This is a genomic window from Paenibacillus sp. P3E, assembly GCF_001909045.1.
GTDB lineage: Bacteria > Bacillota > Bacilli > Paenibacillales > Paenibacillaceae > Paenibacillus_AQ > Paenibacillus_AQ helianthi.
In genome coordinates, this window is record NZ_LVWH01000175.1 from 1 (window position 1) to 57671 (window position 57671).

Annotated in this window: 53 protein-coding genes, 1 pseudogene, 1 riboswitch and 1 other annotated feature (1 of these 56 running past the window's edge); of the genes and pseudogenes, 48 read left to right on the forward strand and 6 right to left on the reverse strand. The window is 51.1% G+C overall.

Annotated features, from left to right (window positions below; translation table 11 throughout):
- Positions 1–207: 207 nt before the first annotated feature.
- The gene (locus tag A3842_RS18405) at positions 208–1320 is read right to left on the reverse strand and encodes an acyltransferase family protein (protein WP_074102298.1); all 1113 of its coding nucleotides are present in this window, start codon (positions 1318–1320) and stop codon (positions 208–210) included.
- Between the two features lie 200 nt (positions 1321–1520).
- On the opposite strand from A3842_RS18405, the gene A3842_RS18410 reads away from it, so the two are divergent.
- The 4 genes from A3842_RS18410 (at position 1521) to A3842_RS18425 (ending at position 5846) form a co-directional block, all read left to right on the forward strand.
- Positions 1521–2621 carry a hypothetical protein gene (locus tag A3842_RS18410; protein WP_074102299.1) on the forward strand — a complete coding sequence of 367 codons (1101 nt, stop codon included), beginning with the start codon at positions 1521–1523 and terminating at the stop codon, positions 2619–2621.
- Between the two features lie 102 nt (positions 2622–2723).
- The gene (locus A3842_RS18415) at positions 2724–3902 is read left to right on the forward strand and encodes a WD40/YVTN/BNR-like repeat-containing protein (RefSeq protein WP_074102300.1); all 1179 of its coding nucleotides are present in this window, start codon (positions 2724–2726) and stop codon (positions 3900–3902) included.
- A 96-nt stretch (positions 3903–3998) separates the two neighbouring features.
- Entirely contained in the window at positions 3999–4562 is a 564-nt protein-coding gene (locus A3842_RS18420) for a CueP family metal-binding protein (protein ID WP_074102301.1), read from the forward strand.
- Positions 4563–4799: 237 nt separating this feature from the next.
- The gene (locus tag A3842_RS18425; protein ID WP_074086555.1) at positions 4800–5846 is read left to right on the forward strand and encodes an HD-GYP domain-containing protein; all 1047 of its coding nucleotides are present in this window, start codon (positions 4800–4802) and stop codon (positions 5844–5846) included.
- A 103-nt stretch (positions 5847–5949) separates the two neighbouring features.
- Here A3842_RS18425 and hpt read toward each other — a convergent pair whose 3' ends face one another.
- The 3 genes from hpt to A3842_RS18440 form a co-directional block, all read right to left on the reverse strand.
- Positions 5950–6480 (reverse strand): hypoxanthine phosphoribosyltransferase, encoded by a 531-nt coding sequence (gene hpt, locus A3842_RS18430; RefSeq protein WP_074102302.1) that lies wholly within the window; start codon positions 6478–6480, stop codon positions 5950–5952.
- Positions 6481–6550: 70 nt separating this feature from the next.
- A complete protein-coding gene (locus A3842_RS18435; RefSeq protein WP_074102303.1) occupies positions 6551–8065 on the reverse strand; it encodes an IMP dehydrogenase in 1515 nt (504 codons plus the stop codon).
- 32 nt (positions 8066–8097) lie between these two features.
- On the reverse strand, positions 8098–8658 hold the full coding sequence (locus tag A3842_RS18440) for a phosphoribosyltransferase (protein WP_074102304.1): 561 nt from the start codon (positions 8656–8658) through the stop codon (positions 8098–8100).
- 128 nt (positions 8659–8786) lie between these two features.
- Positions 8787–8889, reverse strand: a riboswitch (purine riboswitch).
- Between the two features lie 172 nt (positions 8890–9061).
- Between A3842_RS18440 and A3842_RS18445 the strand changes: the two genes are divergently transcribed.
- The 10 genes from A3842_RS18445 (at position 9062) to A3842_RS18490 (ending at position 20119) form a co-directional block, all read left to right on the forward strand.
- Positions 9062–9904 (forward strand): protein phosphatase 2C domain-containing protein, encoded by an 843-nt coding sequence (locus tag A3842_RS18445; RefSeq protein ID WP_074102305.1) that lies wholly within the window; start codon positions 9062–9064, stop codon positions 9902–9904.
- A gap of 311 nt (positions 9905–10215) precedes the next feature.
- A complete protein-coding gene (gene hemA, locus A3842_RS18450; protein ID WP_074102306.1) occupies positions 10216–11607 on the forward strand; it encodes a glutamyl-tRNA reductase in 1392 nt (463 codons plus the stop codon).
- Between the two features lie 5 nt (positions 11608–11612).
- The gene (ccsA, locus tag A3842_RS18455; RefSeq protein ID WP_074102307.1) at positions 11613–12437 is read left to right on the forward strand and encodes a cytochrome c biogenesis protein CcsA; all 825 of its coding nucleotides are present in this window, start codon (positions 11613–11615) and stop codon (positions 12435–12437) included.
- Positions 12438–12989: 552 nt separating this feature from the next.
- Positions 12990–13616 carry a precorrin-2 dehydrogenase/sirohydrochlorin ferrochelatase family protein gene (locus tag A3842_RS18460; RefSeq protein ID WP_256701757.1) on the forward strand — a complete coding sequence of 209 codons (627 nt, stop codon included), beginning with the start codon at positions 12990–12992 and terminating at the stop codon, positions 13614–13616.
- A gap of 170 nt (positions 13617–13786) precedes the next feature.
- The gene (locus A3842_RS18465; RefSeq protein WP_074102309.1) at positions 13787–14023 is read left to right on the forward strand and encodes a hypothetical protein; all 237 of its coding nucleotides are present in this window, start codon (positions 13787–13789) and stop codon (positions 14021–14023) included.
- Positions 14024–14065: 42 nt separating this feature from the next.
- The gene (gene hemC, locus A3842_RS18470; protein ID WP_074102310.1) at positions 14066–15016 is read left to right on the forward strand and encodes a hydroxymethylbilane synthase; all 951 of its coding nucleotides are present in this window, start codon (positions 14066–14068) and stop codon (positions 15014–15016) included.
- A 5-nt stretch (positions 15017–15021) separates the two neighbouring features.
- Positions 15022–16569 (forward strand): uroporphyrinogen-III C-methyltransferase, encoded by a 1548-nt coding sequence (gene cobA, locus A3842_RS18475; RefSeq protein ID WP_074102311.1) that lies wholly within the window; start codon positions 15022–15024, stop codon positions 16567–16569.
- A gap of 209 nt (positions 16570–16778) precedes the next feature.
- Positions 16779–17777 carry a porphobilinogen synthase gene (gene hemB / locus A3842_RS18480; RefSeq protein WP_074102312.1) on the forward strand — a complete coding sequence of 333 codons (999 nt, stop codon included), beginning with the start codon at positions 16779–16781 and terminating at the stop codon, positions 17775–17777.
- A 78-nt stretch (positions 17778–17855) separates the two neighbouring features.
- Positions 17856–19157 (forward strand): glutamate-1-semialdehyde 2,1-aminomutase, encoded by a 1302-nt coding sequence (gene hemL, locus A3842_RS18485; RefSeq protein WP_074102313.1) that lies wholly within the window; start codon positions 17856–17858, stop codon positions 19155–19157.
- A 23-nt stretch (positions 19158–19180) separates the two neighbouring features.
- A complete protein-coding gene (locus A3842_RS18490; protein WP_074102331.1) occupies positions 19181–20119 on the forward strand; it encodes an RluA family pseudouridine synthase in 939 nt (312 codons plus the stop codon).
- Between the two features lie 210 nt (positions 20120–20329).
- On the opposite strand, the gene A3842_RS18495 is transcribed toward A3842_RS18490, so the two are convergent.
- Positions 20330–20536, reverse strand: coding sequence for a hypothetical protein (locus A3842_RS18495; protein WP_074102314.1), 207 nt, complete (start codon positions 20534–20536; stop codon positions 20330–20332).
- Between the two features lie 232 nt (positions 20537–20768).
- On the opposite strand from A3842_RS18495, the gene ypfJ reads away from it, so the two are divergent.
- A complete protein-coding gene (ypfJ, locus tag A3842_RS18500) occupies positions 20769–21617 on the forward strand; it encodes a KPN_02809 family neutral zinc metallopeptidase (RefSeq protein WP_074102315.1) in 849 nt (282 codons plus the stop codon).
- A 144-nt stretch (positions 21618–21761) separates the two neighbouring features.
- On the opposite strand, the gene A3842_RS18505 is transcribed toward ypfJ, so the two are convergent.
- Positions 21762–23003: a GGDEF domain-containing protein gene (locus A3842_RS18505; protein ID WP_074102316.1), complete on the reverse strand. Its 1242-nt coding sequence runs from the start codon at positions 23001–23003 to the stop codon at positions 21762–21764.
- 161 nt (positions 23004–23164) lie between these two features.
- Between A3842_RS18505 and A3842_RS18510 the strand changes: the two genes are divergently transcribed.
- From A3842_RS18510 to A3842_RS18670, 33 genes and pseudogenes are all read left to right on the forward strand, one after another.
- Positions 23165–24580, forward strand: coding sequence for a glycosyltransferase family 4 protein (locus tag A3842_RS18510; protein ID WP_074102317.1), 1416 nt, complete (start codon positions 23165–23167; stop codon positions 24578–24580).
- 139 nt (positions 24581–24719) lie between these two features.
- Entirely contained in the window at positions 24720–25988 is a 1269-nt protein-coding gene (locus A3842_RS32610) for a LysM peptidoglycan-binding domain-containing protein (RefSeq protein ID WP_083606962.1), read from the forward strand.
- A 561-nt stretch (positions 25989–26549) separates the two neighbouring features.
- Positions 26550–29186 carry a valine--tRNA ligase gene (locus A3842_RS18520; RefSeq protein ID WP_074086601.1) on the forward strand — a complete coding sequence of 879 codons (2637 nt, stop codon included), beginning with the start codon at positions 26550–26552 and terminating at the stop codon, positions 29184–29186.
- Positions 29187–29192: 6 nt separating this feature from the next.
- Positions 29193–30569, forward strand: coding sequence for a bifunctional folylpolyglutamate synthase/dihydrofolate synthase (locus tag A3842_RS18525; RefSeq protein ID WP_074102318.1), 1377 nt, complete (start codon positions 29193–29195; stop codon positions 30567–30569).
- A 7-nt stretch (positions 30570–30576) separates the two neighbouring features.
- On the forward strand, positions 30577–31953 hold the full coding sequence (murC, locus tag A3842_RS18530; protein WP_074086574.1) for a UDP-N-acetylmuramate--L-alanine ligase: 1377 nt from the start codon (positions 30577–30579) through the stop codon (positions 31951–31953).
- Between the two features lie 139 nt (positions 31954–32092).
- Positions 32093–33253: a GGDEF domain-containing protein gene (locus A3842_RS18535; RefSeq protein WP_074102319.1), complete on the forward strand. Its 1161-nt coding sequence runs from the start codon at positions 32093–32095 to the stop codon at positions 33251–33253.
- Between the two features lie 43 nt (positions 33254–33296).
- Entirely contained in the window at positions 33297–34481 is a 1185-nt protein-coding gene (locus tag A3842_RS18540) for a GGDEF domain-containing protein (protein WP_178382375.1), read from the forward strand.
- 201 nt (positions 34482–34682) lie between these two features.
- Positions 34683–35864, forward strand: coding sequence for a glycosyltransferase family 4 protein (locus tag A3842_RS18545; RefSeq protein ID WP_074102321.1), 1182 nt, complete (start codon positions 34683–34685; stop codon positions 35862–35864).
- Between the two features lie 192 nt (positions 35865–36056).
- On the forward strand, positions 36057–37229 hold the full coding sequence (locus A3842_RS18550) for a glycosyltransferase (protein WP_074102322.1): 1173 nt from the start codon (positions 36057–36059) through the stop codon (positions 37227–37229).
- Between the two features lie 76 nt (positions 37230–37305).
- Entirely contained in the window at positions 37306–38472 is a 1167-nt protein-coding gene (locus tag A3842_RS18555; protein WP_074102323.1) for an SPOR domain-containing protein, read from the forward strand.
- A 287-nt stretch (positions 38473–38759) separates the two neighbouring features.
- On the forward strand, positions 38760–39005 hold the full coding sequence (locus tag A3842_RS18560; RefSeq protein WP_074086580.1) for a DUF4321 domain-containing protein: 246 nt from the start codon (positions 38760–38762) through the stop codon (positions 39003–39005).
- A 35-nt stretch (positions 39006–39040) separates the two neighbouring features.
- Positions 39041–39655: a Maf family protein gene (locus A3842_RS18565; RefSeq protein WP_074102324.1), complete on the forward strand. Its 615-nt coding sequence runs from the start codon at positions 39041–39043 to the stop codon at positions 39653–39655.
- Positions 39656–39670: 15 nt separating this feature from the next.
- The gene (radC, locus tag A3842_RS18570) at positions 39671–40360 is read left to right on the forward strand and encodes a RadC family protein (RefSeq protein ID WP_074086582.1); all 690 of its coding nucleotides are present in this window, start codon (positions 39671–39673) and stop codon (positions 40358–40360) included.
- Between the two features lie 40 nt (positions 40361–40400).
- Positions 40401–41435 (forward strand): rod shape-determining protein, encoded by a 1035-nt coding sequence (locus A3842_RS18575; protein ID WP_074086583.1) that lies wholly within the window; start codon positions 40401–40403, stop codon positions 41433–41435.
- Between the two features lie 56 nt (positions 41436–41491).
- Entirely contained in the window at positions 41492–42370 is an 879-nt protein-coding gene (gene mreC, locus A3842_RS18580) for a rod shape-determining protein MreC (protein ID WP_074086584.1), read from the forward strand.
- Positions 42370–42900, forward strand: coding sequence for a rod shape-determining protein MreD (gene mreD / locus A3842_RS18585; RefSeq protein WP_083606960.1), 531 nt, complete (start codon positions 42370–42372; stop codon positions 42898–42900). The genes mreC and mreD overlap by 1 nt, the downstream gene beginning before the upstream one ends.
- 81 nt (positions 42901–42981) lie before the next feature.
- Positions 42982–43641: a septum site-determining protein MinC gene (minC, locus tag A3842_RS18590; RefSeq protein WP_074086585.1), complete on the forward strand. Its 660-nt coding sequence runs from the start codon at positions 42982–42984 to the stop codon at positions 43639–43641.
- A gap of 5 nt (positions 43642–43646) precedes the next feature.
- The gene (minD, locus tag A3842_RS18595) at positions 43647–44441 is read left to right on the forward strand and encodes a septum site-determining protein MinD (RefSeq protein ID WP_074086586.1); all 795 of its coding nucleotides are present in this window, start codon (positions 43647–43649) and stop codon (positions 44439–44441) included.
- A 253-nt stretch (positions 44442–44694) separates the two neighbouring features.
- Entirely contained in the window at positions 44695–45558 is an 864-nt protein-coding gene (locus tag A3842_RS18600; protein WP_074102325.1) for a M23 family metallopeptidase, read from the forward strand.
- Positions 45551–46393, forward strand: coding sequence for a M50 family metallopeptidase (locus A3842_RS18605; protein ID WP_074102326.1), 843 nt, complete (start codon positions 45551–45553; stop codon positions 46391–46393). Before A3842_RS18600 ends, A3842_RS18605 begins: the two co-directional genes overlap by 8 nt.
- A gap of 66 nt (positions 46394–46459) precedes the next feature.
- Positions 46460–47701: an Rne/Rng family ribonuclease gene (locus tag A3842_RS18610; RefSeq protein WP_074102327.1), complete on the forward strand. Its 1242-nt coding sequence runs from the start codon at positions 46460–46462 to the stop codon at positions 47699–47701.
- Positions 47702–47804: 103 nt separating this feature from the next.
- Positions 47805–47889 (forward strand) — a sequence feature (ribosomal protein L21 leader region).
- Positions 47890–47903: 14 nt separating this feature from the next.
- On the forward strand, positions 47904–48215 hold the full coding sequence (gene rplU / locus A3842_RS18615; protein WP_074086590.1) for a 50S ribosomal protein L21: 312 nt from the start codon (positions 47904–47906) through the stop codon (positions 48213–48215).
- Between the two features lie 12 nt (positions 48216–48227).
- Positions 48228–48563 (forward strand): ribosomal-processing cysteine protease Prp, encoded by a 336-nt coding sequence (locus A3842_RS18620; RefSeq protein ID WP_074086591.1) that lies wholly within the window; start codon positions 48228–48230, stop codon positions 48561–48563.
- Between the two features lie 18 nt (positions 48564–48581).
- The gene (gene rpmA / locus A3842_RS18625) at positions 48582–48893 is read left to right on the forward strand and encodes a 50S ribosomal protein L27 (protein ID WP_020429282.1); all 312 of its coding nucleotides are present in this window, start codon (positions 48582–48584) and stop codon (positions 48891–48893) included.
- Between the two features lie 235 nt (positions 48894–49128).
- Positions 49129–49869, forward strand: a complete 741-nt coding sequence (locus A3842_RS18630; protein WP_074102328.1) for a Spo0B domain-containing protein — start codon at positions 49129–49131, stop codon at positions 49867–49869.
- Between the two features lie 15 nt (positions 49870–49884).
- Entirely contained in the window at positions 49885–51195 is a 1311-nt protein-coding gene (gene obgE, locus A3842_RS18635; protein WP_074086593.1) for a GTPase ObgE, read from the forward strand.
- 77 nt (positions 51196–51272) lie between these two features.
- Positions 51273–51401, forward strand: a pseudogene (locus A3842_RS18640) (SPFH domain-containing protein); the annotation flags it as partial.
- 233 nt (positions 51402–51634) lie between these two features.
- Positions 51635–52072, forward strand: coding sequence for an ACT domain-containing protein (locus A3842_RS18645; protein ID WP_020429271.1), 438 nt, complete (start codon positions 51635–51637; stop codon positions 52070–52072).
- Between the two features lie 32 nt (positions 52073–52104).
- Positions 52105–53391 (forward strand): homoserine dehydrogenase, encoded by a 1287-nt coding sequence (locus A3842_RS18650; RefSeq protein ID WP_074086594.1) that lies wholly within the window; start codon positions 52105–52107, stop codon positions 53389–53391.
- Between the two features lie 57 nt (positions 53392–53448).
- The gene (gene thrB, locus A3842_RS18655) at positions 53449–54429 is read left to right on the forward strand and encodes a homoserine kinase (RefSeq protein WP_074102329.1); all 981 of its coding nucleotides are present in this window, start codon (positions 53449–53451) and stop codon (positions 54427–54429) included.
- On the forward strand, positions 54426–55313 hold the full coding sequence (gene pheA, locus A3842_RS18660; protein WP_074086596.1) for a prephenate dehydratase: 888 nt from the start codon (positions 54426–54428) through the stop codon (positions 55311–55313). The genes thrB and pheA overlap by 4 nt, the downstream gene beginning before the upstream one ends.
- 4 nt (positions 55314–55317) lie before the next feature.
- A complete protein-coding gene (gene ilvE, locus A3842_RS18665; protein WP_074086597.1) occupies positions 55318–56199 on the forward strand; it encodes a branched-chain-amino-acid transaminase in 882 nt (293 codons plus the stop codon).
- Between the two features lie 390 nt (positions 56200–56589).
- Positions 56590–57671 carry the 5' portion of a LysM peptidoglycan-binding domain-containing protein gene (locus tag A3842_RS18670; RefSeq protein ID WP_074102330.1) on the forward strand. The gene runs 517 nt beyond the window's last position, so 1082 of the gene's 1599 nt are visible here — the first part of the coding sequence; it begins with the start codon at positions 56590–56592; its stop codon lies beyond the right edge, outside the window.

A 57671-nucleotide genomic window follows, 5' to 3' on the forward strand; every position in this document is an offset into this window, starting at 1 on the left:
CTCATAAACAATATTATTATAAAACATTCTACAGATTTGAATGAATATGCTTTTATTCTCGATAATCATCAACAAGCATTGCTAACTCGCCTCAGAGTAGAAGATGTTTACTCCAAGTTAGGCTGGTTTCATAATGCTTCCTCTAGGAATTCCACTTCTTTGTTTACCTTTTTAGGAATGTTAGTTCTTTCTTCAAATCTAAGTTTGTTAATAAGACGCCGTAGCCCTCTCCAGAGAGGGCTTTTTCGTCGTAACCTTCTTCTTCCCCCCAACCAAAAACCCCAGCCCCGGCACCCGCTTCACCACCATACTTAGCCCTAGCGACCCTGCAACAGCTATCACTGTGGTTGGGAACCAGCTCAGGTAGCTGTCATAGAGGTTGTGCTCCATGAAGTTCAGCAGCAGGATGAAGATACCATAGTGGAAGATCAGGATGGCGAGAGATTCTTGGCCGATGTAGGTGAGGAAGGCAGTGAAGAATCTGGATTTGGAGAGCAGTTGGGTCATTTGGATGGTGAGCAGGCTGCCGGCGATCCCGGCGGTGTAGAAAAGAAGCAGATTGCCGTATTCCCTATTGTTCATATCTACATAGCTGTTGAAGTAGGCTGCGGCTAGGAAAATGACTATTAGTAGGAGGGTGCCCAGGTTGAAGATACGGATCTTGCCGAGCAGTTGACGCTGCTTAAGCTGGTAGCCGATGAACACGAAGAGCTGGGCAACGAGTGCGACATCGATGTTCCAGGGCAGGAAGGCTACAGTGCTTAGAGCATAGCCGGACAGGCTTAATGAGAGCATGGCGGCAAGCTGCAGGAGGAGCGGGCGTCCACTCAGATAACGCATACTGAGGCAGAAAATAATCTGGGTCATGAACAGACAGGCCAGGAACCAGATGGGAATGTTCAGGAGCAGGCCGCCGGAATAGGTTCCGTAAGCGATAGCCACTAGAGGTTCATGCCAAGCGATGTCCGGGGTGTGATTGGTCTCGAGGGTTCGGAGTGTAAGCCAGAGCAGGTAGCTTAGGAGCCCAGCAGAGAGATAGGGAACGACGAGGGTAACGATTCGGGTACGCAGCAGGGATGTGAAATTGTCAAAATATTTGGAGGCGCTGAAGAGGTACCCGGAGACGATGAAGAACAGTGGAAGCCGGAAGTCTCTGAACATATCATTCAGAACGACTGGAGTTAAGCCGGCATGTCCTACTACCACGAGCAGAATCGTAATGCCTCTTACCATGTCGATCACTTTGAGCCGAGGGGTTCTTACGGTGGCGGAAATCGATTCCGCTGCAGGTGTCACTGAAGATGTGTCCGGTGCTTGCATGGCTTGGCGGCAGCCCCCTAACATATAAGTTATACATTAGGTTATAGGAAATAATAGGTAAGAACAATGGTGCAAACTAGTTATTTCAAATACTACCTTAGTTGGTTGATATACTTACGTGATCGTTATATAAATAGGGGGAGTTGGGGTTCTTTTTATAATTGATGTGTAATCATATGAAATGAAAGGAAAGTGAGCGGATGAAGGAATATGACTATTCATTGGATGCGATCAAGGGGATTAGCTGTATTTTGATGATTATGGCGCATATTCCGCTTTATTTTAATGGTAATGAACGTGTGTTTCAGATCGTTGCCGGTTTGGCTCCTGTACTTTTCTTTGCGGTCTCGGGGGTGACAACCACGCTGCAGGCACGCAGGCGAAGCTTCAGATCGATGATTAGCTTTTATGCGCTGTTCGTTGTCATCGGCTTCTCATATAATCTCATGTGGAGACCGGATATTCAGGCATTCAAGATTATGGACGTTCCTCAGATCATCGCACTCGGGGTGCTCAGTGTATACCTTCTGGAGAAATACCTCAAACCTCCACTCTATTTATACCTCCTTTTGTCGCTGATAGCGTATTCAGTACATGGATTCATCGGCCACCGTATACCGGATTTTCCTCTCAAGTCTGTTTTGTTCACAGAGACGATCGGGTTTACGTATTTCCCCTGGATGTTTGCGTTTGTGGCCGGAATCTTTGCCTACCGGTGCAATAATCGGGTGAATCTCATTCTAGCTCTATGTGCAGGGCTGCTGCTTGCCGTAGTCAGTTACGGAGGCGTGCATGAAACGGATTTTGTTAAATATAATATGTCCGTGCAATATCTGCTGCTGTCGCTGGTGGTGTTGTTCGGGGTCTTCTACCTCTTCAGACGCAAAAAAAGCTACGCTTCCACAAATCTGATTCTGTATTTCGGCAAGCATTCGCTACTATTTCTGTTTACCCATCTGTTCCTGATCCTGGCATTTGACCGGTTGGGTCTGGGCCGCTTATATATTGTATGGATGTGGGGTTTGGCTCTGGTCTGCACCTATGCGGCGATGAGAATCCTGCTGTGGCTGGGCCGCTACATAGAACATTACATGGATCATCCGGTTCCTTGGGTTCTTATCGTCGTTGGTGTTGTTGCGGTTCCGCTGGTGACCTCCAATAGGGATTTCATCATTCTTGCAGAAGCCGTACTGGGCATTCTCTTCTCGCTCAATTACAAAAAACTCTCCAGCTTAATGTCTGCAAGCCCATCTTCCCGCCCGCTGCCAGCCACTCAGGAGGCTCTTCATGACCAAGCCTAATTACAAGCTGATCAGTAGCACCCGCTGGAAGTCCGGAACGGCACCTGCAACCGCCGCTTCGTGATGGCCAAACAGGGTAAATATACCCTAGGAGGTGTAACTATGAAATGGACCAAACGATTACAGCTAACCTCGTTGACCCTGCTCTCTGTAGGTCTGCTCACTTATGCAGGGTGGGGGACAGCAGCTTCAATGACAGCAGCGGCGGCGCCAGCAACACCAACACCGTCCTGCAGTAGCGGGGATCACGGAATTCTGCAGAAGCTGCAGAAGAAGCATACTGATGGGAGTTCGGAGCCGCTTACCTTCGCTGCTGTGGATTTTCTGAACGCGGATACGGGCCGGGCGGCCGGTAACGGCTTTCTCATCGGGACTTCGGATGGCGGCTGTCACTTTCAGGAGATCTATCAGGGACAATGGAGCTTTCAGCAGATCGATTATCCGGATAATGTACACGGGTGGGCGCTGGCAGCTGTTCAGGGTGGACAAGACAAGTACTTGATTCGAACGACGGATGGCGGCTCAACCTGGAAACGGCTGGGTTCTGACATGGTAACTTTTGAACGCATAGAATTCCTGGATAGTACAACCGGGTTTGGCTATAACCGTGCCTCTACCTATTATACGAACAATGGTGGGGTCAGTTGGAGCAAAATCACTACACCGGCCAATACGCGCGGAGCTGATTTCACAAGCCGCAATAGCGGCTGGGCGGTAGTTATCGTTCCAGGCAGCGGCTACCAGGTGATGAGAACCACCGATGGCGGAGCCAGCTGGAAGCGGATGATGAAGGCAGCTTATGCCGACCCGCAGTATGCTAGAGTTTACGCGAATGCGTCGCAGGTGTATACCGTACTCTACGGTGGTTCGGGTATGTCGCAGACCTCGTATTCACTCTATGGCAGCTCCAATGCTGGCAGCAGCTGGACCCGGGTCATCGCTCAGGAAACTGCCGGTGGCGGCCCGGCACCAGGGAGCGGAGCGGCCAAAGTGAAGAAGGGACCGGGTTCGGGCAGTCCGGGAAATATGCAGCTGATCGGCAAAACGACGGCCTTCATGGTGGGCTATCAGCCTGCGGCCCAGATGGTAGGAACCGGCATGACCAAGAATAACAGCCAGGTGTGGAGCAACTCCAAGACGGTTTTGGGCTTTGAAGGTGTGATCTCCTTCGTAGATCATAATCAGGGCTGGCTGGCGGTACGGGATCTGAATAGCTCAACCCTGTATTTCACCAAAGATACAGGGGCGAATTGGAGTGCCAAGTTTTCTTTTGAGTTCTAAGGGCTCTGTTTCAGAGATTTGTCACGTTTTCGTCTTGTCTATAGCGGTCCTCTCCCGCTTATAATAGGGGAAAGAGACAGGAGGAGGATTGTCCAGATGAGAAATAAAGTTCTCGTAGCCGCAGGACTAGTGGTTGTTATCGCCATAGGAACATATATGTTGGCTGGAACCACAGACAAGAACGTTAACAGCAAACCGGATACGGCTGTAGTGGAAATGGATACCCCGAGCTTCAAGGAAATGGTGCAAAGCTACAGCATGCGGACCGCACAAGCCGAGTCGGCGTCTATTTCATCCACACAGCTTATTGTTAAAGAGAGCGAAACCAAATCTACGACCTATCGATTGCCGGCAGACGAATTTTTTGTCTCCATCGCACCCTACGTCGAGAAGACACATCCGTGTGCAACCCATAATCTGACCGGATGCCAGGGAGAGATGGTCGAGGAAGAGTTTAATATTTCGGTCAAAGACACGGACGGCAATAAGGTCATGGACAACCAAACCGTGAAATCCCAGCCCAACGGATTCATCGATTTGTGGCTGCCGCGGGACCAGACCTATCAGGTAACGATTGAGCATGACGGCAAAAAAGCCGAATCCGAGATTTCCACGTTCGAGAAGGACGATACCTGTGTTACGACGATGCAGTTAGGGTGAGGGACAACTAGGCAAGTCTCAGCACCTGTCGTCTACAATGCAAGATAATGGATATGAACCCCCGTCTCCATAATTGAGGCGAGGGTTTTATATTACCCTAATCATGGTAACATTTGTTAGAAGATGCGCATTAAGTTATGCGGAATCGGTCAGAGAGGGGTGTTAAGAACTATTTATAAAAGGTTGTGTTCATACGATAGAATAATAAAGACTTAATCTATTTCGGAGGGACACAAGGTGAGAATACATATTAAGAAACTGAAGATCGGCGATGTTCTGAAAACCGATATTTTTAACCGTCAAGGTCTTCATGTGCTGGCAAAAAAGACAAAAATCCGTCTTGAGGATATTGCATTACTGAATAAACATAACATTAAATTTGTGGATGTTGAGGGCAGTGTAGAAGAACGTATAGCCAGAGAGGTATTTAATGGTACTGAACGTCCTCTGAGAGTCAAACATAATTATGATGAATCTATTAGGGAATACCAAGCCTTCTTTTTGGAGGCTGTAATCTCAGGAGAGTTTGATCAATCGAAAGTGAAATGGACGCTAATGCCTTTGTTGGAACAGCTTGATGAGCAAAAAGACGTGCTTACACTACTCTTCAGTTTCCAAAAAGAAGATGAGACCATTTACAATCACTCCTTGCAGGTTGGTTTGTTGTCATACTATATTGCTGCGTGGCTAGGCTATCCGAAGAGTGAAAGACTTGAAATTAGCAAGGCAGGATACCTCCATGATATCGGGAAGAGTCGCGTTCCGTTATCCATCCGTAACCGGGTCGGCCAATTAAATGATGAGGAAGAAAAGGTGCTTCAGAAGCATACTGCGGCAGGCTATCAGATTATCCGCAAATCGTTGAACAATGATACAACTGCATTAGTGGCGCTGCAGCATCACGAAAGGGAGGACGGAACAGGCTATCCACTCGGATTACAAAAAGATAAAATCCATCCCTATGCCCAGATTGTTGCTGTGGCCAATGAATTCATCAGCAAGACATTTACTCCTGCGGAACAGCCAAGGCGAAACTTCTCAATAGTGCTGCAAGAAATTTATGAGCTTGGATTCGGTAAACTGAACGAGAAGCCCGTGCAAGCGCTAATACATAATCTGCTCCCTAATATGATTGGAAAAAAGGTACAGCTTAGCAATGGACACATAGGAGAAATTGTATTGAACAATCCTATGGATTTTTTCAGACCCCTTGTGAAAGTGAAAGAGGTATTTATAGATTTGTCAAAAGAACGTAATCTGAATATTCGAGAAATTATAGTTTAGATCAATTTTAACTGATAGGTATGCGCTAGTTGGATTATCGGGGGAATTTAAAAGAGCCGGCACTTAAGATCAGTGGCGGCTCTTTACTACTTGTATTAGATACTCATTCTTCCCCTGTCTCCACAATCCACACCTCCGGCAAATTGCGGAACTGCTCCGCGTAGTCCAGGCCGTAGCCGACGACGAATTCGTCGGGGATTTCGATGCCGCAGTAGTCGATGGGGATGTCGGCAAGGCGGCGGGAGGGCTTGCTGAGGATGGTGCAGATGCGGACACTTGCAGCCTCCCGGAGAGCAAAGAGCTGCTTGAGATGCTGCAGGGTCAGGCCGGTGTCGATCATGTCCTCGACGAGGAGGACATGTTTACCACGGATGTCGGTGTCGATGTCTTTTTTGACGGTGATGACGCCGCTTGAGGTGGAGCTGGCGCCATAGCTGGATACGGACATGTAATCCATGCCGATAGGGAGGGTGATCTCGCGCATCAGGTCAGCCATAAATACGGCTGCTCCCTTGAGGATGCCGATGAGCACCAGCTCCTTACCTTCGTAATCCCGTGATATGTCTGCTCCAAGCACCTGGACTCTTTGCTGCAGCTCTGTTTTGGTTACCAGAACCTTTTGTAATGACGTCATTGTGTGGGCTCCTTATGAATCAGAATGATCCCGCCGCAGCAAGCTTTCTGTGTTCACGGGCTGCTTATGATCAGGATGATGATCTGTCCTTTTCCTTAAGCATAACATCATGTGCTCCGCCTTCAAAGATGGTTGTCGAAGAGACAAGGGTAATCTTCGCCTGTTGCTGCAGCTGCGGGATGGTTAGTGCACCGCAGTTGCACATGGTGGATTTGATTTTGCTGATGCTGAGATCCAGATTATCTTTGAGACGACCGGCATAAGGAATGAAGGAATCCACGCCTTCCTCGAACTCCAGCTTGCTCTCCTTGTCGGCATTGCCGAAGTCGTACCGCTGCCAGTTGCGGGCCCGGCTGGAGCCTTCGCCCCAATACTCCTTCACGAAGTTGCCGCCGACCAGCAGCTTGCGGCCCGGGCTTTCATCGAAGCGGGCGAAATAGCGGCCCAGCATCACGAAGTCGGCCCCCATCGCCAGGGCAAGAACGATATGGTAGTCATGCACGATGCCGCCGTCGGAGCAGATCGGGACGTAGATGCCTGTTTTCTCGTAATATTCCTGGCGTGCTTCAGCGACTTCAATGACGGAGGAAGCCTGGCCGCGCCCGATGCCTTTTTGCTCACGGGTGATGCAGATGGAACCGCCGCCTATGCCGACCTTGATGAAGTCCGCACCTGCTTCGACCAGATAGAGGAAGCCTTCCTTGTCCACTACATTGCCTGCGCCAACCTTTACTTTCTCCCCAAAAGTCTCCTTAATATAGTGGATCGTCTCGGCCTGCCATTCGGAGTAACCATCCGAGGAGTCAATGCAGAGTACATCCGCACCTGCTTCCACAAGCGCCGGAACACGTTCCTTATAGTCTCTGGAGTTGATGCCTGCCCCGACGATTAGCTGCTTGTTGCTGTCATGCAGCTCGAGCGGGTACTCCTGATGGCTGTCGTAGTCCTTGCGGAACACGAGATGAACCAGATGGCCGCTGCTGCTCACAATCGGCAGACAGTTCAGCTTATGATCCCAGATCATGTCATTGGCTTCAGTCAGGGAGATGCCTTCATTGGCATAGATCAGTGAAGCGAGCGGTGTCATGAACCCTGTAATCGCGCAGTCCGGCGGCAGCCGGTTCTCACGGTAATCGCGGCTGGTGACTATGCCCATCAGCTTGCCTGTAGGCTCTCCGTTGTCGGTGATCGCGATGGTCGAATGGCCGCTGCGGGCTTTCAGCTCCAGCACATCCTTCAGGGTGTCCTCGGGACGCAGATTGGAATCACTGAGCACGAAGCCGGCCTTGAATTTCTTGACTCTGCGGACCATCTCCACCTGCTGCTCAATCGGCTGCGAGCCATAAATGAAGGAAATTCCGCCGCTTTTGGCCAGGGCAATCGCCATATTATGGTCGGAGACAGCCTGCATTACTGCAGAAGTCACGGGGAGGTTCATCGTCAGGGCTGGCGTTTCTCCCTTGCGGAATTTGGTCACCGGAGTTCTGAGATCGACATTTCCCGGAATGCATTCTTTGGTCGTCAGATTCGGCACCAGCAGGAATTCGCTGAACGTTCTGGACGGCTGATCATAATAGTAAGCCATGTGTGGTCGCTCCCTCTCTTGGTTTGTTTTTTCTATACTTTTGACAGGAATTGTACCGGTACACCAATATCCATTTCCAGCTGTTTGTAATGCTCGCCCTTGGCCAGAATCGCCTGAACACCGACAAGCTGAATGCCCATGTGTTCCATTTGTTGGGCGATGCAGCGGATGGTAGCGCCTGAGCTGATCACATCATCGACGAGGAGCACCCGGTCCCCGGAAGTGAATCCGTCAAAATAGATATAGTTCTCATTATACGCCGTCTCGCGTTTGATGCTAACTTCATAGTTATCGTATAATTCGGTGCTGAGACGCAGAATATTCATCGGTTTCATCAGCTTGTAGGCCGCGAGCATCCCCCAGGTATGTCCACCTGGCTCGGGAGATACGATATAATCAAAAGCAGGGAACTGCACCGTAATGCTCTCGGCAAGGCTGTCCGTGATTTCACTAATCAGCTCAGGATCAATATAGGTGCCGCGCTCGCCGAAAGGATAAAGCTTGAAATCATAGGCGGTATCTTTATTTTTATAAATCCTTACATTTTTAGCGTTGCTGATGGATTCGCTGAGTCTTGCATAGGATGCGCTCATAGTCTTCACTCCTTAAAAGTTGTGTTAGCATATACAAAAAAACCCGGACTACAAGAGGCACCTGGAGGGCAAACGGCATCATGGAGAAGCGCACCAAAATCATGCGGGCTCTCGTCTTGAATATCCATCAGCCTTGCAGTGCCTCTTGTAGCCTGGGGCAATTTACGGTTGCCTGTAGAAACGCTCATACCAAATTAACGAGCTTATACAAGAGGTGTGAAATTAGAGGAATTATGAATGAAAAGTGACATTAGGTAGGAATCGGGTAGGATTATTAATCTATATGTTAGGAATAGTGACTTTAATCATTTGTTATATGCTATCATTCGCAATATTGTGTGTCAATATTTGATTTATATGTTAGATTTGATTACAACGACTGTGACTGGGGAGAGTGATTGAGATGCCGGAAGCTTCGCAATGGAAAATGGATACTTGTTCGTTGAAAGGTGATGGGGAGTGGAACGAGGATGCGCTGGTCATTCATGAAGAGGGATGTGTGTATGGCGTTGTGGATGGAGCGACTTCGCTTTCGCCATACCGGAATCCGGAGGGGCAGACAGGAGGATATATAGCGGCGCAGCTGGCGGCAGCACATTTTATGACAATGGACCCGCACGGGAAGCTGGAGCAGACTGCAACTGAAGCGAACCAGGCTCTGTGGCAGCAGATGGTGGCGGAAGGTGTGGATACGGGGGAGGCATCCAATCGGTGGTCGGCAGCCTTGGTCGTGGTGAAGATCCATGAATACAGCGTTGAATACGTACAGGCAGGGGATTGTATGCTGCTTGCCAGGTATAAGGATGGTACGGTCAGAGCGCTGACCCATCCCCAATTGGCGCATGTTGACCGGAAGACGCTGGACAAGATGGCGCAGCTTCGCTCCGAAGGCATAAGCGATCCGGCAGAGCTTCGCAGAGCGCTTATACCTAACCTCACGGGCAACCGGAACTTGGCCAATACGATTGACGGCTACGGGGTATTAAATGGCGACCCGCGATTCCCGCAGTTTTTGGAGAAAGGAACGTTTAACCGGGCGAATCTGGAGAGTCTCTATATGTTCAGCGACGGCTTGTACACCGAAGAATCTAAATGGACGGAATTGACGGATGCTCTGGAGAGACTTGGGGCTGAGGGGTATGCCGGGGCTTTGTATGATAAGGAACAAGAGGACCGGATGCTGCTGGAGGTTCCGCGCCTCAAGGTTTCTGATGATAAAACATGTATAGTGCTGCATTTGGGGTAGGCGGTTTTCCCAAGCGTAAGCTGATTAAAAATCTAAAAATAACCGATCCTAACCATGGCGTTGCCACGGTTTTTATATTTCCTGCTGAACCGGTACGGAGCTATTTTAAGGGCGACAATGACGTTTAGCTTGTTTATAATGATTATTATCTGGATTTCATAAATAGTTCAAAGGTTTTGTCAAAAGGTGCTTTTTCATGTGATATACTTAACACAGCGTTTATAGAAGTTGTGAAAGTGGCAGCAGCTAATTACGGATGAGCGGCAACAGTGCCTGCACCAATGAATAGAGATTAGGATGGTGAACAAACGATGCATATTGTCGTCGTTGGCCTGAATTACCGCACGGCACCCGTAGAGGTCAGGGAACAGTTCGCTTTTGCCGAGAGGGATCTGCCTGCGGCGTTACATCAGCTGATGGAGACCAAAAGCGTGCTGGAAGGGGTCGTCGTTGCTACCTGCAACCGGACAGAAATTTATGTGGTTGTGGACCGGCTTCACATGTGCGGATATTTCATCCGCAGCTATATGGAGCAGTGGTTTGGAGTGAAAAGCGATGTATTTGCACAGCATATGTATATATATGAAGACGAGCAGGCGATTGCCCATCTCTTCCGCGTAACCTGCGGTCTGGATTCTATGGTGATCGGTGAGACGCAGATCCTGGGACAGGTGCGCAGTGCTTTTTTGACTGCCCAGGGCGAAGGGGTGACAGGAACCTGGTTCAACCGGCTGTTCAAGCAGGCGGTTACACTGGGCAAACGCGCTCACAGCGAAACATCGATTGGCGAGAGTGCAGTATCTGTCAGCTATGCGGCTGTGGAGCTGGGCAAGCGGATCTTTGGCATGTTCTCCGGCAAAAGAGTGCTGATTCTTGGCGCCGGCAAAATGAGCGAGCTGACGGTGAAGCATCTGTACAGCAGCGGCGCGGCGGAAGTGATTGTCGCCAACCGGACGCTGTCGCGTGCTGTGGAGCTTGCCGAGAAGTTCTCGGGCAAGCCGAGCACGATTGAGCAAGCCTTACAGCATCTCGATGAAGTGGATATTGTGATCAGCTCGACGGGAGCGGATGGCTATGTCCTGACAGCGGCTCAAGTGGCTGAGAATATGAAGCGCCGCCCATCGCGTCCGCTGTTCATGATTGATATAGCTGTGCCTCGTGATATTGACCCGGCGGCGGCGAGCGTCCCGGATGTGTTCCTGTACGATATTGACGATCTGGAAGGCATTGTAGAGACCAACCTGGAAATGCGCCGTACAGAGGCCGCCAAGATCGAGGTTATGATCGAAGCCGAGCTGGAAGATTTCCAGATGTGGCTGAAGACCATGGGGGTCCGGCCGGTGATCCGTGCGCTGCAGGATAAATCCAATGGTATATATGAAGATACGATGGATAGTCTCTTCAATAAACTGCCGGAACTGGACGAGCATCAGCGCAAGGTTATCCGCCGTCTCACGAAGAGCATTGTCAATCAGATGATGCATGATCCGATCAATGTCATTAAGGAGCTGTCCGGCGGCAAGCAAGGAAACGAAGCGCTGGAGTATTTTACACAAATCTTTGCGCTTCAGGAGCAGCTTGGCACAGGGACAGACGACGGAAGTTCTGCAGAGCCGGAACGAAAGGAAGCTGAACGCGATTCCGCCAGCGAGTATACGCTGCCGAAGTCGGTGTTCGCTCCGGCAGGCCTGCTGGGCGGGTGAACCAGATGCAACTGCTGAATGGAATATATGATACAGCTCTGCTGCTATATGCCCTGAGCCTGCTGTTTGTTTTCTCGGATTGCCTTAAGCGGAATCCGGGCGGGAAGCGGCTGGGCACAGGGCTTCTTGTTTTTGTTGGCCTTTTGCAATCTTCCGGTCTGGCGATCCGCTTCTCACAGGAGAACGGTTTGCCGATTTTTACACCGTATGATTTCCTGTTCTGGTTCTCCTTCATTATTGTGCTGACCTCACTTGCGATTGCCTACACCCGAGGCGGAGAATTTACGATTCTGCTGCTCAGCATGGCAGGCTTCAGTGTCTTCCTGCTGAACAGGGTCTGGCTGACTGCCGAGGATCATACACTGCAGAGCTGGAGTGCGGTGCACGGGTGGCTGGCGATGCATATCATTTTGGCCAACCTGAGCTTTGCCGCCCTGACACTGGGAACGGTCTTTGCCATAATGTATCTGTTCCTGCATACGCGGCTGAAGCACAAAAAATGGGATGATCGCATCCGCCGCCTGCCGAGCCTTGAGACCATGGACAAATATTCATATACCGCGATTCTGGCCGGGGTTCCCCTGCTGCTGGCTTCACTGGTGCTGGCCGGAATGTCGATTATTGCTGAAGGGCGGACTCCATTGTTTCAGGATTCTAAGGTGCTGACCACCCTGATTGGGCTTGCGGTCTACATTGCCTATATCTTCCTCAAGCGCTCTGCCCGCCGCAGCGGGACCTCTATGGCCCGCTGGGCTATTGCCGGGTACGGGTTCATTATTTTGAATTTTTTGCTCAATTCCTGGTCGGAGTTTCACGGCTGGGGGGGCTAGGGGAGTGCTATGTGGAGCCTGCTGTTCTCTTGGGGGAAAGTAACGGCTTACCTTGTGGAGTGACACTTCATATTAAGTGACAATGAACGAAAGTGAGAAATTAGCCCTTCTTTTATGAAATCTAAGTTCTTCTATAGGGCTATAAGTGTGCTAACCATCCACATGCTGTCAGTAAAGCTGAGGTTGACAGGTCACCGCCCGAGGTAAGTATAAGAAAGAATGATAGCTGAAGGGGTTCTATTTGGCCTTGACAGTAGTAAAATTGAGATTGGATTGACGGTGAAATTCGGGTAACGCGGGTGCGGGAATTTTGATACTGGTTCAGATGAAGTGGATGGGTTCCTGCTGGTTTTTGCGGGTGTTGCGATGAAGGGCTTGATATATGCGTTAGTGGGCTCGATGTACGCGATAGATTGAATTGACGATAAATTCTCCTGGAGCGGGTACGGGAATCTAATGTGCGTTGTACACGGTTGGATTTGCGTTACAGGCTAGTGGATGTGTTGGTGGCAGGAGTAGGAGTGTGGCTGGATGGTGAAGTATTTTCCCATTATGCTGGATCTACAGGACCAGCGTGTGGTTGTCATTGGCGGCGGCGCGGTGGCGGAGCGCAAGGTGGTCGCGCTTATAGAAGCCGGGGCAGCGGTGGTTCTGGTCAGCCCTTCGCTGACCGGGACGTTAGCCGCCCTGGCTGAAGCGGGGCGGCTGAGTTGGATCAGCCGCCCCTATGCCCCCGGGGATATACGGGGGGCATTCCTGGTCTACGCCGCCAGCAACGATGCGGCGGTGAATGAGTCGGTGGCCCGGGAGGCGCGCAGCCTGGGCCTTCCGGTGAATGTAGCCAGCCGGGCCGAGGCGGGCAGCTTCATTACCCCCGGCGTGCTTCGCCGGGGGCGGCTAACGGTCGCCGTGTCGACTTCAGGCGCGGGACCGTCGGCAGCTGCGAAGATCACGGAGCAGCTGGCTGGGATTCTGGGCGAAGAGTATGAGCCCTATCTGGACTGGTTACACAACCTGCGGACAGAGATCAAGCGCAGGGAACTGCCGCCGGAGCTGCGTGGACGGCTTCTGCGCAGGCTAGGCGAAGTTGATGTGTTGAATGAGATGCGACAGGGCACCTTTATAGAGTGGGGTGCGGACGAGATCGACGACTGGATCACCCGAAATTTAGAAAAATAAGTAGTGAACTGCTGGCAGTCTGAGGAATAGGTCAGGCTGCAGGAAGGCGTTAGGTTAGAGGAAAACGTGCCTTGATGACTCTAAATGTGTGAGTTATGAGATGGGGTTTTCGTCAAATGAGACGCAGGTAGCCTGCGCGGGAAGCGGGCGAAACAAAGGTAGAAATACCTTTGAATGACGCGCCGGGGCTGGAAGTGGGCGAATCAAAGGTAGAAATACCTTTGAATGACGCCCCAAGGCTGGAAGCGGGTGAAACAAAGGTAGAAATACCTTTGAATGACGCGCCGAGGCTGGAAGTGGGCGAAACAAAGGTAGAAATACCTTTTAATGACGCGCCGAGGCTGGAAGTGGGCGAAACAAAGGTAGAAATACCTTTTAATGACGCGCCGAGGCTGGAAGTGGGCTAAACAAAGGCAGAGGCAGTTACCAGGTACCAGGAGGGATGAGGCATGAGGAAGATAATTGTAGGCAGCAGACAAAGTGCGCTGGCGCTCACGCAGACGGGGCAGGTAATTGCCGATTTGGAGCGGTTGAGCGGGGAGCATGGGTTTGGGTTTACGTTTGAAGTTCATAAGATTGTAACTAAGGGAGACCGGATTCTTGATGTAACGCTGTCCAAAGTTGGCGGCAAGGGATTGTTCGTCAAGGAAATTGAGCAGGCGATGCTGGCCCATGAGATAGATATGGCTGTACATAGTATGAAGGATATGCCCTCCGAACTGCCGGAGGGATTGATGAATGGTGCGGTTCCGAAACGCGTGGACCCCCGCGATTGTCTGATTTCAAACGGCGGTCTTGCGCTCGAAGATCTGCCGCAGGGTGCGCGCGTAGGCACAAGCAGCCTCCGCCGTTCCAGCCAGCTTGCAGCGCTGCGGCCCGATCTTCAGATTGAGCCGGTGCGCGGCAATATCGACTCACGTCTGGGTAAGCTTGCGAACGGCGAATACGACGCCATTCTGCTGGCGGCGGCGGGGCTGGCCCGGATGGGCTGGCAAGACCGGGTAACTGCGTATTTGCCGCCGGAGGTATGCCTGCCTGCTGTAGGGCAAGGCGCACTCGGGATCGAGTGCCGGGTGGATGATGCCGAGCTGCGGAAGCTGCTGGCCTTATACAATGATGAGCAGACGGCGCTTACGGTAGCGGCGGAGCGGACTTTTCTGGGCGCTCTCAATGGCGGCTGCCAGGTGCCGATTGGCGCTTTTGCCGTGCTGGACAATGAAGCTGTGAAGTCAGCCTCCCAAAGGCTGATTACATTGACAGGAATGGTGGGAACACCGGATGGCTCGGTCATCCTGAAGGAAACCTGCAGCGGGTATGACCCGGCGCAGCTGGGTGAAGAGGTGGCCAGGAAGCTCATCGCCAGAGGAGCGGAACAGATTTTGGCGGATGCAAGGGGATGAGAGAAATGACGGGGAAGGTATATCTGGTAGGTGCGGGACCTGGGGATGCTAGGCTGATTACGGTCAAAGGTCTGGATTGTATTAAGAAGGCGGATGTGCTGGTATACGACCGGCTGGCCAGTCCCAGACTGCTGAAATGGATGAAGCCCGGCGGGCAAAAAATATATGTAGGCAAACTCCCGGACCGCCACACGATGAAGCAGGAAGAGATCAATCAGCTGCTCGTTGATTTGGCGCTGGAGGGCAAAACGGTAGTCCGGTTGAAGGGCGGGGACCCGACGATTTTTGGCCGTGTGGGTGAAGAGGCGGAGCTGCTGCGCAGACACGGTATTTATTATGAGATTGTGCCGGGGATTACCTCGGCGATCAGTGTTCCGGCGTATGCCGGCATTCCGGTGACCCACCGGGATATGGCTTCTTCACTGTCCATTATCACAGGCCATGAAAGCCCGGATAAGCTGGACCATTCTATTCACTGGGATAAAGTGACCAATGCAACGGGGACACTGATATTTCTGATGGGCGTAGCCAAAATCGGCTACATCAGCGCCCAGCTGATCAAGCATGGACGGGCGCCGGAGACGCCGGTGGCGCTTGTCCGCTGGGGGACACGTGCGGATCAGGAGACGCTTACGGGGACGCTCGCTGACATTGAAGCGAAGGTGAAGGCCGCTGATTTCCAGTCGCCGGCCGTGATCGTTGTCGGCGAGGTTGTGCTGCAGCGCGAGCAGCTCATGTGGGCAGAGGCGTTGCCGCTGTTCGGCAAGCGCATTGTGGTTACACGGGCCCGCAGCCAGGCCAGCGAGCTGGTGGATTGGATTGAGGAGCTCGGCGGAGAGCCGTACGAGTTCCCGGTCATTGAGACGAGGATGCCCGAAGGTGCCGAGCAGAAAGCAGGTATTGCCGCCGCGTTGGCGTCGCTGGAAGAATACGATTACGTATTCTTTACGAGCGCGAACGGCGTGGAGTTTTTTTGGCGCCACCTGGCGGAGCTGAAGGTGGACATCCGCAGGCTGCACCGCGCCCGGATCGGCGCGGTGGGTCCGGGTACAGCCGCGGCGCTTGCGCAGCGCGGGCTGGTGGCCGAGGAGCTGCCTGGACGCTTCCAGGCAGAGGGGCTGCTTGAAGCCTTCGGGCCAAGGCTGCAGCCGGGGCAGAAGGTGCTTCTTCCGCGCGGCGATCTGGCGCGCGAGTGGCTGCCGGACAAGCTGCGGGAGCTCGGCCTGGAGGTGACCGAAGTGGACACCTATGAGACCGTGGTGACAGGTGAAGACGATATCGAGCTGCTCAAGCTGCTGGAAGAAAAGCGGATCCACGCAGTGACTTTTACCAGCTCATCGACGGTTCGCAACTTCATCAGCATTCTGCAGCGCATGGGGCTTGAAGATCCGCTTCCGCTGCTGGCAGGCGTCAAGATTGCCTGTATCGGTCCCGTGACTGAACAAACCGCCGTAGAGGCGGGGCTGACACCGGGACTTCTTCCTGAAGAAGCGACGATTGAAGCGCTGGTGCAGGAGCTCTGCCGCTGGAACGAGACTATGAGGCTGAAGTGAACTGGGCTTTGTCGTGACTGGCTGAGATCGATGGGTTCTTGATCGGGCTCACTGAAGTGGATTGTTAATGTTATAGCTCGCTGAAATAGATGGGATTTTGTCGTGCCTGGCCGGATTGGAATGGTTATTGTCATGACCGTCGGGGATTGACTGGGTTTTGCCTTCACTCGATTTGGGTTTATATATGTACTGTACAGGAGGATAATATCATGGGGTTTCCAATTACAAGACACCGCCGTTTGCGCGGAACAGCAGGAATTCGGGGGATGGTGCGGGAGACGATCCTGAATACGCTGGATTTCATCCAGCCGATTTTTGTCACCTATGGAGCAGGTGTGAAAAGTGAGATCAGCTCGATGCCGGGCGTGTATCATTTTTCGCTGGATACGCTGAAGGCGGAAGTGGATGAGATTGCGGCGCTGGGCATTCCGGCTGTACTGCTGTTCGGGATTCCCGAAACTAAGGATGCGGTCGGCTCGTCTGCGTTTGCTGAGGATGGCATTGTGCAGGAAGCCACACGGCTGATTAAAAAGTGGTACCCTGAGCTGCTCGTGGTTGCCGATACCTGTCTCTGTGAATTCACGGATCACGGACATTGCGGCATGGTTCATACCCATACGGTGGACGGCGTGGTGCATGGCGATGTGATTAACGATGCTTCGCTGAACCTGTTGACCCGCACGGCAGTGTCTCAGGCTCAGGCGGGTGCGGATATTATCGCTCCGTCGAATATGATGGACGGGTTCGTGCATGCGATCCGTGCCGGACTGGATGAGAACGGATTTGAGCATGTGCCGATAATGTCATATTCGGTAAAATATGCTTCGGCCTTCTACGGGCCGTTCCGTGAAGCCGCTGACTCCGCACCGCAGTTCGGAAACCGCAAAACCTACCAGATGGACCCGGCCAACCTGCGCGAAGCGATCCGCGAAGCGGATTCAGATGTGCTTGAGGGTGCGGATATGCTGATGGTGAAACCGGCTTTGGCTTATCTGGATGTGATCCGCACCATCCGTGATCAATTCGATCTGCCGCTGGTGGCTTACAATGTGAGCGGTGAATATTCCATGGTCAAAGCGGCGGCTCTGCAAGGCTGGATTGATGAACAGGCTGTCGTGCTAGAGATGCTGACCGGGATGAAACGCGCCGGCGCGGATATCATTATTACCTATTTTGCCAAGGATGCAGCCCGCTGGCTGCGCAGATAACAGGGCTGAATGCTACTGTACCTGGCAGTAGCCGGGTCATATCTATAGCACAATACGAACTGGACAGGAGTGGTGACAATGAGCAAATTGCCTTTGGCGCGGCGGGAAGAGGCTTCCCGCAAGGCTTTTGATGAAGCCAAGCAGTATATCCCCGGCGGAGTGAATAGTCCGGTCCGGGCGTTCAAATCTGTGGGGCTGACCCCGGTCTATGTGGATCATGGCGCGGGTTCACGCATTTATGATATCGACGGGAACAGCTTTATTGACTACGTCTGCTCGTGGGGTCCGCTGATTATGGGCCATGCCCACCCTGAAGTGGTCAAGGCGCTGCAGGAGACGGCAGTCAAAGGGACAAGCTTTGGCGCACCGACACTGCTGGAGACGGAAATGGCCAAAACCGTGGTCGGTCGGGTTCATTCGGTTGATATCGTGCGCATGGTCAATTCCGGAACCGAAGCTACCATGAGTGCGATCCGGCTGGCACGGGGGTATACCGGAAGAAGCAAAATCCTCAAGTTCGAAGGCTCTTACCACGGCCATGCAGACAGTCTGCTAATCAAAGCCGGATCAGGCGTAGCTACACTTGGACTACCGGATAGTCCCGGTGTGCCTGAAGGCGTGGCCATGAATACGATAACCGTGCCTTACAATGACCTGGAAGGGGTCAAAATTGCCTTCGAACGCTTCGGCAATGAGATTGCTGCTGTAATTGTGGAACCGATTGCCGGGAATATGGGCGTAGTGCCCCCGCTTCCGGGATTTCTGGAGGGGCTGCGCAAGGTGACTACGGGCTACGGTGCGCTGCTTATTTTTGACGAGGTCATGACCGGATTTCGGGTGAACCGGGGCTGTGCCCAGGGGCTGTTCGGCATGGAGCCGGATCTTACCTGCTTCGGCAAAGTGATTGGCGGAGGCCTTCCGGTAGGCGCTTATGGCGGCAAAAGGGAAATCATGGAGCAGATTGCTCCAACCGGACCAATCTACCAGGCGGGGACGCTCAGCGGCAATCCGCTTGCGATGGCAGCGGGTCTGACAACACTTAGACTACTGACACCGGAGGTGTACGACCGTCTGGAAGTTCTCGGTGCGCGTCTGGAGGCAGGACTTATGCGCAACGCGGTGGATACAAGCATTCCGCTAACCATTAACCGTGTGGGCTCCATGGTCTGCCCATTCTTTACTGAAGGTCCGGTCATCAATTATGATACAGCCAAAGCCAGTAATCTGGACCGGTTCCGGGCGTATTTCGGTAAAATGCTGGATCAGGGCATCAGTGTTCCGCCTTCACAATTTGAAGGCATGTTCGTCTCTGCCGCACACAGCGAGCAGGATATTGATGATACGCTGGAGGCCCATTATCAGGCCTTGAAATCCCTGTGACGGCAGAGAAGGAGCCGTTATCCGTGACGGGTGGCGGGTCCTGGACCCGCCGCGGAGAATGGCTGGAGGCCATGCCTGGACGGGTAATTACCTCGGCCTCAGATCCGGCAGCGGCCATAGATCAGTGGCTGCTGGAAACCGTGGGCATGCCCGCTAAGCTCCATTCTAGATTACGCCGCGAGGGCGGCGTACAGTGGAAGGGAGACCGCCTTCGGCTGGGATTGTTCCCTTACCGTGAGGCGGGCATTGAGCCGGCGTGGACGTCACTTGAAGTGTTGTTCGAGGATGACTTCTGCCTCGTTGTCCATAAGCCTGCGGGCATGGCGGTTCACCCCGATGGCAGCGGGAATGAGATCACTCTGGATCATGGGGTTGCCGCCCATTATGCGGCTTCGGGCGGGGGAGTCGCCGTACGCCATATTCACCGTCTGGACAAGGACACAACAGGTCCAGTGCTGTATGCGAAGAATGAGTATGCACAGCTTGTGCTTGATGAGGCTATGCGTGCCAAATCCGTCTCGCGGCTGTACGCCGCGATCGTGCAAGGCGTCGTGCCACCTAGGCTGAAGGTAATTGATGCCCCGATTGGCCGCGACCGTCATCATGCGGCACGCCGGCGGGTCTCTCCGGGCGGGCAGGATGCGGTGACGCGGATCGTTGGCCGGGAGGTTCTGCAGGGCGGTACCGTGCTTAAGGTGCAGCTCGAAACCGGGCGGACGCATCAGATCCGTGTCCATCTAAGCCACATGGGCCATCCGCTGTTCGGAGATGCTCTGTACGGCGGTCCGGCCTGGAATGCAGGTCGGCGTCCCCATTCCGGCGGTGTCGGAAGACAGGCACTGCATGGTGAAATACTTGCGTTCAATCATCCATGGACCAAAGAACAGCTTGAAGTGGCCGATCCATGGCCTGAGGATATGCTGCTCTTGCATGAACAGCTGGGAGCAGATCTGCAGGTTTGAATGCCCTGGTGATGAGGGGTTTATAAGGTCCGGGCTCATACTGTTCCCGTGAGCCTGCTCATCACGATAACCCATTTACTGAAGTCAAGAGCCCCCCAAGGCTGCGCTCCGGCACAGCCTTGGGGGGCTCTTGTTCGACGTATGACATTCTGAAGCGGATTCCCGAAGGTAGCGGCTGTTTATACCGGATTCTGCTGCGTGTCTCGCCGATCAGATGTTAAGCCGGCGCTCATACGCCTGAATATAGCCTTGACCCGCTTGAGTCAGTTTGCCTGCATCGATATAACCGGCTTCATAGATATGCTTCATCACCGTTCTGAAATCCCGGGGGTCCACACCACTGGCATGCGGGTATGCCGCCTCCTGCTTTTGTTCAAATCCTTTCAGAATTTGATATACGGGATCAGCACTAATCATGCAATCAGCCTCCTTTCTAATTTTTAAAGTATATTCCCGCCAGTCTTTGTTGGTGAAACCCTGAAATACAGGACCATAAGTGTGTCCAGCCCGAACGGTAGGTAAAGCCAATAGCATGTAAGAAACTGGATGCTGTGAAGTAAAGCAAGCTAACGGATTTTGGGTAATAACACTAATAGAAATAAGATTCATTTGCGTGACTGGATAGTGTTTATATGATGGGAGGAACACCATGAAATGGCAGGGTAGAAGGGGCAGCTCGAATGTGGAGGACCGCCGGGGGATGGGCGGCGGCGGAAAGGTGATCGGCGGCGGAATCGGAGGAATCATTATTGTTGTGATTGTAACGCTGCTCAGCGGAGGGAATGCCGGTGATATTCTTGGTGGTCTCACGTCCAGCGGCACGAATACTTCGGCACCTTATGAACAGACGGCTCAGGAGAAAGAGTTGGCCGACTTTGTATCCGTTGTGCTGGCGGATACGGAGGAAGTGTGGTCCGGGGTTTTCCAGGAAGAGGGGAAGACATATCAGGACCCGACGCTCGTGCTCTATACTGGCAGTGTAGATTCGGCCTGTGGCACAGCAACATCGGCGGTGGGGCCGTTTTATTGTCCGGGTGATGCCAAGCTGTACATCGACCTCAGTTTTTACGACGAGCTGCAGCAGCGCTTCCAGGCACCGGGAGATTTCGCCATGGCCTATGTAATTGCCCACGAAGTGGGACATCATGTACAGACGCTGCTCGGCACTACGGAGAAACTGGATTCGGTCCGTCAGAGCTTGAGCGAGAAGGAATATAACAAATACCAGGTCCGTTTTGAGCTTCAGGCCGATTATCTGGCCGGCGTCTGGGCCAAGCATGCCCAGGGGATGAATCTGCTGGAAGAGGGCGATCTGGATGAGGCGCTGACGGCGGCGAGTGCGGTCGGCGACGACACGATTCAGAAGCAGGCCCAAGGCTATGCGGTGCCCGACAGCTTCACCCATGGCACTTCAGAGCAGCGCAAGCGCTGGTTCTACACAGGCTTCCATTCAGGTACCATTGAGGGCGGCGATACCTTTAACGCTACCGAGCTTTAGGGGAAGCAGGTGAGGCCAACAACTTCATAAACCTCGAACCTCAAAACGGCTGCGCTGTCCAGTAAAGGACGGCGCAGCCGTTTTATGTAAAAAAGGTACCGTCCCTGAAAAAGACAATGCAGCTACAACAGGGCATCTGCCCGCTCAGGCTTCCAGTTCATTTTTATACGACAGCCGGTTACGGCCAAGCTTCTTGGATTCCAGCAGCAGCTGGTCGGCATACACATACCCTTTTTCCATAGAGGTCCGCTGCCCCACTTCCGCCTTGTAATAATACAGGCCAAAGGAAGCTGAATACACAACATTGATCCGCTGGTCCTCATACTCGGCAGTGACGCTGTGTCCGGCAATCGTGTCCAGAATTCCCTGAATCTGCGTGTGGCAGTCCTCAAAGGATTTGTGTCTCAGGAACATGGTGAATTCCTCGCCGCCGCTGCGGAACAGAATGTCCTCTTCCTGCATATGCGACTTTAGCGTATTGGCAAAGTGGATGATCACCCGGTCACCGACGGCGTGGTTATAGGTATCGTTGATTTTTTTGAACCGGTCGATGTCCGCCACCACGATACCGATGCACTCATTGCTGTGGTTCAGCTCCTTCATCATCTTATCCATATGGGCGCGGTTGAAGGTTCCGGTCAAAAAGTCGCGGTAGGCCATCTGCTCGAACTTGTCCCGTTCAAATTTATGCTGGGCGCTTTGTGATTTGGAATAGAAGGAGATGCTCACGACATAGTTCAGCAGGAAGAGCGCAATCAGCATTTCCCATTTCTCCATCTGCAGCAGCCGCAGCAGCAAAGCATTCGTCAAGGTTACCTTGCTGAAGTCCAGCAGATTTCTGTTGTGCAGCAGCAGGTCCATAGCTTCTTTGCGGGTGGTGATATCACCTGAGAGTGCAAAGGTAAGCGTCAGGAAGCTCGCCGACAGGAGCGTCGTCACACAGACTACCAGAAGAAACAGCAGCCAGTAGCCCAGTGGCATATGTGCGGCATAAGGATGGAGCAGCGTGTACAGGTAGTACCCACCCGAACCGCCAATCGTAAAGGAACCAATATTGTAAAAGGTGTCCAGAAATTCTCCGGGGTCCGCGGTTTTGGTCTTCTTTTTATAGAAAAACACCGTAAACCGGTATAGTACCTCGAACAGAAGTGTGCCCATAGGCCCTGCGAAAACCCCGAAAGAGGAGGTGTAGCTGATCGCGTAATCTATATTCGAATTGCCGCTTCGGGTCACAATGCGCAGTTGATAATAAATACTTGAAAAAGCCCAATATAAGATCAGAGCTTTGAGATATGTATGGTCTAGCACTATAGCGTGCCTCGCGCCGAAAGCTATGGCCACAGAGGCAAAAAACAGAAAAAGGTCAAATACCCTTGCTTTGGACATAACGTTGATTTCCTTTCAGGAGTTATTCCGATTATACCCGAAAATTTCGGGTTGTGATTAAAAGTTATTTTAGAAAATTCGCCATTTGTCCATGTCCCGGCATGAGGGAAGTTCATATAATATTTTGTTCGTTTTATTTTTGGAACCGGGGAGAGAAGCGGATGAAGATACTGCTGGTCACCTATTGGGGGCTTACGAATATGGGCGGGATTTGGACATATATGAAGCAGCTGGCTGACAAGCTGAATGAGTATGGACATGAGGTTACACTGATGGGAAGCCGTGCAGAAGATCATACGCTGTATCTGCTGGACCAGGGAACTTTCTTTGACAAAAAAACTCTCTATAACGTGCTGCTGCCACAGCTTGATAAGGACCGGTTTCCCCATCTGCATCTGGAGCATGGTATCTTCAGCTTTGAGCTGGGCCGTTACGTCTTTGAAGGCGGGGCAGCGGTTCTCGGTCTGGAGAAGTATGATGTGATCCATGCGCAGGACCCTATTTCTGCCTATGCTCTCCGGCGGATCATGAAGGTGCGTAAGCCTCTGGTCTCGAGCTTTCACGGAGCGCTGGCGTATGAATCCTATTTTGAATATAAAGGCCTCGAACCGGCGCTTACCCGAAAAGAGTATGAAAAACGGGCCATCTGGCGGTATTTCCGCCGGCTCGAGGGAATGGGGGTCCGGTCCTCTGACCTTATTCTGGTTTCTTCGGACTGGATAGCAAGGCTGGTGAACCGGCAGGATGCGGGTGAAGCGCCAATTCGTATACTGCCGTATGGAATTGATGTGAAGCAGTACGATGCGAAGGCAGCGCTCCCGGCCCCGCTTAAGTTTGGAGACGGGCTCAAAGTAATTATGTACGCCGGACGTCTCGAATATATCAAAGGAGTACATGTGCTGATTGCGGCTCTGGCAATTCTGCAGCACAGCCGTCAGGACTGGGTATGTGCAATTTCCGGAATTGGCAGCCTTACAGAAGAATTGCAGGCGCAGGTGCTGGACCAGGGAATGCAGGGGCGGGTATTTTTCACCGGGAAAATGGACAATATTCCAGCTGCACTGACCGCCGCGGATATTTATGTGCAGCCCAGCCTGCAGGACACACAGCCTTTTTCGGTGACGGAGGCTCAGCTTGCCGGAATTGCGCCGGTTGTAGCCGGAACGGCGGGGATGCCGGAAATGGTGCAGCAAGGGGTCACAGGATTTGTCGTACCGGCAGAGGATTCCATGGCACTGGCGGTGCAGCTGGAACAGTTGCTTCAAGATGACGAACTGCGGCTGCGGACAGGGAAGCAGGCCCGTAGCTGGGCTGAGCATAACCGTACACTGGATGGCATGGCAGCGGGGACACTGAAGGCGTATCATGAAGCCCTGTCGATGCAGCATGGGCAGAGTAGTTATCCCGCTCCCAGAAGGTTCAATAAAGGTGAGGGGCGTATTAGACTACCTCAGGCATTTCATCCTGCCGATATTTTGGAACATATGCCCCCTGACCGTCCGCTGGCTCATGCTCTGCGTGAGGGGCTTCCGCAGGATTATTGCATTCCTGATGCCCAAATGGCTCTCAAAGAGTAGAGGCATTCCCTGGTATAGGCTGTGTCCAAAGTTGTCATGCCTTACGGATTTAAGCATATACATGAGGGGAGTAACATTTTGGGCTTATGCTCTGGGCTTGTCTCAGGGTTAGATTATGCCAAGAAGGAGGACATTTCCCGTGTTTGACCAGTCCCACGGCTTGCGGTTTGATATTTATGAACGCATTCATCTGCCTGCAGAACTTCCGGGAATCGCTGAGCTGGAAGAGGTTGAGCTGATCCCGGACATCCAGGTAATTCAGCGGGAGGACCGTGCCGAGCTGTATGGTCAATTGCTGCTTACCGGGCTCTACCGAGGAGAAGATGACCGGACCCAGCGTTTGGAGCATGCGATTCCCGTAGAAATCACAGTTCCGCTGACACGGGTCAGCTCGCTTGAAGACATAGGGGTGGAGATCGAGAATTTTGATATTGACCTGCTTACGATGCGTACAGTCAATATCACAGGCGTACTATCCTTGCGCGGAATCGGGAGCGGTGATACGCAGCCAGCCTGGCAGCAGGAGGAATATACAGTAGCTTATTCTGCTGAAGATGAGGAGCGGTTAGAGGTAGCTCCTGCTGACAAGATTGAGCATGAGAATGATGCACTCTATGAGAATTCGCTCTGGACCTATGGCGAAGGAGCAACTGACATTACGGCACATGATCAAGGAAGCGGGCATGGCAATGCTGTCGGTGTCGAGGCTTCGGCTCCTCTGCCGAATTCGGAGCTTCCGGCAGAGGAGGGTTACAACCAGCCTGCCGCAGTAGCTGAGCCACAGCCAAAGGACAAGGAAGCCAAAGTCCGGACTCACAGTCTCGATGCTCATACCGGTTATGATGTCCTGGAGGCAAAGGCGGGTGAGCCAGCTCTAGAGATCCATTCTGTGTATCAGGAAGAGCCTCCACACCTCGCGGAAGCTGTGGAGAAGGCAGCAAGCTTGCCGGATGAAGCTGAAGCTGTAGCAGAACCCCAGCAGGAGAATGAGAACAATGGGGCTTTTGCATCTCCCGATGTAGAGCCTGTATCCGAGGAGAAACCTGACCTGAAAATTGGTCTTGGCAGCAAAAAAGAACCGAAGGAAGAAGAACGGGAGCAGCTTACATTCTCTTCCCTTCTCAGCTCCAGCCGGGCCCGGAAGGAACAGGAGGAACAGCATGCCCCGGCGCCGGCACCGCCAGCAGCAGCACCGGATACCGGTAATAATACAGAATGGAAAAGCCGGTTCATCGGGGGCCGGGGCAGCGCGGACTTGTTCCGCAAAGTCCGGCTCTGCATTGTCCAGCGGGAAGAAACATTGGACACGATTGCAGAGAAATATCAGCTAAGTACAAGGGAATTGGTGATGTACAACCGACTCTCCGGACAGAATGTAGAGGAAGGTCAGGTATTGTACATCCCCTGAGATGGCTTAAGTAAGAGTCCCGGCCGGGTGCGGCCGGGATTTTTGCGTGGGATGGGGTATAGTATATGAATCGCAGTTGTGCATATGCTGGTTGACTAGGAATAGTACTGAATGTATTATGGGATTAAGTAAAATCAAAAGACTGGGAACGGGAAGAGTAGGCGGTTAGCCCTTCAGAGAGCGGAATTTGTAGTTGCTGTGAATTTCCGCAGGATGCAGCCCCCGAAGTCGCCCCGGAGTCGCCCTTCTAAGCCTGTTGCGCAGATGTGATGCACAGGGTAGGATGTGGCCGGACGCAGCCGTTATCTGCATGAGTGTCGCGCTAAGCTTTTGGAACCGTGAGGAACCGGGGCGAGGGTTTATTTTTTGTATAGTGCGAAACAAAGGTGGTACCGCGAAAGAATGACCTTTCGTCCTTTGAGACGAAGGGTCTTTTTGTGTTTATAACTTGTTATTCAAATGGAGGGTTCAACTATGGCTGACCACAAGAACAGAACGGCTGAGCTGACTGATTTGCAGGATGCGGAACAGCCACAAGCGCCAAGCAGCAAACAAAGCGATATGCCGACCACATATGATCCGAAGGCGGCAGAGCAGAAATGGTATGCTTACTGGATGGAGCATGGCTTCTTTGAAGCCGGTAAACGTCCGGAAGCAGAAGCCTACAGTATTGTTATTCCCCCGCCGAATGTGACGGGCATGCTGCATATCGGGCATGCGCTCGATTTCACGCTGCAGGATATTCTGATCCGCACGAAGCGGATGCAGGGCTTCGATACGCTATGGCTGCCGGGAACAGACCATGCCGGTATCGCGACCCAGACGAAGGTGGAGCAGAAGCTGCGCCAGCAGGGCATTTCCCGGCATGACTTGGGACGTGAGAAATTCCTGGAGCAGGTATGGTCCTGGAAGGACCAGTATGCCGAGACCATTCATGAACAATGGGCCAAAATGGGGCTGTCTCTGGACTATTCGCGCGAGAGGTTTACTCTGGACGAAGGATTGACCAAAGGGGTACGCCAAGTCTTTGTTGAGCTGTACCGCAAAGGCCTGATCTACCGAGGGAAACGGATTATTAACTGGGACCCGGCCGCACGTACGGCTTTGTCTGATATCGAAGTGGAATATAAGGAAGTTAACGGACATCTGTATCACCTTCGTTACCCGCTTAAAGACGGCACCGGCTTCATTACGGTAGCAACCACACGTCCGGAAACCATGCTTGGCGATACAGCGGTAGCGGTACATCCTAAGGATGAACGTTATAAAGATCTTATTGGCAAAACGCTGATTCTGCCGATCATTGGAAGAGAGATCCCGATTATTGCCGATGATTATGTTGATAAGGAATTCGGCAGCGGGGCTGTGAAGATCACCCCGGCCCATGACCCGAACGATTACGAGGTGGGACTGCGCCACAATCTGCCGCAGATCAATGTGATGGATGAGAGCGGGACGATGAACGAAGAAGCCGGCCCTTACCAGGGCCAGGATCGTAGTGAATGCCGCAAGAATATCGTCGCGGACCTCAAGGAACAGGGCGTTCTGGTGTCCATTGAAGACCATGTACACCAGGTTGGACACAGCGAACGTTCAGGAGCCGTAGTTGAGCCTTATCTGTCCACCCAGTGGTTTGTAAAGATGAAGCCGCTGGCCGAGGCAGCCATCGCCGCACAAAAGGATGGGTCCGGAGTTAACTTCGTTACGGAGCGTTTTGAGAAAACCTATTTGAACTGGATTGAAAATGTGCGTGACTGGTGTATTTCACGCCAGCTGTGGTGGGGACACCGCATTCCGGCATGGTACTCGGAATCTACGGGTGAAGTATTTGTAGCAGATACCGAAGAGGAAGCCCGCGAAATCAGCGGACTTGATGACTTGAAGCAGGATGAGGACGTTCTTGACACCTGGTTCAGCTCCAATCTGTGGCCGTTTGCCACAATGGGCTGGCCGGATGAGAACAGCAGCGACTATCAGCGTTATTTTCCGAACAATGTGCTGGTTACCGCTTACGATATTATCTATTTCTGGGTAGCCCGGATGATCTTCAGCGCGCTTGAATTTACAGGGAAGAAGCCGTTCTCCGATGTGCTGATACATGGTTTGGTACGAGATGCAGAAGGACGCAAAATGTCCAAGTCGCTCGGTAACGGGATTGATCCGCTGGATGTTATTGAACAATATGGCGCGGATGCCATGCGTTATATGATTTCCACGGGTATCACCGCCGGCCAGGATCTTCGTTTCCGTATTGAAAAGGTCGAGCAGGCCCGTAACTTTGCCAACAAAATATGGAATGCCTCGCGCTTTGCGCTCATGAATCTGGAGGGCGTAAACTTTGCAGATATTGACATTACGGGTGAGCTTTCGACAGCAGACCGCTGGATTTTACATCGTTTGAACGAAACTTCTCGTGATATTACGCGTCTAATTGACGCGTACGAGTATGGCGAGACCGGCCGTCTCTTGTACAACTTCATCTGGGATGACCTATGCGACTGGTACATCGAGTTCTCCAAGCTTACGCTGTATGGTGAGGATGCTGCGGCCAAGGCTAAGACTCAATCAGTGCTTGCCTATGTGCTTGACCGTACGCTGCGTCTGATTCATCCGTTCATGCCGTTCATCACTGAGGAAATCTGGCAGCATCTGCCGCATGAAGGGGATACCATTATGCTGGCCGAATGGCCGAAGTACGAAGCTGCACTGGAGCAGCCACAGGCTGTGGCGGAAATGAACCTGCTGATGGATGTGATCCGTGCGGTCCGCAATGTCCGTGCTGAAGTCAACGTTCCGATGAGCAAAAAGGTAGAGCTGATCATCAAAGCCGCGAGCGAAGAAACACTAAGCATTATCGCCCGCAACGATAACTACATTGGGCGTTTCTGTAACACCTCTTCCTTCGAGGCAGGCCTTAATCCGCAAACACCGGATAAGGTCATGTCCGCTGTGATTACGGGAGCAGAGCTGCTGCTGCCGCTTGCAGGTCTGATTGATATCGAACAGGAGATTACCCGACTGGAAAAAGAAGTGCAACTTCTAAACAGCGAAGTAGAGCGCGTGGAGAAGAAGCTCGGCAATCAGGGCTTTGTCGCCAAAGCGCCAGCTAAAGTCATCGAAGAGGAACGGGCAAAGCAGGCGGATTACTCTGCCAAACGTGAAAAAGTGCTAGCCCGCATCGCAGAGCTGAGAGGATAATCGACTATGGATGAGTGGATCGGGAGCGGCGGAACCGCTCCCTTAAGTTCTTATACAGAATCAGTGGATTGGATTAACGGCCTGATTCCTTTCGGCATCCGCCCAGGCCTGGAACGGATTAAACGGCTGATGGAGTTACTGGGCCAGCCCCAGCGCAAGCTGAAATTCATTCATGTGGCGGGTACGAACGGCAAAGGCTCGACCTGTGCATTTTTGACCAGTGTACTCATGAACAGCGGGTACAGCGTGGGCACCTTCACGTCCCCTTACATCACCAAATTCACGAACCGTTTTCAGTACAATGGAACGGATATTCCTGAAGAGGTGCTGGCAGAGCTTGCGAACAAGTTGCATCCGCTGGTCGAAGAGATTGCACAGACTGAGCTGGGCTCACCCACAATGTTTGAAGTTGCTACCGCTCTGGCCATTCTCTATTATGCGGAAGTCTGCTACCCCGATGTTGTCGTATGGGAGACTGGTCTTGGGGGAAGGCTGGATGTAACGAATATTGTAACCCCGATTGTGTCTATCATTACAAATGTCGGTCACGATCACACCGATGTTCTGGGGGATACTGTAGAAGAGATTGCGGGTGAAAAAGCCGGGATCATCAAACCGGGTGTTCCTGCCGTCAGCTGTGTTAGCCAGCCGGAAGCAATCGCAGTACTCAAGGCAAAAGCTGCTGCCAGCAGGTCCACACTCTACCTTGCCGGAGATGATTTCAGCTACAGCAACGCTACATTCAAGGAAGGCCTGCAGTCTTTTACCTTCAAGGGTCCTTTCCGTTCGCTTGAGCTTGACATCGCAATGAAGGGCGAGCACCAGCTCAGTAATGCAGCCGGAGCGATGATGGCGCTGGAGGTCTTGCGTCAATACATGGCTTTTATGCTGGAAGACGAGGATGTGCAGCAAGGCTTCCGCAGCACCTTTTGGGCGGGAAGACTCGAGGAAGTGCATTCTTCGCCGCGGATCGTGCTGGATGGGGCACATAACCCCGAAGGCGCGGAGAGTCTGGCCAAAAGTTTGCCGCAGTTTTACAAGTACAATCAATTAAATTTGCTCATGGGGATGCTGGCAAATAAGCATCATGAGTCATACTTCAAGCATATACTGCCTATAGTGGATACGCTCATCCTGACCGAACCGGATTTCCGGAAGAAAATGGACGCGGAAGATCTGCAGGCTATCGCAGAACGTCTGCGGGAGAAATATGCCAAAGAAAATTTGGTAATTATAGTAGAACATGATTGGGGTAGGGCGCTGCAGCTTCTGCAGTCGATCACAGCGGAGAAAGACCTTGCAGTCGTCTCCGGAACGCTGTATTTGATTTCTGATGTGCGCAGTACGCTTTTACGGCAACCCAATTCTGAAAAAGGCTGGTGACGAACTGTTGGATACTACTGAACGTGTGCATTTTATAGGGATCGGCGGCTATGGTATGAGCGCGATTGCCCGGGTAATGCTGGAAATGGGATATACGGTAACGGGCTCCGACGTGGTGGCTCAGGAACTGACCGAGAAATTAATAGCCAAAGGCGCCAAAGTGTATATTGGACATACGGCCGAGCAGGTAAAAGGCGCGGATCTTGTCGTATACTCCACGGCCCTTTCAAGTGATAATGTGGAATGGGTAGAAGCGGAACGGCTCAAGATTCCGGTCCTGCACCGCTCGCAAATGCTGGCCCGGCTGCTGAATGAACGCAAGGGCGTAGCCATTGCCGGTGCGCATGGCAAAACCACGACCTCTTCCATGATTGCGTTGATTATGGAAGATTGCGGAGTGGACCCTACTTATATTATCGGTGGGGAAATTATGAATGTCGGCACGAATGCCAAGGCCGGACAAGGGGAGTACGTCGTGGCCGAAGCGGATGAGAGCGATGGCTCCTTCCTGCAGTACCATCCTTGGCTGGGGATCGTAACGAACATTGAAGCGGATCATCTGGAGAATTACGGGGGTGATTTTGGCCGCTTGAAGGCTGCTTACGTTCAATTCATGAATCAGATGCGTGAGGACGGTACGGCGATTGTATGTGCGGATGATGAAACAGCAACCTCGCTGTTGCCTGAGGTCAAAGGCAGCGTCATCACCTACGGCATTCATTCGGGTGTAGCAGATTACATTGCGACGGACATCGTTTTAGGTGACCGGCAGGTGGCCTATACCATGAATTTTGGCAGTACGGTGCTGGGACGCATTGAGCTGTCCATACCCGGAAAATACAATCTGTACAACTCCATGGCAGCAGTGATTGCCTGTCTGAAAGCCGGAATTCCATTCCAGGCGATCGCAGAGTCCATCGTGAAATTCCATGGCGCCAAACGCCGCTTTCAAGTGCTCGGGGAGATCAATGATATTCTTGTCATCGATGATTATGCGCATCATCCTACAGAAATTCAGGCAACCATCAGCGCAGCCAAGGCAACGGGCAAACGGATTATTGCCGTATTCCAGCCCCAGCGCTATACACGGACCTTTTTCCTGCTGGATGCCTTCAGCCGTGCGTTCAGTGAAGCCGATGAAGTGATTCTCACTGACATTTATTCACCGGCCGGAGAGAAGCAGATCGAAGGTGTCAGTTCCGCCAAGCTGGTGGAATTAATTGTTCAGAACAGCAATGCCAGCGCAAGGCATCTGCCGACCAAGGAAGCTGTATTAGCTGACTTGCAGGGTCGGATTGCTCCAGGTGATCTCGTGATTACGATGGGAGCGGGAGACATTTGGAAGGTTGGGTACGCACTGGCAGAGGAACTGAAAAAACACTGAGCCTGAAGCCTACAATCTAATATTTGCACATTTTACGCAGAAACGGATACCGCTCTTTATACTAAAGGGACGGCTATACCGTTTTTGCTTGTAATAGGACAAGCATTTATCTATTCCCCCGCACATGGTGGTGTGACTTATGGCTGTACAGCTTGATATCCGAACACTGTTATATCTATTTATCTTTGGAAATCTGTTTACGGCTTTGCTTACAAGCTTCTATCGTCTTCATTCGTCCAGAGACAAAGCCTCCACCCTGTTTATAGCTGCGAAATGGCTGCAAGTGGCCTATTGGTCCTCGTTCCTGTTATGGAATGTGATGCCCCGCTATATAGCAATACCTCTTAGTAACGCTCTGATTCTAGCCGGGGGAGGCTTGGAGATTGCTGCGCTTCTTCTGATGACGGGGCTGTTTGGACGCAAAGCTAAGTTGTATTATTGGACAATCTCCGTTTGCAGTGTGATCAGCTACGGAAGTGTTGCCTTGTTTTATAACAGACCGAATATACGGGTAGCCACCACGTCGCTGTGGGCGGTGCTGTTTATGGTTTATCCTGCCTTCCGTTTGATGAAGAATCGAAAAGGCTCGCCTCTGCAGGGACTGATGGGCTTCATTTTTTACTTTTTAGCGGTGGTGATGCTGATCCGGTCGATGACTGCGCTGTTTCTGGAACCCGGTATGGGAGCGCTCTCGCCCAACCTGCCGCAGTATTTATATTTTCTGGGCATGTTCTTTTTGCTGATCGTAGGTTCGTCAGCTTTTATTCTTTTATCCAATGAACACACTTATGAGAAGTTAAAAAGAATGGCAACCTATGACGGGTTGACTGGAATCCTGGGGCGCAGGACTTTTATGCAGGAAGCGGAACAGAAACTGGCCCATGCAGTGAAGAAACAGGAATTTTTCTCTCTGCTGCTGCTGGATCTTGATCATTTTAAAAGAGTGAATGATTCGAAGGGCCACGACGTTGGCGATGCAGTTCTGCAGGATTTCGTGTTCACCATCCAGAGCAATCTCAAAACCTTTGATCTGTTCGGCAGAGTAGGCGGAGAGGAATTTGCCGTTTTACTCTGCGGACTTGACGAAGAAGACAGCGGTTGCAGGGCTGAGCAGCTAAGGCAAGCCGTGGAGGAGGGTGCCTCCAGCTTTACATATCCCGGGGAGTACACAGTCAGTATTGGTATCGTTACAGTCCTTCCGGGCCCCCTCACTTCCCTGAACATGTTGTATAAGCTTAGTGACCAGGCGTTGTATCAGGCGAAGCAGCTAGGCCGAAACCGTGTAGTACGGTCTGGTTAGAATGGCCGGGATAGCGGCATACATAGGGTTCCACCAACAAGGAGTGAGTTTGATAGCCGTCCATCTGGATCTGAATACACTGCTGGTTTGTCTATTTTTCGGGAATTTATTTACAGTTCTTCTTGTTATAGCTTATCGTTCACGCCAGTCAAAAGATAGAACCACCGGACTGTTTGTGACGGCAAAGCTTCTTCAACTGGTTATCGTGCTGATCCTGATGCAAGAGGACTTCCTTGGCCTCCGGTTCACTCTTCCGCTTAACGTCCTCCTGAGCTTGGCGGCAGGCACGGTGGAAGCTTTTTCCCTCCTGAAACTGCTGGGGGCCTATTCGGGCCGGGTCAGAACCTATTATTTTTCCCTGGCGGGATTGTCCGCTCTTTCCCTGCTGCTTATTTATATTCTGTATCCTGACAAGCCACTGCACATCGCCTCGGCAACGCTGTCCGGGGTGTTGTTTATAGTGTATCCAGCTTACATCCTAGGGATAAAGGGCAAAAAAACACCTTTGCAGGAAATGATGGGCCTGCTCTATGGAATAGTGATCCTGACTTTGCTGGGGCGGGCAGCCTTAACATTCTATACGCCGGCGGCTAGAAACTCCTTTGCTCCTGAAATCCTTCAAACCCTGTACTATATTGGTTTGTATTTGCTGATGTTCCTGGGCACTTCAGGTTTCATGCTTCTGTCCCGCGAACAATCCTATGCGGAGCTGGAAAGGGTCGCCACCTTCGATGAATTGACCGGAATTCTTAACCGCAGATCATTTGTACAGCGTGCCCGCTCCAAGATTGCCGATTTGGCCAAAGGGAATATCCCCTTTTCTTTTCTATTACTCGATATCGATCATTTCAAGAATGTGAATGATACTTACGGACATGATACCGGGGACAAGGTGCTAGGGGATTTTTCCCGCAAAATACAGGGCCAGCTTGGTGATAGCGACCTGTTCGGCAGATTTGGCGGTGAGGAATTCGCTGTTTTGCTGCATTGCTCGGATGAGGAAACCAGTGGAAGAACCGCCGAACAGCTGCGCCGCTGTGTGCTGGATGCTGTGATCGATGGCATTCCGATGCCTTACACGGTGAGCATCGGCATCATCACGGTCCACTCGGGGGAGCGGGTTCCTTTGAATACACTGTACAGACTAAGCGATACGGCGTTGTATCAAGCTAAGCAGCAAGGAAGAAACCGAGTGGTGCGAAGCCGGGAGACCCTTGGGAGTTCGTAACCTAAATAACAACAATAACAGGAGCGTTCTTTCACCTCAGCCGGGGCAGGAGCGCTTTTTGGTGTGGAAATCCATTTTTTGAAAATTATTTTTGGAAAATACATGAAACGACAAAAAAACGGTGCAAATTGGGGTAATATATCTTAAATACTTCACGAAGTAGATAGATATCAGACTATTGAAGAGTAGGAGACGAAAACAATGAGGGAGAAATTGCTATTCATATCCGCAGAAAATCCTTTTCCCCAGGACAGCGGCGGCAAGCTGAGAACTGGAAATATACTGAATATTTTACTGGCCAAATATGATGTGGATCTGCTTACTTACAGCAACACAAAGTCTTCAGCGGAGAAGTCGGAAACGCAGGGACTTGCAATGTACGAAGTAGAGCGAACAATGAATTACCGAAAAGCCATGCTTCGTTCCCTATATAAATGGCGCAACAGTTCCTACATGAGTCATGTGGATGTAGATATGCGCAGCAAGATTATGGGGTTGTGCCGTGAGAACAGCTATAGTCATATTTTTATATCCCATAGCCTGCTTGGAAGCTGCATTGATATCGTGCGTGAAGCACTACCTGAAGCTGTAATCACCACGGATGCCCACAATTTCGAGAGTGGACTCTCCGGACAGCTGGCAGCCGGGAAGAAAGGTGCAGCGAAACTGTTTTATACTCTTAATGCCGTATGGACGAAGCGGGATGAGCTTAAGCTGATGGACAAAACGAACCTGCTGCTGACCACTTCGGAACAGGATGGACTGGCATTCAAAGCACTTTCTCTCGGGAATTCGCATAAAGTCCATGTGATTCCCAACTTTATCCGTATGGGCGACTATCTGGCTAATGTGATAACTCCCAAAGAGCAGTGGATTATTTTACCGGGTAATATGAACTACTTTCCGAATATTAACGCAGCAACGTATTTCAACCGTGAGATTTACCCGCTCATCAAATTGAAGGTGCCGGGGATTAAGTGGTATATCGTGGGCAGGGATGTACACCCGGAGGTCGCAGCATTGGCTGAAAATGACCCTTCGATTGTGATCACCGGTTATGTCGACAGTGTTGCAGATTATGTGCGTAAAGCTCAAGTTGTTATTGCGCCCTTGCTGGAGGGAAGCGGCACCCGCCTAAAAATCCTGGAGGCCTGGGCGTTGAAGACACCCGTCGTCTCAACCACGAAAGGAGCAGAAGGATTGCTCTATGAGCATTCCCGGAACATTATGATTGCCGATGATCCCGCAACCTTTGCGGACAGTGTGATTCAGCTTCTTCAGGATCATGAACGCGGAATAGTGCTGGCGGACCGGGCTTATCAAACATTGATTGCCAATTATGAGGCCGAAAGTGTACGGGAGAAGCTGCTGAGTTTGGTCTAAATGGTATCGTTTTTCAAAAAAAGAATTTTTCACTCCATAAATCGACAATATTTCGCAAGAGAATACGGTACTATTGTTCTACATCTAAAGTTTCATGAAAAGCGGCGGGATGTCATCCGCTTGCTTTTTTTCTGCGCAAATATCTGCACATGACGACTGAAGTATTTCATAGATTATCAAGGAGACAGAGCCATGAGAGAAAGAATGCTGTTCCTTTCAGCCCATAATCAATGCAGTGAGGGAGCGGAGCTTCGGACAGAAAGTTTTCTTGTGATCCTTTTGGAGAAATTTGATATCGACCTTTTGGAGTATTGCCCGGGAGCCCGGGAGCGGTTTGCTAATTTTAGTCCTGCGCTTACCCTCCACCGGGCAGGTAAGGCCGTTGATCCCCGGAGAACACTGCTGCGTCCGCTGGACAGGCTCCGTTCCCAAACCTCCCATGACGCCGGAAAAGAACTGCGGATGGAGATTAAGAAACTCTGCAGCCAGCACGCCTACAGTCATGTATTTATATCCCACAGTCTGCTGGGCAACTTTATCGACCTGATTTCCACCTTGCTTCCCGGTGCAGTCATTGTTACGGATGCCCAGAGAACCGTGAGCAGGACTGTGGAAAGGGAAGGGACTGTCCAGCGTAAGATCAGGCATCATTACCGCAAAATAAATGAGGCCCGGGTCCGGCACGATGAGCGGAAGCTGATGAGCAAAACCGGTCTGCTGCTGGCCGCCAGCGAGTGGGATGCCTTGTCATTTAAGGCACTGTCTTTTGCCAATGCAGGCAAGGTACACGTTGTACCTCCATTTGTGAATCTGCAGGAGTATCAATATACCGATCCGGTATGCAAAGAGAACGGCATCATGCTTCACTGGGACATGCATACTGTTCAAGGCAAGAACGCCGTCATGTTGTTTCATAAGAAAATTTACCCGTTGATCCGGGCCGAGGTACCTGATGTTCAATGCTATATTGTAAGCAGCGCAGTACATCCCGAGGTGCTGGCCCTCTCCAGAGCGGATTCTTCCGTGAAGGTTATTGAAGAACCCGGACAAGCTGCTGAATACATACGCCGGTCCAAGGCAGTCTTGGTATATTTGCGTGAAGGCAGCCACAGTCAGAAAAAGATTCTGGAAGCTTGGGCACTCCGGACTCCGGTAGTAACCAGCCTTAGAGGTGCGGAGGCGCTAAACTGTGAGCACGGGCGGAATATATTGCTGGCCGGCACCACTGTTGCTATGGCCGAACATGCAATCAAACTGCTTCAGTCCCCCGAGCTTGGCTCCCTTATCGCTGACCGTGCTTACCGGACGCTGGTAAATCACTATGAGATGAAGAAAGTTCAGGCCAAAGTACTAAGCCTCGTGTAATTATATCAACATAGCATATCCATCTCTCGTCTATCATATATTTCCTTATAGAATAGACGATAGTGAGGTGTGTGCTTTGAGTAACGGAAGAATGACGTTCAAGTTTGAAGTGGATAACAGCAAGAAACCTGAATCAAACGAGCGCAGATCAGGAGCCGGGCTGGGTACTGCCAGAGATTACACGGAAATAGAGCAGCGGGACGGAATGGGGACCTTCGAAGAACCCAAATTGCATTTTTTTCCATCCGGTCATGCGCCTGATTTATGGGAGGGGGAACCGCAGTTTGCTCTTGTTCCGGCACAGGAGCATGAAGTGGACCAGGAGGAACGCAACTATGCTACAGCCTGGGCAACGGAGACGGAGCACTATAGTGACCTTTCCGCTCTAGGGAGTAATTTTGGCGGTTCCTACCATGCCCGCCGTCCCTCCTATTGGTGGAAGCTAGCCCTATCCATAGCCGGAGCCTTGGGGATTGGCATTCTACTTGGGTATGCTGCCTTGTCTTTTATAGGCGGCGGAAGCCTTACAGGCAGTTCCAACACGCCGAGAGTTAACTCTGCTGTGCAGGAAGGTAAGGGTACAACTGCTGTTCTGCCGCAGGATATAAGCAAAAATGCGGGAGTGAACCCCATTTCTGTACAGGTTGCAGCACAGACCTATTATCTCCTGCAGTACGGTGTGTTCAGCACTCCGGCAGGAGCAGAGCAGGCCCGTCAGGAACTGCTGGATGCAGGACTTGCAGCCGGTCTCGATCCGGCTGACGGCAACCGGGTATATGCGGGAATGTCGCCGGACCGTGAGCAGGCCAAGCTCCTCAGCAGCGGTCTGAAGAACCAGGGTATTGAGCTATATGTTAGGGAGGTTTCACTCCCTGCAGCGGCAGAAGCCGCTTACACCGGGCAAGCAGAGACTGTGAATAACTACTTCGCTGCCAGCGGGAAGCTGCTGGGTGAGCTCAGCAGGCTCTCCGCGGCCGAACTAAGCGGGCAGGAAGAGGCTGCGGAGAGTACAGAGGTCAGTACACTTCATATGCAGTGGACCGAAGCGGTCAAAGCATTGGAGCCGGGCCTGCCCGCTGAAGCTCAAAAGCTTTGTGCCGGGCTGGAGAAATCTATGAGCCAGGGGATTTCCGCGCTGAACGAGTATAACAAGAACCAAGCTCAAGGTTTGTTGTGGGAGGTGCAGGAGGCCATGATGAGTTTCCTCACCGGTCAGAAGAGCCTGCTGGCAGCCCTGACCTAAATGCTTCTTTTCATGAATTAGAAACAGTACTCCCCCGATTCCGGCAATCTGCCGGGCGGGGGAGTACTGTTATTTTGGGGAGCTGAATGATTCACTGATGCTATGTAGTCTATTTCGCAGGTCCCAGCCGATACAGATGTGCTATATAACATACCAATGATTGGCATACAGCTATGAATTCCATTGGGGAAGTGGTAATCATTTCCGTACCGGATTTTACGTTTGTATTGAACTCCGTTTCACCGTATAATAATTAGGGTGTCAAAAAATGGCGAGGGAAGACTTAGATGAAGAAGAAAAATGTGGGAATACTGCTGTTATTTCTAATTCTGGGCTGGCTAGCCGGGGCGTGGATCGCCAAACTGCTGGAACCTGTAAAAGCTTTGTCTTTTCTTACAGCCTCGACTGTACTCAAATGGTCGCCGCAAGCCGATTTGGACATCATAACCTACGACATCACTATTCATTTGAAATTGTGTCTGCTCAGTCTTGCAGGAATTATTACGGCCCTTTGGCTCTACCGGAGACTATAGCATTCGCTGTTCACTTCAGAAGGGACGCTACTACAGTGGAGCATGACAACTCACGACAGATTATTCTTGCCTCCGGTTCTCCGCGCCGCCGGGAACTGCTAACGCTGCTGGGCTTGCCCTTTAAGGTGATCTCGAGCGATGCGGATGAGAGCACGGCTCCAGGTCTTGCACCTGAGGATATTGTGCGCAGTCTCGCGCTCCGCAAAGCGGAGGCAGTCCTGCCATCTGCTGGTGAACGTGCATCCGTTATCGTTGGCAGTGACACAATCGTGGTACTGGACGGCCAAGTGCTCGGCAAGCCGTTGGACCCGCAGGACAGCAGAGCCATGCTTAAGCTGCTGCAGGGCCGGACACACCAGGTGTATACCGGAGTAGCCTGCATAGGGTTGCCTGAAGAGAAGACTGTAGTCCGGCACCGGGTAACCTCTGTAACCATGAGAGCGATGAGCATGGATGAAATCTCCGCTTACATAGCGACCGGAGAGCCTGCCGATAAGGCTGGCTCCTATGCGATCCAAGGGCTGGGCGCCACCCTGGTGGAACGGATTGAAGGCTGTTATTTTAACGTGGTCGGATTGCCGCTGTCACTGCTTGGGGAGATGTTGTCCGATTTTGACATCTCAGTGCTTGGCCTTCAAGGAACGGATTAGGAAAGAGGGATAGGGATGGAGTCGCAATTATTAATGCTGCGGGACCTCCCCCATGAAGAACGACCACGAGAGCGCATGATGCATTATGGGGCAGAATCACTAAGTCAAGCAGAGCTGCTGGCCATCCTGCTGCGTACAGGTACGCGGGCAGAATCGGCTATTCATATTGCCCAGCGGATTCTGGGACAGGCAGGCAGTCTTCGCGGGCTGGCGGACCTGAGCATTGAAGAACTGACGAATATCAAAGGCATCGGCCCTGCCAAGGCGGTGCAACTCAAAGCTGGCATAGAGCTGGGAAGACGAATGGCGAATTCCCGGCTGACCGATCCGGTCATTATCCGCTCTCCACAGGATGCGGCGGAGATATTAACCGAGCAGCTGCGTTATCTGCAGAAGGAGCATTTTGTCTGCCTCTTTCTGAATACGAAAAATCATGTTATTGCGCAGGAGACATTATCCATGGGTAGCCTCAACGCCTCCATTGTGCATCCCCGTGAGGTGTTCAGGGCAGCTATGAAATGCAGCAGCGCAGCTATCATATGCGCACATAATCATCCGAGCGGTGATCCTACGCCCAGTCCGGAGGACATCTCCTTAACCTCAAGATTGCTTCAGGCCGGGGAGATTGTCGGGATCGATGTGCTGGATCACCTGATTATTGGAGACAGCAGTTTTGTAAGTTTGAAGGAAAAAGGTTTTATGTAATACAATTGTCCAGAGATACAAGGAAAAGGAGAATACAAGCATGTTAGGTGGTTTTACGAAAGATTTAGGAATTGACCTGGGGACAGCGAATACGCTTGTCTATGTACGCGGTAAGGGGATTGTTGTCAGAGAGCCTTCCGTTGTGGCCATTAATACAGATACTAAGACCATTGAAGCCGTTGGCGAATCTGCCAAAAAAATGATCGGCCGTACGCCGGGAAATATCCGTGCCATTCGTCCAATGAAGGATGGAGTAATTGCTGATTTTGATACCACGGCAACTATGATCAAATATTTTATCCGTCAGGCGCAGAAACAGCGCTCGATGTTCCAGCGCCATCCAAATGTAATGGTGTGCGTACCGTCCGGCATCACAGCTGTGGAGCAGCGTGCTGTTGAGGATGCTACCAAGCAGGCGGGTGCTCGTGAGGCCTATATTATCGAGGAACCTTTTGCAGCTGCCATTGGTGCAGATCTTCCGGTATGGGAGCCTACAGGCAGTATGGTTGTCGATATTGGCGGAGGGACTACTGAAGTGGCTGTTATCTCCCTTGGTGGTATCGTGACCAGCCGGTCTGTTCGGGTTGCCGGCGACGAAGCGGATGAATCCATCATTCAATACATCAAGCGCCAATATAATCTCATGATCGGGGAGCGTACCTCCGAGCAGCTCAAGATGGATGTGGGCTCTGCTCTGCCTCTGGAGAAGACCGAAACCATGGAGATCCGCGGACGTGATCTCGTGACCGGTCTGCCTAAGACGTTGACCATTACCTCAGATGAGATCTGCGAAGCATTGTCAGATACCGTAAATGCCATTGTCGAGGCTGTAAAGGTAACACTGGAGAAATGTCCACCTGAACTCGCTGCTGATATTATGGATCGGGGAATTGTACTTACCGGCGGCGGCGCTCTGCTGCGGAACCTGGATAAGTTGCTGGCCCGCGAGACCGGTATGCCGGTCATTGTTGCTGAGAATCCGCTGGATTGTGTAGCTATTGGAACAGGCAAAGCCCTGGAGAATATTCATCTCTTCAAGAGCCGCAGCAGCTCAGGCCTCCGCTCCAAGCGCTAATTGTATATGCTTGTGAACGTCAACCCCTAATATGGGAGAAATACGTTTGTTAGAGGGTGTTGAAACTGTTTAAACTGTTTAACAATAAACGTCTGTTCATATTATTGATCACACTGGTCATGTTTATCGTTGTTATGGGGTTCAGTCTGGGGACGAGAAAATCCTTGTCCTGGCCGGAGAATTTCCTGAGAGATACGACTGGTTTTGTGCAGAATTTGTTCTACAAGCCCGCTGGATATGTAGCGGGCTTGTTCCAAGATATCGGAAATCTGCATGACCTGGCTGAGGAGAATGAGCAGCTCAAAATCGTTGCTGCTCAATACGCCAGGGATAAAGCGCAGTATAACTTCATCAAGGCACAATACGATCGATATCAAATCGATCTTAAGTTTACGAATGCTCAGAAGAATTTGTACAAATATGACTACCGGATCGCTAATGTGGTCAGTCTGACCACAGAGCCGAGCAACAACACGCTGGTTATTGACCTTGGTGCTAAGGATGGAATTAAGCTGAATATGTCCGTCACCTCTGTGGAGGGACTGGTTGGCGTAATCAGCAAAGTAAGCAATTTCACTTCCACGGTGAAGCTGATGACCATGATGGATCTCAATGATCCCAACTCCCAGCCTCCAATTGCGGCGACTGTCTTCAACAAGGAAGGGACGACCTTCGGAATGATTGAATCCTACGACCAGCAATCCGGGATGCTCATCATGAACAAAATCCCTGTTGGAAATCCGGTAGTCAAAGGTGATACCATCATATCTTCAGGTATTGGGGGAATATACCCGCGCGGAATGTCCATCGGAACAGTTGAGAGTGTTAAGGTAGGAGAATACGGGTTGACTTCTACTGCAATCATTAAGCCGGCGGCAGGATTCCAGGACTGGAAGGAACTCTTCGTTGTCTTTACGCAGGAGCGTGCCGAATAGTGAAGATGCGCAGATCCGTATTAATTCTGTTATTATTTCTATTATTTATTGTTGAAGGCACGATAATGCCCTGGTTGCTTCCGAATGCCTGGGAGATGCGGATTATTCCTAATCTCGTTTTTATCGTTATACTGTTTGTGACAGTATACCATCACCGACATACGGCACTTATTCTTGGTTTGTCTTTCGGTATGCTGCACGATGTGGTCTTTTACGGCAGGATTCTTGGTGCCCATTCGTTCGCAATGGGGTTGTCCGCTTATCTGATTGGCCTGATATTTCAGATTCCGCGCGCCCCGCTGCCGCTGATGATGACGGTGGTGCTGCTGGGCAGCCTTCTTGAGGATAGTGTGCTTTTTGCCATTTACAGTGTATTTAATTTAGGCCAGGTTCCTTATAACTGGGCATTGCTGCATCACATGCTGCCTACCATGTTATTTCATTTTGCTATCGCCCTGCTCCTTTATGTTCCTCTCCGGAGGCAGATTGAACTGCTGAAGAAAGAGACCCGCAAGGAAGAGGCAGCGTGAAGCCGGACTGCATTTTCTTACATGGGAAAGAAGGAATTTGCCTGGCCCGGCACGAATGAATGAGAATGGGGGGACAGGCATATGACAGTACAATCCAAGCATGTAAGGATCAAGGGCATCAAGGATGGCCTGGTATTCCTGCTAGACGACAAGTGTCCCTTTGAAGATCTCTTAAGTGAACTTCGCTATAAGCTGGAGCACAGCCATCAGAATATATTGACCGGACCGATTGTGCATGTGGACATTAAGCTGGGCAGCCGTCCCGTGACTGAAGAAGATAAAGAAGCCATTCTCAACATTCTGAAGAGCCAGGGCAATCTGCTGATCCGTTCTGTAGAAGCGTTGGAGGAACCCGGTGAGAAGGACAGTGATGCCCTGTTTCTGATCAGTGGCATGCTTCGCTCGGGCCAAGTGCTGCATCATGAAGGAAATCTTCTGTTTTTGGGTGATGTGAATCCCGGAGGGTCGATTACCTGTACGGGTGATATTTATATTCTCGGAGCGCTCCGCGGAATGGCTCATGCCGGAGTAGATGGCAACCAGGAGGCAATTATTGCTGCATCTTTGCTGTCACCTACACAACTGCGGATTGCCGATGTCATTAGCCGCCCGCCAGATGAATGGGGTACCCGTGAGAGCAGCATGGAATTTGCCTATTTATCGAGCGGTGCTATGCAGATCGACAAAATTCATAATATAGTCAAATTACGTCAGGGTTTAAATGTGTTTAAAGGGGTGTAGCCTCCATGGGAGAAGCGATTGTCGTAACCTCGGGCAAAGGCGGAGTTGGCAAAACAACCACAACGGCCAATATTGGCACCGCGCTTGCATTGCAGGGCAAAAAAGTATGTCTGGTCGATACCGACATTGGACTTCGGAATCTGGATGTAGTTATGGGGCTGGAGAACCGCATCATATATGATCTTGTGGATGTAGCGGAAGGACGCTGCCGCCTGAACCAGGCACTGGTGAAGGACAAGCGTTTTGATGAACTGTACATGCTGCCTGCAGCGCAGACCAAAGACAAGACCTCTGTTACACCAGAGCAGGTAAAGGATATTATTCTTGAACTCAAGAAGGAATACGAATACATCCTGATTGATTGTCCCGCTGGAATCGAGCATGGGTTCCGTAATGCTATTGCCGGAGCAGACAAGGCCATTGTCGTGACTACTCCGGAGCATGCCGCAGTACGGGATGCGGACCGGATTATTGGCCTTTTGGAGCAATCCCATGTAGAGTCGCCGAAACTGGTAGTTAACCGGATTCGGCCGGGACTTGTGAAATCAGGGGATATGCTTGATATTGAGGATATTCTGCAGGTACTGAATATTGATTTGATCGGTATTGTTCCTGATGATGAACTGGTTATCAAGGCGGCGAATAGCGGAGAGCCAACTGTAATGAACCCTGATTCGGCAGCGGCAATCGCTTACCGCAATATCGCCCGGCGTATCCTGGGTGATGCGGTACCACTGATGCAGCTTGACCGGAAGCCAGGTACCTTCAAGAAGCTGAAGAAGTTCTTCGGTATGGGCTGAAGCGGAATCATAGTCTAAGTAGTACCAAGTGTCAGCAAAGATCCCGTCTGCAGATTAGTCTGCGGCGGGATTTTTGCTTCGAACCTTAAGGGATTTTATAGGATGTACGCTAACAATTTTCAGGAATGCCGACAATAAGTCTCCAGCTAAATACCATTCATTCCATTTCTGTACCCTTCCGGCCGGGGCTTGTTCTAAAGCAGCCTGCGACGTTCATAAAATGAAAGTAAACAAGCCCGCCGGAGGGATCGATATGGAACAGAAATCAGATATTAAAGGCCGCCGCAAACAGCGTATCCGCAACCTGCTGGAGCAGGATGATGCTTCGCAGAAGGCAGCGGTACCACCGCTGTTCGCACTGCCTGACCAGACAACAACCTTCAAGGAATGGGGAGAAGGAGCCTCCCATGATTTTTCCAAGATTCCTGAGCCCGATCCTGAGGCCATGTGGAAGCAGCGGCGTAATAACTGGGTGGATGAAGGCGGAGGAGACAAGCCTGGGTTTGCTTCGGGCTTTATGCGGAAGACTATTGCGAGCCTCGTTGTGTTTGGTGCTGTATGGGGGATCTTCAACGTTCAACAGCCCTGGGCGCTGAAAGTGCAGGTGTTTATTGCCGATGCCCTCTCCCGGGATATGGACTTTGCCGCCGCTGAGGTTTGGTATGAAGAGCATTTCAGCGGAGCGCCGGCGTTTATTCCGATTTTTGGTGATAAGAATCCTCCAGCCGAGAAAGTGACTGCTGCTCATGACCTGAATGCTCCGCTTGAGGGAAGCATTGTCCGTCCTTTTGCAGCAACATTAAAGGGTGTGGAGATTATGCCAGCAGTAAATTCAAACAGTTCACTCACGGTGAAAAGTGTAGATACAGGACGCGTTTTGTCCGTTGCCAAAGAAGCAGAGGGCGGAATACGGATTACGGTACGGCATACCGGAGATGTAACGGCTGAATATGGGCATCTAAGCGGAACGAAGCTGGCTGCGGATGATTGGGTTCAGAGCGGAGATACCATTGGCTGGCTTGAGGAACAGGAGAATGCTTCTGTACCCCTGCTTTTTTTTGCAATTATGAAAGACAAGACTTATATTGATCCCGCTGAAGTGGTATCGTTTGATTAGGATCAGAGGTATTGAACTGTCGCTGCATCCCCTATTCGTTCTGATTATGCTGCTCTCCGTGATCACAGGACAGTTCCTGGAGCTGTTGACGTTGTTCACCATTGTATTCATCCACGAGTTGGGACATGTGTGTGCTGCGCTGCTCTGCGGGGTACACGTGAAATCCATACAGCTGCTTCCTTTTGGTGGGGTAGCGGTAATGGAGGATCATGGACGGCTTAACGCGACCCGGGAGATCGGCATAGCGGTTGCTGGACCTTTGCAGAATCTGTTGCTGATATTGATGGCCTATGGACTCCAGCAGGCTGGATATGGAAGCAGCGGCTTCCTGGCTTATTTCATACAAGCCAATGCCATTATCGGTCTGTTTAATCTGCTGCCGGTACTCCCTCTGGATGGCGGGAAAATATTTCAGGCGACGCTTAGTCTGCTGCTTCCCTATTATGTCACATTACTATGGTGTGGCAGAGTGAGCATCGCGGCGAGTGTGCTGGTGGTGCTGTACTCCATCCTGCCGCTGGGTACGGGCGGAGGGCTCCGTCTGAATCTCCTGATGATCGGTGCGTTTCTTCTTTATTCGAACATTACGGATCAGCGCAATTTACCGTATCGGTTTGTCTCTTTTTTGATGAACAGGGAGGCGGTTTATGAACGTTACCGGCAGTCGGGAAGCGCGGTGCGTCCGATAGTTGCCTTTTCCGCGAAACCTTTGGATGATATATTGCGTCTATTTAAACGTAACCATTATCATTTTATCTATGTAATGAATGAAGAAAAGACCATAGTGGCCGTTGTGCCGGAGCAGAAATTGATCTCTTCTTATTTTGGAATGTAAATGTGGACATGAAACGTCCAGCTAGTAATGGACAGTGGAAGATTGATTCAAACCAGAGGTGAAGCCATGAAACAAATGATCGTTCACTGCACGCAGCATGTTACCCGGATGGCTCTTCTGGACAATGGGAGCCTGGTGGAATATGCGGCTGAACGAGATCAGCAGCAAGGACTGGTCGGGAGCTACTACAAGGGCCGGGTTATGAATGTATTGCCAGGAATGCAGGCTGCTTTTGTTGATATCGGACAGAAGAAGAATGCCTTTTTATATGTGGATGACGTGCTGCATCCCCATCTGGAGAGGCAGCCTGAGGTGAAGCCCTCCATTGAAACGCTGCTGGAGCCCGGCCAGGAAATTGTGGTCCAGGTGAGAAAAGAGCCGCGGGGCGGCAAAGGTGCGCGTGTCACAACCCACTATACACTTCCGGGACGCTGGATGGTGTACATGCCTTATGCAGAATATGTCGGTGTATCCAAAAAAATCAGCCGTGAATCGGAACGCACCAGACTAAAAGGAATGGGTGAACGGCTCCGCAGGCGTGAAGAGGGTATTATTATGCGGACTGTTTCGGAGGATGAGCCGGTGGAGGCCGTTGAAGGCGACCTCTCCTTTTTGCGGGCACAGTGGGAAATGATCATCCGCCGGTCACAGGAAGCCGTGGCGCCGGCACTTCTTCACTCTGATCTCAGTATTGTGCAGCGCTTCATCAGGGATGCCTTTAACCCACAGCGTGATGAACTGATGATTGATTCGGCCAAGGCCGTCCGGGAGGCGCAAGCCTTTCTGAATGACATGGCCCCTGGAAAATACAAGCCTGTGGGGTTTTATCATGGACAGGAGTCCATCTTTACGGCTTACGGGGTGCAGGAACAGCTCCACAAAAGTTTCGAAAGGAAGATTACGCTGGAGGGTGGAGCAACGCTGATCTGGGATGAGACAGAGGCGTTAACTGTAATTGATGTCAATACCGCGCAATACATCGGCGGATCTACGCTCGAGGAGACTGTAACACGTACGAATCTCTTGGCGGCGAAAGAGATCGGACGATTGATTCGCTTGCGCGATACGGGAGGCATTATCATCATCGACTTTATTGATATGCAGCACGAGGAGCACCGGCGGATGGTTACGGAACGGCTCGAGGGGGTCATCAGCCGCGACCGCACACAGACGCATATTCTGGGCTGGACGCACCTGGGATTGCTCGAGATGACCCGCAAGAAGGCGAGACATGATTCTGCGGGTTTTGCCCCGGTGATCTGCCAATGCTGCGGAGGTACAGGCAAAATTGGTTCGTGGCTGGAATGAGCCATGGACTCCCGGTGCATGCAATTTATAATTTTTGAATCATTGACTGTATGGATTATGTATGCTATTATCTTCAAGTATGTGTTTGGTTGTTCTAATCCTACACATGCTGCAACCGCTCCGATCGGGTACATAAGCGCGTTCCCCCTGGGAACTGCCACCTAGACTAGGCGAGTCTGAGACATGAGGAGGTGCAAGTACAATGTATGCAATTATCGAAACTGGCGGTAAACAATACAAAGTCCAAGAGGGCGACGTGTTGTTCATTGAGAAGCTGGAAGCTGAAGACGGCGCAAGCGTAACGTTTGACCGTGTATTGGCTGTTTCTAACGATGGTGGTCTGACTGCAGGAACTCCGCTGGTAAGCGGCGCGTCTGTAACAGCTAAAGTCGAGAAACATGGTAAGGGTCAGAAGGTTGTAGTCTACAAATACAAACCGAAGAAGAACTACCACAAGAAACAAGGTCATCGTCAACCGTACACTAAAGTAACTATCGAGAAGATTCAAGCGTAAGAAGGTGCGTTAATGATTAACGTCCGGATTACACGTGCTTCTGCTCAAGGTGCGATTGTCGGTTTTGCCGTTAAAGGGCATGCGGAATACGCAAAGAACGGCAGGGATATCGTCTGCGCCGGCGTTTCCACCATCACGGTTGGAACGGTGAATTCGATTGAACGTCTGACAGGCGTTGTTCTGGATACTTCGATGAAGGATGGATTTCTTAGCGGGACAATCGTTCCCATAGATCATCCTGAAGTGTCTGCCAAGGTCCAGTTACTACTGGAGTCGATGGTACTCATGCTTGGTGATATCGCAGATTCATACGGGAAGTATATTAAGATACAGGAAGTCATTATTTAAAGAAGGAGGTTGACCAACATGTTGAAATTGGATCTTCAATTGTTCGCATCGAAAAAGGGTGTAGGTTCTACAAAGAACGGACGTGATTCCCACTCCAAGCGTCTTGGCGTAAAACGTGCTGACGGTCAAGCAGTTACCGGCGGCAACATTCTGGTTCGTCAACGCGGAACCAAAATCCACCCGGGCACTAACGTAGGCATCGGTAAAGATGATACGCTGTTCGCTTTGGTTGATGGCGTAGTGAAGTTCGAACGTTGGGGCCGCGATCGCAAAAAAGTGAGCGTGTACCCGGTTGATGTCGCTCCGGTAGCAGCGGCACTGGAAGCGTAAGCTTTCGGAATCAAATTGCAAGTAGAAGCCTCCGGCATGAGTGCCGGGGGCTTTTTTTCAGGAGTATCTTTTTGAATTTGAATTTGAATTTGAATTTGAATTTGAATTTGAATTTGAATTGGAATTGCTGGTGATTGCTAAGAAACCCTGTGTTATACTGAAAAATGGTAAATATCAAGTGAAGAGAACGGCTAAATGGGCATGAATTTTGCGAACTGAGGGACGGGGAGAAAGAATGAAATCCTGGAAATGGTTGATCTGGGCAGTCATGTTATCCGTAATGCTTCCTTTAGGACTTTTGTATTGGCACACCTCCCTTTTTACATGTCTGCTGCTCGGCATATGGATAGCCGCAGTGCTTGCTTTCAGTTCCGTATACTACCGGCGTCATTTTGAAGAGGAATTGCGTGTACAGGAGAAGACGCTACAGCAGGCGGCGAACCGGACACTCAATCATCATCGTCATGACTGGATGAATGATCTGCAGGTACTTTACGGATATATCCAGCTCGGCAAGCCTGATAAATCCCTGGAGTGTGTGGGAAGAATAAAGGAACGGATCGCACTGGACAGCCGTATTGCTAAGCTCGGCATTCCTTCGCTCGTGTTCTATCTGCAGTCTTTCCGAACCTTCAGAAGCAGCTTAGAGCTTGAAGTACTGGTAGAAGAAGGACTGCAGCTGGAGGACAAGCTCAGTGCGGACACGGGGGAAGAGCTTACACAGGTGATTATGCAAACGGTGAGGGCCTATCAGTACAGTGGGCTAGCCTTGCATGGTGACATAAGGAAGCTCCGGCTTGGTTTTACACAGGATGGAGGAGACATTCTTATCTCTTTCGAAGGCGACGGCGATCATGGCAGTCCCGAGCTGCTGCAGGGGCAAATTTATAATATAGTTCAAGGAAAAATTATCAAAGCGGAACAGCCCGGACGGGACAAGAGCTATGTAGAGCTGCGGCTGCCGCTGGAAATGTAAGGAAGGTGAACATGAATGTTCGTAGATAAAGCTAAGATTTATGTAAAAGGCGGCGACGGCGGCGATGGTCTTGTGGCCTTTCGCCGGGAGAAATATGTGCCGGAAGGCGGACCGGCCGGGGGGGACGGCGGCCGTGGAGGAGACGTTATTTTCCGGGTGGATGAAGGTTTGCGTACACTGATGGACTTCCGTTATCAGCGCCACTTCAAAGCAGAGCGCGGGGTCAAGGGGCGTAACAAAAGCCAGCACGGAGCGAACGCCGAGCACATGATTGTTCGCATTCCGCCAGGAACTGTACTGATTGACGATGACACTCAGGAAGTGATAGCCGACATGACCCGACATGGACAGCAGGTCGTGGTTGCCCGTGGGGGGCGGGGCGGACGGGGAAATACCCGGTTTGCCACAGCTAATAATACAGCTCCTGAGCTGGCAGAGAATGGTGAAGAAGGCCAGGAACGCTACATTGTGATGGAACTGAAGGTTATGGCAGATGTAGGGCTTGTGGGTTTCCCGAGTGTGGGTAAATCTACTCTGCTTTCTGTCGTTTCCGCTGCTCAGCCCAAGATCGGAGCGTACCACTTCACAACCATTACACCGAACCTGGGAGTTGTGGATGTAGGCGACGGCCGAAGCTTTGTAATGGCCGATCTGCCGGGACTCATTGAAGGCGCAAGTGAAGGTGTAGGTCTGGGACATGAATTCCTTCGTCATGTTGAGCGCACCCGGATCATCATTCATGTTGTGGATATGTCCGGTTCCGAAGGACGCGATCCTTTTGAGGATTGGGTGAAGATTAATGATGAGTTGAGACAATATAATGCCGGTCTTATCGACCGTCCGCAGATTGTAGCGGCCAATAAGATGGATATGCCTGAATCAGAGGCTAATCTGATTGCTTTCCGTGAGAAGGTATCTGAGCTCCGGCCGGATATGGAGATCATGCCGATTTCTTCCCTTACCCGCCAAGGGGTTCAGGAACTTCTTTACCGGGCAACGGATGTCCTCGACAGTATTCCTGTGGCTCCGGTTGTGGAAGAAGTGGCAGAGACCAAAGAACGCAAGGTCTACAAGCTGGAAGCAGAAGAGGATAACTCCTTTACCATTACGCGTGACAATGATGCCTTTGTCGTCAGCAGCCCTCGGATTGAGCGGATGCTGAAACGGATGCAGCTCAGTACACATGATGCTATACTGAAGCTTGCACGTACATTGCGCCACATGGGTGTAGATGCGGAACTCCGCAAACGTGGGGCTGTGGAAGGAACCATTGTCCGTATCGCTGATTTCGAATTCGAGTTTGTTGAGAATAGCAGCTATTATTAAGTAGTTGCCGGCATAACGATGAATACCAAACGCCGACTGTGCTTTCCCGGAAAAGGGAGGTACAGCCGGCGTTTTTTACTTGGACCCAACTGATCGTCAATGAATCCCAAGAAGCGATTTTGTTCAAGGGCAGTCAGGTGTTGGATTCCTTTACAGCCAGCAGACATACACTCAACACACCGAACGTTCCGATTCTCTCCAATATTGCCTGATTAGGTAATTGGTGGCCTTTGTATGGGATCACCCCCGGATTTTCGGGGATTTTGCTGTATTATACCAGAAGGGCAATGCAACTTGCAGCTCGGGGAGAGTTGAGTGTGAACTTACTGCAACGGGGTGCTAGGTTGTTATATGTGAAAAGTTGTTGTTGCATTTTACAGCAGCCATCCCGTATAATGTCCACTATATAAACACAAAAGTCTTTGAGGTGAGGACGTTCGTGAAAGAACGCTATTATTTGGTCCGAGAGGACATATTGCCTGATGCTGTGCTGAAGACTATGCAGGTCAAGCAGCTGCTTGAGGCGGGAGATGCCAAGACGGTACATGAGGGTGTAGAACAGGTTGGGCTTAGCCGCAGCGCATTTTATAAATACAAGGATGGTATTCATCTGATCCATCAGCTCGAACGCGAGCGTATTGTCACAATCTCCATTGATCTGGAGCACGAGTCTGGTATGCTGTCCAAAGTGCTGGGATCTGTGGCAGTTCATGGTGCCAATGTGCTGACAATTCATCAGAGTATTCCGCTCCAGGGACGGGCCAATGTGGTTATCTCTGTGGAGATATCGCATTTGAACGAAGAGCTCGGGGATATGCTGGACAGTCTGAAGGCGATACCCGGAGTGAAACGTGCTTTAATTATCGGGCAAGGGTAGTATAGCTTCATAAAACTTTTAGGAGGATTCAAATGAAGCCGGTCAAAGTGGGGTTACTGGGTCTGGGAACAGTAGGTACGGGCGTAGTCCGTATCGTAGAAGGAAATCAGGAAGATCTGAGCAGTCAGGTGGGTTCACCGATTGTTATTGAGCGCATTGCTGTGAAGAATACCGAGAAAGCCCGTGATATCGAAGTGGATGCCGCTATAATTACCGATGATCCTTGGGAGGTTATCCGGGACCCGGAGATTGACGTTATTGTGGAAGTGATGGGCGGGATCGCAGGAACGAAGGAATATATTCTGGAGGCACTGGAACGCGGCAAGCATATCGTGACCGCCAACAAGGATTTAATGGCGCTGCATGGCTCCGAGATTCTGGCTAAGGCGCAGGAGAAACAGTGCGATGTTTTTTATGAGGCCAGTGTAGCCGGGGGGATTCCGATTATCCGTACATTGATCGAAGGCTTTTCCTCTGACAAAATCGTGAAGATTATGGGCATCGTAAACGGCACTACTAATTACATACTGAGCAAAATGAGCCAGGAAGGCGCATCCTATCTTGATGTCTTGAAGGAAGCACAGGAACTGGGATATGCCGAATCAGATCCAACCTCCGATGTCGAGGGCTTGGATGCTGCACGAAAGATGGCTATTCTCGGCACCCTTGGTTTTCGTACCAATGTTGAGCTGAGTGATGTCAGTGTCAGCGGCATCTCTGGAGTGAGCAAGGAGGATATTGCTTTTGCCAAAAGACTTGGTTATGAGATGAAGCTGCTGGGCATCGCCGAGAGCCACGAAGATGAATTCAGTATCAGTGTGCAGCCTACGATGATTCGGGCCAGCCATCCGATTGCTTCCGTGAACGGTGTGTACAATGCGGTGTATGTATATGGTCAAGCCGTGGGAGAAACCATGTTCTATGGTGCAGGAGCGGGCGCAATGCCAACAGCAACGTCCATAGTAGCGGATCTGGTTGCCGTCATTAAGAATCTTAAGCTGGGTGTTAACGGGTTAAAGCAGATTGTTCCTTACAAACAAAAGAAGCTCAAGAGTGACGAAGACATCTTCTATAAGAATTTCCTGCTGCTGCATGTGGATGACAAGGCAGGGGTACTGGCCAAAATCACGCAGGTATTTGCAGAGTACGATGTCAGTCTGGATTCCGTGGTGCAGCAGGCGAATTCGCATAATCCGGACGCAGAAATTATTATCGTGACGCACAATGCGAGCAAGGCGAGTATGAATAAAGTAATGCGGCATCTCGAGCAGCTTAAGGTTATTCACCGGATTAAGAGCCACTATCGGGTGGAAGGCTGAACCTTAAATCCCTGCTGACAGCTCTACGCAAAAATAATGAAGGAGATTTTACCAGCTATGAGTATGTACGGAAGGTCTAGAGTTAAAGTCCCCGCCAGTACCGCAAATCTGGGGCCGGGTTTTGATACATTGGGCATGGCGCTTTCCCTGTATGCCTGGATTGAAATGGAGGAATCCGCAGATACCGTATTTCATCTTTATGGAGATGAGATGGCAGGTGTGGCCACGGATAAAAGCAATCTGCTCTACCAGGTGGCACAAATGGTCTTTGCCGAAGCCGGTGTAGAGATTCCGGAGCTTTCCATTACCATGTACTCCGAGATCCCCCTTACTCGAGGACTGGGCAGCAGCGCATCAGCGATTGTTGGCGGAATGGCGGCAGCCAATGCAATGATTGGTTCCCCTTTGAGCCTAGCCAAGCTGTTCGATATGGCAACTGCCCTGGAGAAGCATCCCGATAATGTGGGGGCCTCGCTTTTCGGCGGGATTATCACAGCTGTCTGGGATGGCGAGCATGCGGATTATATCCGGATTGAGCCTCCCCGGGACCTTGAGGTTCTGGTAGTAATTCCTCAATTCGAACTCTCTACCACCAAAGCGCGTGGTGTGCTTCCATTGGAGATCACGGTAGGAGATGCTGTGCATAACATCAGCCGGACCTCGCTTTTGACTGCTGCTATGGCTGCAGGCCGGCTTGATCTCATTGGCCGCGCCATGCAGGATCGCCTCCATCAGCCTTATCGGGCACCACTGGTGCCCGGCATGGAGAAGCTGCTGGCCGAAGCGACAGGGCATGGGGCACTGGGCATTGCATTGAGTGGTGCCGGACCTACGCTGCTCTGTATGGTTGAGCGGAATGGGAGTCGTAAGGAGGAGCTGGAGCTCTTTCTGAAACAAACGATGGAGGAGCATGGTATTCCTGCACGTACCTGCTGGCTGCTGCCTTGTACTTCAGGAGTTGTCTCAGAGCTGATTGAAACAAGCCAGATGCAAAATGGGTCATTTTTGGATATGATAAAAGGAGAAAAACAGTTATGAAATCAATAGCAGTGTTGCCGCAGGGCTCGGTCTCGCACGAAGCGCTGCTGCATTTATTTGGTGATGAGCCTGTAAATATTGAGCATCATAAGCTTATCTCTGATGTTTTTCTGGCCACGGCTAGTGGTATGGCGGATTACAGCGTAATTCCTATTGAGAATACTATCGAAGGTTCGGTAAGTCTGCATATTGATTGGCTCATCAACGAAGTGGATCTGCCAATGCAGGCAGAGTGGATTTTTCCATCCATACAGAATCTGATCAGTAATCCTAAGGAATTCACAGATGCTGAAGGCCATAAGGATTACACCAAAGTGGTCAAAATCCTTTCTCATCCCGTTGCCATGGCGCAATGTCTGCAATTTATCCGTCAACACGCCCCTTGGGCAGAACTGGAGTCGGTCGGAAGCACATCCGAAGCGGTTGAAATCGTGTCCAAGAATCCAGGTATTGGCTGGGCAGCAATCGGTACAGCGCTTGGTGCAGCAACGCATGGGCTTGAGATTGTAGAGCGGCAGGTTACGGACCATAATAACAATTACACACGGTTTGTGCTGGTAGGTCATCAGAAGCTGGAACTTCCACGGAAAAGCAGTGGTGATAAGACAAGCATTCTGGTGACTCTGCCGGAGGACTTTCCGGGGGCGCTCCATCAGGTACTGGCTGCATTTGCTTGGCGGCGGCTGAATTTATCGCGTATAGAGTCACGGCCGACGAAGAAGAAATTGGGTACTTATTATTTTTATATTGATGTGCTGGAACCGATAGAATCGGTCCTGCTCCCCGGGGCAATTGAAGAGATCAAGGCCCTGGGCTGCCAGGTGCGGATTCTGGGCTCGTATCCCACATACACCTATGAGGAAGAGAAAGCGGAGGTGCAGTAAGTTCATGGCTGAGCAATGGATCTATCTGGATGGACAACACGTAACGAAAGAAAATGCAAAGGTATCCGTGTTTGATCACGGATTTTTATACGGAGACGGTATTTTTGAGGGCATCCGTATCTACAACGGCAACATTTTTAAATGCAAGGAGCATCTGGACCGGCTGTATGATTCGGCGAAATCCATCATGCTGGACATTCCGTTGAGCTACGATGAAATGCTGGAAGCCATGGCTGAAACCATTCGTCTTAATGAAATGCATAACGGATATATCCGTCTGATTGTATCACGCGGTCCCGGCAATTTGGGTCTGGACCCCCGCCGCTGCCCCAAAGCCAGTGTCATCATTATTGTAGAACAGCTGGCTATTTATCCGGAGCAGGCTTACTTGAACGGACTTCGTGCGGTTTCTGTCTCACAGCGCCGTAATATTCCGGATGCGCTGAATCCGAAGATCAAATCCCTGAACTATCTCAATAATATCCTTGTCAAAATCCAGTCCAATCTGGCAGAGGCTGACGAAGCGATTATGATGAACGCTCAAGGGTATGTAACCGAAGGCTCAGGAGACAATATTTTTATCGTCAAAAAGGGTATAGTCTATACGCCTCCTTGCTACCTGGGAGCGCTTGAGGGTATTACCCGCCTGGCAATCATTGAGCTGTGCGACAAGCTCGGTCTGACCCTGAAAGAAGAACCGTTCACTATGCATGATGTATACATTGCGGATGAAGTTTTCTTCACCGGTACAGCAGCCGAAGTTATTGCAGCCCGTGAAATCGACGGCCGGATTATTGGCGCAGGTCATGCAGGCCCAATTACGTTGCAGCTGCTTGAAGAATTCCGCAATGTTGTGGACAAAGACGGCTACAAGGTTTGGGAATAAGCCGGGCCTATAGCAAAGCTTTATGTTACAGTAAAAATCCTTTCATGCCATGCATGAAAGGATTTTTTTTGCTTAAGGGATGTCAATCGCCTATGGGCTGCATAAGATGTAGTAACGAAGGAGGCGGCTGTACGCAATAAAGAAGCTGGGAAGCAGAATATCCTGAGATAGGCATTCAGCATCAGAGATTACAGCTAAGCTATTTGAGTGCAGACGCCGTTCACAGAAGTATGAGCCCGCAAAACTTGGCAGATTCTTTCGGAGTTAAGTCTTGCACGAAGTTGATTCAGAAAGCCATTCGAATAAAATTCAGTATGCTTTCGAAGGGAGTTTTGTACAAGGCGAGGCCGGGAAGTAATGCTCATAAAACTTTTAGGAGGTTATTGCTGCGTGAAAATACACATTGTCAAATCAGGCGATACGCTATATGCATTGTCGCAAAAGTACGGAGTACCGCTGCAAAAAATTATTGAGGCCAATCCACAGATCAGCAATCCGGATGTGCTCGCCGTTGGAGATAAGGTCAAAATCCCTACGACAGCCGTCCAGGTTCCGGAAAACAATGAGGTCTACTACAAACATAACGTTAAGCAAGGAGATACCCTGTGGAAGTTGTCCAAAGCATGGGGGATTTCACTAAAGGATATGATTGATGCTAACACGCAACTAAAGAATCCCAATGCACTGCTGGTTGGTGAAGTTGTCAATATTCCTAAGAAGGGCAATCTTTCTGCGGGCGAGCCACAATCCGAAGCAACGGCTATAATTGACAAAACAAAGCTGGGTTCCAAAGATTACACCGGAGTTAAAGAGCAGCCTTCTGCCGTGGTGCCCCCTGTTTCAACAACACTGCCCGCACCTTCACCGAATAAAGAGCCTGAAGTTTCACCCACAGTGAATAAGATGCCTGAAGTTTTACCTGTACAGCCTGAAGTTTCACCAATAATGAACAAAGCGCCTGAAGTTTCACCAATAATGAACAAAGCGCCTGAAGTCTCACCTATAATGAACAAAGCGCCTGAGGTCTCACCTATAGTGAACAAAGCACCGGAAGTGTCACCTGTTCATGAAATGATTCATGAAACACAAAGTTTGTTTGTGCAAATTTCAGTGCCTGCACAGGAAGCAATGAAGTATGAGATGCCAATGGAAAAGTCGAAATCAGAAGTGCAGCCGACTTCCTGGTATGAAAATAAAACACCGGCATGTGACAATTCGCTAGGGTATCCCGGACTGAGTGGGAATCCATATTTCGTGGATTTTCCACCGGCATATCCGAACTACGAGCCCATGGCTGCTATGGCGATGAATTCAGCGCCGAACTTTATGCAGCCAGTGAACTATATGCCAGAGTGTGCTTCCCTATACGGCATGAATCCAGTATCAGATTTTCAGGGAGCCTGGTATCCGAATTCAGCACCGGAATATCCTAATAATAGTCCTTTCAGCGAAAACCCCTCTTTTGCTATGCC

Excerpts from the sequence above, each read along its gene's own strand:
- A3842_RS18405 (WP_074102298.1), bottom strand. The coding sequence starts at position 1,320 with ATGCAAGCACCGGACACATCTTCAGTGACACCTGCAGCGGAATCGATT.
- A3842_RS18410 (WP_074102299.1), top strand. The coding sequence starts at position 1,521 with ATGAAGGAATATGACTATTCATTGGATGCGATCAAGGGGATTAGCTGT.
- A3842_RS18415 (WP_074102300.1), top strand. The coding sequence starts at position 2,724 with ATGAAATGGACCAAACGATTACAGCTAACCTCGTTGACCCTGCTCTCT.
- A3842_RS18420 (WP_074102301.1), top strand. The coding sequence starts at position 3,999 with ATGAGAAATAAAGTTCTCGTAGCCGCAGGACTAGTGGTTGTTATCGCC.
- hpt (WP_074102302.1), bottom strand. The coding sequence starts at position 6,480 with ATGACGTCATTACAAAAGGTTCTGGTAACCAAAACAGAGCTGCAGCAA.
- A3842_RS18435 (WP_074102303.1), bottom strand. The coding sequence starts at position 8,065 with ATGGCTTACTATTATGATCAGCCGTCCAGAACGTTCAGCGAATTCCTG.
- A3842_RS18440 (WP_074102304.1), bottom strand. The coding sequence starts at position 8,658 with ATGAGCGCATCCTATGCAAGACTCAGCGAATCCATCAGCAACGCTAAA.
- A3842_RS18445 (WP_074102305.1), top strand. The coding sequence starts at position 9,062 with ATGCCGGAAGCTTCGCAATGGAAAATGGATACTTGTTCGTTGAAAGGT.
- hemA (WP_074102306.1), top strand. The coding sequence starts at position 10,216 with ATGCATATTGTCGTCGTTGGCCTGAATTACCGCACGGCACCCGTAGAG.
- ccsA (WP_074102307.1), top strand. The coding sequence starts at position 11,613 with ATGCAACTGCTGAATGGAATATATGATACAGCTCTGCTGCTATATGCC.
- A3842_RS18460 (WP_256701757.1), top strand. The coding sequence starts at position 12,990 with ATGCTGGATCTACAGGACCAGCGTGTGGTTGTCATTGGCGGCGGCGCG.
- hemC (WP_074102310.1), top strand. The coding sequence starts at position 14,066 with ATGAGGAAGATAATTGTAGGCAGCAGACAAAGTGCGCTGGCGCTCACG.
- cobA (WP_074102311.1), top strand. The coding sequence starts at position 15,022 with ATGACGGGGAAGGTATATCTGGTAGGTGCGGGACCTGGGGATGCTAGG.
- hemB (WP_074102312.1), top strand. The coding sequence starts at position 16,779 with ATGGGGTTTCCAATTACAAGACACCGCCGTTTGCGCGGAACAGCAGGA.
- hemL (WP_074102313.1), top strand. The coding sequence starts at position 17,856 with ATGAGCAAATTGCCTTTGGCGCGGCGGGAAGAGGCTTCCCGCAAGGCT.
- A3842_RS18495 (WP_074102314.1), bottom strand. The coding sequence starts at position 20,536 with ATGATTAGTGCTGATCCCGTATATCAAATTCTGAAAGGATTTGAACAA.
- ypfJ (WP_074102315.1), top strand. The coding sequence starts at position 20,769 with ATGAAATGGCAGGGTAGAAGGGGCAGCTCGAATGTGGAGGACCGCCGG.
- A3842_RS18505 (WP_074102316.1), bottom strand. The coding sequence starts at position 23,003 with ATGTCCAAAGCAAGGGTATTTGACCTTTTTCTGTTTTTTGCCTCTGTG.
- A3842_RS18510 (WP_074102317.1), top strand. The coding sequence starts at position 23,165 with ATGAAGATACTGCTGGTCACCTATTGGGGGCTTACGAATATGGGCGGG.
- A3842_RS18520 (WP_074086601.1), top strand. The coding sequence starts at position 26,550 with ATGCCGACCACATATGATCCGAAGGCGGCAGAGCAGAAATGGTATGCT.
- A3842_RS18525 (WP_074102318.1), top strand. The coding sequence starts at position 29,193 with ATGGATGAGTGGATCGGGAGCGGCGGAACCGCTCCCTTAAGTTCTTAT.
- A3842_RS18535 (WP_074102319.1), top strand. The coding sequence starts at position 32,093 with ATGGCTGTACAGCTTGATATCCGAACACTGTTATATCTATTTATCTTT.
- A3842_RS18545 (WP_074102321.1), top strand. The coding sequence starts at position 34,683 with ATGAGGGAGAAATTGCTATTCATATCCGCAGAAAATCCTTTTCCCCAG.
- A3842_RS18550 (WP_074102322.1), top strand. The coding sequence starts at position 36,057 with ATGAGAGAAAGAATGCTGTTCCTTTCAGCCCATAATCAATGCAGTGAG.
- A3842_RS18560 (WP_074086580.1), top strand. The coding sequence starts at position 38,760 with ATGAAGAAGAAAAATGTGGGAATACTGCTGTTATTTCTAATTCTGGGC.
- radC (WP_074086582.1), top strand. The coding sequence starts at position 39,671 with ATGGAGTCGCAATTATTAATGCTGCGGGACCTCCCCCATGAAGAACGA.
- A3842_RS18575 (WP_074086583.1), top strand. The coding sequence starts at position 40,401 with ATGTTAGGTGGTTTTACGAAAGATTTAGGAATTGACCTGGGGACAGCG.
- minC (WP_074086585.1), top strand. The coding sequence starts at position 42,982 with ATGACAGTACAATCCAAGCATGTAAGGATCAAGGGCATCAAGGATGGC.
- minD (WP_074086586.1), top strand. The coding sequence starts at position 43,647 with ATGGGAGAAGCGATTGTCGTAACCTCGGGCAAAGGCGGAGTTGGCAAA.
- A3842_RS18600 (WP_074102325.1), top strand. The coding sequence starts at position 44,695 with ATGGAACAGAAATCAGATATTAAAGGCCGCCGCAAACAGCGTATCCGC.
- A3842_RS18610 (WP_074102327.1), top strand. The coding sequence starts at position 46,460 with ATGAAACAAATGATCGTTCACTGCACGCAGCATGTTACCCGGATGGCT.
- rplU (WP_074086590.1), top strand. The coding sequence starts at position 47,904 with ATGTATGCAATTATCGAAACTGGCGGTAAACAATACAAAGTCCAAGAG.
- A3842_RS18620 (WP_074086591.1), top strand. The coding sequence starts at position 48,228 with ATGATTAACGTCCGGATTACACGTGCTTCTGCTCAAGGTGCGATTGTC.
- rpmA (WP_020429282.1), top strand. The coding sequence starts at position 48,582 with ATGTTGAAATTGGATCTTCAATTGTTCGCATCGAAAAAGGGTGTAGGT.
- A3842_RS18630 (WP_074102328.1), top strand. The coding sequence starts at position 49,129 with ATGAAATCCTGGAAATGGTTGATCTGGGCAGTCATGTTATCCGTAATG.
- obgE (WP_074086593.1), top strand. The coding sequence starts at position 49,885 with ATGTTCGTAGATAAAGCTAAGATTTATGTAAAAGGCGGCGACGGCGGC.
- A3842_RS18650 (WP_074086594.1), top strand. The coding sequence starts at position 52,105 with ATGAAGCCGGTCAAAGTGGGGTTACTGGGTCTGGGAACAGTAGGTACG.
- thrB (WP_074102329.1), top strand. The coding sequence starts at position 53,449 with ATGAGTATGTACGGAAGGTCTAGAGTTAAAGTCCCCGCCAGTACCGCA.
- pheA (WP_074086596.1), top strand. The coding sequence starts at position 54,426 with ATGAAATCAATAGCAGTGTTGCCGCAGGGCTCGGTCTCGCACGAAGCG.
- ilvE (WP_074086597.1), top strand. The coding sequence starts at position 55,318 with ATGGCTGAGCAATGGATCTATCTGGATGGACAACACGTAACGAAAGAA.